39 protein-coding genes and 1 riboswitch (1 of these 40 cut by a window edge) are annotated in these 57,671 nt (G+C 63.5%); of the genes, 13 read left to right on the top strand and 26 right to left on the bottom strand.

The features are described from left to right. The first annotated feature begins 34 nt into the window (after nucleotides 1-34). Nucleotides 35-1,765: a metallophosphoesterase gene (locus tag HPY44_09030; protein NSW56145.1), complete on the top strand. Its 1,731-nt coding sequence runs from the start codon at nucleotides 35-37 to the stop codon at nucleotides 1,763-1,765. A gap of 48 nt (nucleotides 1,766-1,813) precedes the next feature. Then, on the top strand, nucleotides 1,814-2,857 hold the full coding sequence (locus HPY44_09025; protein NSW56144.1) for an alcohol dehydrogenase catalytic domain-containing protein: 1,044 nt from the start codon (nucleotides 1,814-1,816) through the stop codon (nucleotides 2,855-2,857). A gap of 17 nt (nucleotides 2,858-2,874) precedes the next feature. On the opposite strand, the gene HPY44_09020 is transcribed toward HPY44_09025, so the two are convergent. Continuing rightward, nucleotides 2,875-3,546, bottom strand: coding sequence for a phosphoribosylglycinamide formyltransferase (locus HPY44_09020; GenBank protein NSW56143.1), 672 nt, complete (start codon nucleotides 3,544-3,546; stop codon nucleotides 2,875-2,877). Between the two features lie 146 nt (nucleotides 3,547-3,692). Between HPY44_09020 and HPY44_09015 the strand changes: the two genes are divergently transcribed. Continuing rightward, nucleotides 3,693-5,003: an FAD-dependent oxidoreductase gene (locus tag HPY44_09015; GenBank protein NSW56142.1), complete on the top strand. Its 1,311-nt coding sequence runs from the start codon at nucleotides 3,693-3,695 to the stop codon at nucleotides 5,001-5,003. Nucleotide 5,004: 1 nt separating this feature from the next. On the opposite strand, the gene HPY44_09010 is transcribed toward HPY44_09015, so the two are convergent. The 7 genes from HPY44_09010 to HPY44_08980 all read right to left on the bottom strand — a co-directional run bounded on the left by HPY44_09010 (nucleotide 5,005) and on the right by HPY44_08980 (nucleotide 15,015). Beyond that, nucleotides 5,005-6,057 carry an iron chelate uptake ABC transporter family permease subunit gene (locus tag HPY44_09010; protein ID NSW56141.1) on the bottom strand — a complete coding sequence of 351 codons (1,053 nt, stop codon included), beginning with the start codon at nucleotides 6,055-6,057 and terminating at the stop codon, nucleotides 5,005-5,007. Next, nucleotides 6,054-6,863: an ABC transporter ATP-binding protein gene (locus tag HPY44_09005; GenBank protein NSW56140.1), complete on the bottom strand. Its 810-nt coding sequence runs from the start codon at nucleotides 6,861-6,863 to the stop codon at nucleotides 6,054-6,056. The genes HPY44_09010 and HPY44_09005 overlap by 4 nt, the downstream gene beginning before the upstream one ends. Then, complete coding sequence (locus HPY44_09000) at nucleotides 6,850-7,881, bottom strand: ABC transporter substrate-binding protein (protein ID NSW56139.1); 1,032 nt, start codon at nucleotides 7,879-7,881, stop codon at nucleotides 6,850-6,852. The genes HPY44_09005 and HPY44_09000 overlap by 14 nt, the downstream gene beginning before the upstream one ends. Before the next feature lie 23 nt (nucleotides 7,882-7,904). Next, entirely contained in the window at nucleotides 7,905-8,777 is an 873-nt protein-coding gene (locus HPY44_08995; protein NSW56138.1) for a homocysteine S-methyltransferase family protein, read from the bottom strand. Nucleotides 8,778-8,888: 111 nt separating this feature from the next. Then, nucleotides 8,889-8,976, bottom strand: a riboswitch (cobalamin riboswitch). 101 nt (nucleotides 8,977-9,077) lie between these two features. Continuing rightward, a complete protein-coding gene (gene tkt, locus HPY44_08990) occupies nucleotides 9,078-11,066 on the bottom strand; it encodes a transketolase (GenBank protein ID NSW56137.1) in 1,989 nt (662 codons plus the stop codon). A gap of 89 nt (nucleotides 11,067-11,155) precedes the next feature. Further along, the gene (locus tag HPY44_08985; protein NSW56136.1) at nucleotides 11,156-12,661 is read right to left on the bottom strand and encodes a sulfatase-like hydrolase/transferase; all 1,506 of its coding nucleotides are present in this window, start codon (nucleotides 12,659-12,661) and stop codon (nucleotides 11,156-11,158) included. A gap of 44 nt (nucleotides 12,662-12,705) precedes the next feature. Beyond that, nucleotides 12,706-15,015: a CehA/McbA family metallohydrolase gene (locus tag HPY44_08980; GenBank protein NSW56135.1), complete on the bottom strand. Its 2,310-nt coding sequence runs from the start codon at nucleotides 15,013-15,015 to the stop codon at nucleotides 12,706-12,708. 134 nt (nucleotides 15,016-15,149) lie between these two features. On the opposite strand from HPY44_08980, the gene HPY44_08975 reads away from it, so the two are divergent. Continuing rightward, nucleotides 15,150-15,365 carry a hypothetical protein gene (locus tag HPY44_08975; protein NSW56134.1) on the top strand — a complete coding sequence of 72 codons (216 nt, stop codon included), beginning with the start codon at nucleotides 15,150-15,152 and terminating at the stop codon, nucleotides 15,363-15,365. A 25-nt stretch (nucleotides 15,366-15,390) separates the two neighbouring features. On the opposite strand, the gene HPY44_08970 is transcribed toward HPY44_08975, so the two are convergent. The 7 genes from HPY44_08970 to HPY44_08940 are packed head-to-tail and all read right to left on the bottom strand — an operon-like array spanning nucleotide 15,391 to nucleotide 24,808. Further along, complete coding sequence (locus tag HPY44_08970; GenBank protein ID NSW56133.1) at nucleotides 15,391-17,838, bottom strand: NAD(P)H-dependent oxidoreductase subunit E; 2,448 nt, start codon at nucleotides 17,836-17,838, stop codon at nucleotides 15,391-15,393. Next, entirely contained in the window at nucleotides 17,835-19,982 is a 2,148-nt protein-coding gene (locus tag HPY44_08965; GenBank protein NSW56132.1) for a PQQ-like beta-propeller repeat protein, read from the bottom strand. Before HPY44_08965 ends, HPY44_08970 begins: the two co-directional genes overlap by 4 nt. After that, the gene (locus HPY44_08960) at nucleotides 19,979-21,283 is read right to left on the bottom strand and encodes a 4Fe-4S binding protein (protein NSW56131.1); all 1,305 of its coding nucleotides are present in this window, start codon (nucleotides 21,281-21,283) and stop codon (nucleotides 19,979-19,981) included. The genes HPY44_08965 and HPY44_08960 overlap by 4 nt, the downstream gene beginning before the upstream one ends. Next, entirely contained in the window at nucleotides 21,280-21,852 is a 573-nt protein-coding gene (locus tag HPY44_08955) for a ferredoxin (protein NSW56130.1), read from the bottom strand. The genes HPY44_08960 and HPY44_08955 overlap by 4 nt, the downstream gene beginning before the upstream one ends. After that, nucleotides 21,845-22,060, bottom strand: a complete 216-nt coding sequence (locus HPY44_08950; protein ID NSW56129.1) for a hypothetical protein — start codon at nucleotides 22,058-22,060, stop codon at nucleotides 21,845-21,847. The genes HPY44_08955 and HPY44_08950 overlap by 8 nt, the downstream gene beginning before the upstream one ends. Before the next feature lie 23 nt (nucleotides 22,061-22,083). Further along, nucleotides 22,084-23,100 carry a hypothetical protein gene (locus tag HPY44_08945; GenBank protein ID NSW56128.1) on the bottom strand — a complete coding sequence of 339 codons (1,017 nt, stop codon included), beginning with the start codon at nucleotides 23,098-23,100 and terminating at the stop codon, nucleotides 22,084-22,086. A gap of 1 nt (nucleotide 23,101) precedes the next feature. After that, nucleotides 23,102-24,808, bottom strand: coding sequence for a PQQ-binding-like beta-propeller repeat protein (locus HPY44_08940; protein ID NSW56127.1), 1,707 nt, complete (start codon nucleotides 24,806-24,808; stop codon nucleotides 23,102-23,104). 144 nt (nucleotides 24,809-24,952) lie between these two features. Here HPY44_08940 and HPY44_08935 point away from each other — a divergent pair, with 144 nt between their 5' ends. From HPY44_08935 to HPY44_08905, 7 genes are all read left to right on the top strand, one after another. Next, a complete protein-coding gene (locus HPY44_08935; GenBank protein NSW56126.1) occupies nucleotides 24,953-25,852 on the top strand; it encodes a ferredoxin family protein in 900 nt (299 codons plus the stop codon). Continuing rightward, nucleotides 25,853-27,370, top strand: coding sequence for a B12-binding domain-containing radical SAM protein (locus HPY44_08930; GenBank protein NSW56125.1), 1,518 nt, complete (start codon nucleotides 25,853-25,855; stop codon nucleotides 27,368-27,370). Continuing rightward, nucleotides 27,363-29,081 carry a squalene--hopene cyclase gene (locus HPY44_08925; GenBank protein NSW56124.1) on the top strand — a complete coding sequence of 573 codons (1,719 nt, stop codon included), beginning with the start codon at nucleotides 27,363-27,365 and terminating at the stop codon, nucleotides 29,079-29,081. The genes HPY44_08930 and HPY44_08925 overlap by 8 nt, the downstream gene beginning before the upstream one ends. A 26-nt stretch (nucleotides 29,082-29,107) precedes the next feature. Beyond that, complete coding sequence (locus tag HPY44_08920) at nucleotides 29,108-30,502, top strand: PQQ-binding-like beta-propeller repeat protein (GenBank protein ID NSW56123.1); 1,395 nt, start codon at nucleotides 29,108-29,110, stop codon at nucleotides 30,500-30,502. A 52-nt stretch (nucleotides 30,503-30,554) separates the two neighbouring features. Next, nucleotides 30,555-32,288 (top strand): polyprenyl synthetase family protein, encoded by a 1,734-nt coding sequence (locus tag HPY44_08915; protein ID NSW56122.1) that lies wholly within the window; start codon nucleotides 30,555-30,557, stop codon nucleotides 32,286-32,288. 89 nt (nucleotides 32,289-32,377) lie between these two features. Continuing rightward, complete coding sequence (locus HPY44_08910; GenBank protein ID NSW56121.1) at nucleotides 32,378-33,208, top strand: hypothetical protein; 831 nt, start codon at nucleotides 32,378-32,380, stop codon at nucleotides 33,206-33,208. 2 nt (nucleotides 33,209-33,210) lie between these two features. Then, nucleotides 33,211-34,542 carry a glycosyltransferase family 4 protein gene (locus tag HPY44_08905; protein ID NSW56120.1) on the top strand — a complete coding sequence of 444 codons (1,332 nt, stop codon included), beginning with the start codon at nucleotides 33,211-33,213 and terminating at the stop codon, nucleotides 34,540-34,542. On the opposite strand, the gene HPY44_08900 is transcribed toward HPY44_08905, so the two are convergent. Beyond that, nucleotides 34,527-36,182, bottom strand: coding sequence for an AMP-binding protein (locus HPY44_08900; protein NSW56119.1), 1,656 nt, complete (start codon nucleotides 36,180-36,182; stop codon nucleotides 34,527-34,529). The two genes, HPY44_08905 and HPY44_08900, sit on opposite strands and share 16 nt — an antisense overlap. Nucleotides 36,183-36,428: 246 nt before the next feature. Here HPY44_08900 and HPY44_08895 point away from each other — a divergent pair, with 246 nt between their 5' ends. After that, on the top strand, nucleotides 36,429-39,875 hold the full coding sequence (locus tag HPY44_08895) for an FAD-dependent oxidoreductase (protein NSW56118.1): 3,447 nt from the start codon (nucleotides 36,429-36,431) through the stop codon (nucleotides 39,873-39,875). Nucleotides 39,876-39,890: 15 nt separating this feature from the next. On the opposite strand, the gene HPY44_08890 is transcribed toward HPY44_08895, so the two are convergent. Continuing rightward, nucleotides 39,891-43,253, bottom strand: a complete 3,363-nt coding sequence (locus HPY44_08890) for a heparinase II/III family protein (GenBank protein ID NSW56117.1) — start codon at nucleotides 43,251-43,253, stop codon at nucleotides 39,891-39,893. 34 nt (nucleotides 43,254-43,287) lie between these two features. After that, the gene (locus HPY44_08885; GenBank protein NSW56116.1) at nucleotides 43,288-44,052 is read right to left on the bottom strand and encodes a glucose 1-dehydrogenase; all 765 of its coding nucleotides are present in this window, start codon (nucleotides 44,050-44,052) and stop codon (nucleotides 43,288-43,290) included. Between the two features lie 142 nt (nucleotides 44,053-44,194). Here HPY44_08885 and HPY44_08880 point away from each other — a divergent pair, with 142 nt between their 5' ends. Continuing rightward, nucleotides 44,195-45,397 carry an SGNH/GDSL hydrolase family protein gene (locus tag HPY44_08880; GenBank protein ID NSW56115.1) on the top strand — a complete coding sequence of 401 codons (1,203 nt, stop codon included), beginning with the start codon at nucleotides 44,195-44,197 and terminating at the stop codon, nucleotides 45,395-45,397. On the opposite strand, the gene HPY44_08875 is transcribed toward HPY44_08880, so the two are convergent. The 8 genes from HPY44_08875 to HPY44_08840 all read right to left on the bottom strand — a co-directional run. Continuing rightward, on the bottom strand, nucleotides 45,391-45,606 hold the full coding sequence (locus tag HPY44_08875) for a hypothetical protein (GenBank protein ID NSW56114.1): 216 nt from the start codon (nucleotides 45,604-45,606) through the stop codon (nucleotides 45,391-45,393). The two genes, HPY44_08880 and HPY44_08875, sit on opposite strands and share 7 nt — an antisense overlap. Before the next feature lie 119 nt (nucleotides 45,607-45,725). Beyond that, nucleotides 45,726-47,717 carry a prolyl oligopeptidase family serine peptidase gene (locus HPY44_08870; protein NSW56113.1) on the bottom strand — a complete coding sequence of 664 codons (1,992 nt, stop codon included), beginning with the start codon at nucleotides 47,715-47,717 and terminating at the stop codon, nucleotides 45,726-45,728. A 79-nt stretch (nucleotides 47,718-47,796) separates the two neighbouring features. Further along, the gene (locus HPY44_08865) at nucleotides 47,797-48,735 is read right to left on the bottom strand and encodes a M28 family peptidase (GenBank protein ID NSW56112.1); all 939 of its coding nucleotides are present in this window, start codon (nucleotides 48,733-48,735) and stop codon (nucleotides 47,797-47,799) included. Nucleotides 48,736-48,768: 33 nt separating this feature from the next. Next, a complete protein-coding gene (locus HPY44_08860; GenBank protein ID NSW56111.1) occupies nucleotides 48,769-49,824 on the bottom strand; it encodes a carbohydrate-binding family 9-like protein in 1,056 nt (351 codons plus the stop codon). Nucleotides 49,825-49,856: 32 nt separating this feature from the next. Then, a complete protein-coding gene (locus HPY44_08855; GenBank protein ID NSW56110.1) occupies nucleotides 49,857-53,267 on the bottom strand; it encodes a beta-galactosidase in 3,411 nt (1,136 codons plus the stop codon). A 59-nt stretch (nucleotides 53,268-53,326) separates the two neighbouring features. Beyond that, on the bottom strand, nucleotides 53,327-54,550 hold the full coding sequence (locus tag HPY44_08850) for a hypothetical protein (protein NSW56109.1): 1,224 nt from the start codon (nucleotides 54,548-54,550) through the stop codon (nucleotides 53,327-53,329). Nucleotides 54,551-54,564: 14 nt separating this feature from the next. Continuing rightward, entirely contained in the window at nucleotides 54,565-57,444 is a 2,880-nt protein-coding gene (locus HPY44_08845; protein ID NSW56108.1) for a hypothetical protein, read from the bottom strand. Nucleotides 57,445-57,543: 99 nt separating this feature from the next. Further along, a protein-coding gene (locus tag HPY44_08840) for an amidohydrolase family protein (GenBank protein ID NSW56107.1) crosses the window boundary here: on the bottom strand, nucleotides 57,544-57,671 show its 3' portion. It continues 748 nt past the right edge of the window; 128 of the gene's 876 nt are visible here — the last part of the coding sequence; its start codon lies off the right edge, out of view — the gene reads right to left on this strand; its stop codon occupies nucleotides 57,544-57,546.

Genomic DNA, 57,671 nt, shown 5'->3' with positions numbered 1-57,671 from the left:
CTGAGCAGAATGAAGTCATAATGAGGGACATCTCATGCGCATTCGATGCATGCTCAACGTTTTCGCTGCTCTGTGCGTAACCTCATGCCTGGCCGGGACGATCTCCGGCCGCGTGTTCATTGACATCAATGATGACGGGCTTTGGCAGGCCACCGATCGCGCCTGCGCCGGGGTCCTGGTGAGCGACGGCGTGGCGATCGTCACCACCGGAACGGATGGTCGCTACGAGCTTGAGTGTCCGGATGCTGCCCAGGTGGTTTTCGTGGACAATCCCGCGCAGACCTGGCCCACACGGGGTTTCTGGCGCTATCTGGAGACGGGAACAGGTACTGCCGATTTCCCCTTGGCTGCGCAGGAGCAGGACCTCCCGTTCTACTTCGTGCACGGTACCGACATGCACACCCGGCCGGATGTTGGCGAGCAGATGGCCCAATACGTGGACACGCTCAACAATCTTCCGGTGCCGGTCTCTTTCGTGGTGCACACGGGGGATCTCGTCGTGGATGCCGCGGCTGGAGAGAGCTCCGGCGGACGCCTGCTCTTCAGGGTGTACCAGGAACAGATGGCTGACCTGCAGCCTCCCCTTTTCAATCTTGCAGGGAATCACGAGCATGTGTCCTGGTACCGGTCCACTTTCGACCCGGACGCGCCCGGTGTGGGCAAGAAACTCTACCGCGAAATGTTCGGCCCAATGCACTATGCATTCAACTACGCGGGCGTGCGTTTCATCGCCCTCGACGGAACCGACTATTTCGACGGGAAACTGCAGTACAGCATGCCGGCAGGATGCATCGAATGGCTGAAGGCCTACCTGGAGCGCGTCCCAATGGAAGACCGACTGGTGCTTCTCTGCCACGAGCCGCTGTTCTCACTGCCGCAGAAGGCGCAGCTCGAGCAGATTCTGGCAGGGCGAAAGATCGTGGTGTCCCTGTCCGGCCACTGGCACACTACTACGCGCTCAAGCTTCGCAGGTGCGCCTGAGATCATCGGCGGTGCGGTGTCGTGGGCGTGGCACGGTGCGATCCCCGCTCTGGATGCTATGGGCTATCACGTGGTCCGGATCAATGAGGACGGATTCGACAGCGGTTTCGGCAACGCACAGGAGAAGTACTCGGTCACCTTCGCCCAGCCCACCGTGTACCAGTCACTAGCCGGCCAGGTTTCGGTGAAGGCGCAGATCCTTGATCTCGCGAACCAGATCAGACGCGCCCGGATTGAGCTTGGCGGCGCAGCGCAAGATGTGACCGAGTTCGCGCAGGAGGGCCTCTACCGCGTCGCTACAGCTACCCTCGACCTCTCTGCGGCGCCGGAGGGCTTCCATGACCTGCTCATCACCATGCAGGGCGAGGGCGAACCGTGGGTGGAGAGCCAGCCCCGACTCGTGACATCCGGCAACGTGGAGGAATTCACACCCACCGCATCCGCAACTCTCACGGCGATTCTCCGCAAGGTGGATGCCGAGAACGTCATCAAGGTCAATGGGGAGCAGATCGGGACCACACCCACCGATCCGGCAGCAGGGGCGGCATTCAAGATGGAGGTCCCGGCGCGACTGCTGCGACGCCTGAACCGCATCGAGTTTGAGAGTGCGCTGCTGGCCGATGGGAAGACCTTCGACGACTTCACCGCCGAGCGTGTGACGTTGCAGTACGGTGAAGCGAAGTACCGCGACCCAAGGACCTTCGCCGGTGCCCAGGCCACGCTGAATGGCAGGCAACCCACCACCTCGCCGCTTTGGATCGATCTGACATACCCGGTACGCTAACCGGCACCGGCGGCAGGGACGCGGTGATTTCATCCCGAGGTGAAATGCATGAGGGCGCTGCGCATTGAGACCGCGGGGGATCTGCGGCTCGTCGAAATGCCGATTCCCGAACCGGGCCCGGGCGAGGTCCTTGTGCGAGTAGGCTTCGCGGGGATTTGCTTCACGGATATCGAGGTTCTCAGGGGCAATCACGAGGCTTATTTGTCTGGGTGGGGCAGATACCCGATTGCACCCGGGCACGAATGGGCTGGGCGCGTGGCCGCCGTGGGCGAGGGAGTGGTAGGCTTCACGCCTGGTGACGTGGTGACAGGCGAGACGGGTATCGGCTGCATGCGCTGCCGGCTTTGCCTGTCGGGCGCGTACAACTGCTGCCCGGACGTTGTGGAGACGGGGATCATCAACCGCGACGGCGGCATGCGCGAGTACCATCTGCACCCGGCGCGATTCACCCACAGAATCGACGGGCTGACTCCGCGAATCGGGGCGCTGGTTGAGCCAGCCTCGGTGGGTGTCTATGCTTGTCGGAGGGCCGGCGTCGGGCCGGGCGACCGTGTACTGGTCTGTGGTGGAGGGAGCATCGGGCAGCTGTGCGCCCAAGCCGCCAGAGCAATGGGCGCACAGCAGGTCGTGGTCACCTCGCGCAGCCCTGAGAAACTCGATCTCGCCGTGCGCCTTGGGGCTGATGCAGCCATCGACGCCGCCCAGGCAGACGCCCGGCAGCGCGCTCAGGAACTCACGCTCGGCCACCTGTTCACTGTTGCAATCGAAGCCGCCGGGACCAGCGCTGCGCTGGATGATTGCCTTGCTCTGGCCGCGCCCCGTGGTCGCATCGCCGTTGTGGGTTACGCTGACGACGAGGCGTATGCCCACTCTCTGGCGAAGGTCATCGGCGTCGAGCTGTCCATCATCGGCGTGCGCGGCAGTCCCGGAGTGTGGCCGGAGACCATCGCTATGGTCCGCGACGGCCGGCTGCAACTCGCGCCGCTTATCAGCCACGAGTATACGCTCGGACAGTATGCCGAAGCCTTTGCGACCGCCTCGAAAGGCGGTCGGAATGTACTCAAAGTGCTGCTCAACCTGGAAGCGCCGTAAGCAGGCGCTCTGGGCGTTCAGTCCATCTCCAGCGGCGGCCAGATCAGCGCGGCGTCCGTTGACCGCGGAACGCCGTCAATCTCCACGCGCCGCCCGACCACTCTCAGCCGGCCCTGGCAGAACCACTGGATTGCCTGCGCATAGATCCGATGCTCCTGTGCGAGAATCCTTGCCGCCAGCGAGTCGGCGTCGTCGCCTTCCAGCACGGGAACTGCGGCCTGAATGATGATCGGTCCCCGGTCGAACTCCTCGTCTGCGAAATGCACCGTCGCGCCCGCAATCCGCACACCGTATTCAGCCGCATCTCGCTGGCCATGAGTGCCCGGGAACGAGGGGAGGAGGGCCGGGTGGATGTTCATCACAGCCCCCGGAAATGCGGCGAGCAGGTCGGGAGATATCTTCCGCATGTATCCGGCCATCACCACCAGATCCACGTTGCGGCTACTGAGCGCCTCAACAATATTCCGGTTGGCCTCCTCCCACTCAGGAGTGCCGGTGCGCGGCACGTGTACGTGTACTGCATCGATCCCGTGTCGGCGGGCCCGGTCAAGGCACCCCGCATCAGCCACATCGCTGATCACCACCACCACTCGGCCGTCAATCGCGCCTGACTCGCAACGATCGATGATCGCCTGCAGATTGGTGCCTGAGCCCGATGCGAGCACGCCGATTCTGATGCCGCTTGCCATGTTGCCCTCCGGAATCCAGTCGGCCCCGACAAGGATTCTGCCGCGGGGCCGGCGAACGACGGGGTGCATTGTCGCATACCTTGGCCGGGCAGGCAAGACGCCCTCTTTCAGTATTGGGGGGCGCTCGCAAGGAGAGGATGGCCGTCTTGGCGCACCAGAGACTTGAGACCGACGTCTGCGTTATCGGAGGCGGAAGCGGGGGCATTGGGGCCGCGATTACCGCTGCTCGCCTGGGTGCGCGAGTGGTTCTCATCGAGCGCGATGCGTGGCTGGGAGGCACAACCACCAACGGCGGGGTGAGCGTCTGGCAGCCCAGCGTTTGTTGCGACCTGCTGTGCCGCGAGATTTTCGACCGCACGCGTGCTCAGGGCGTATCCACACTTGCGCGCGCCGGTCTCAGGCCCGGCGCCGCCATGCCGGTGAAACGCGACGATCCAGCGGCAGTGTACTGCTACACCTTCACGCGAATGGTCCCCTGGACCCCCCAGTTCTGCAATGGTTACGTGATCGGGTTCGATCCCGCGGGGTTCGACGCAACCATACGCGAGATGCTCGATGAGACAGGGAACTGCCGCGTGCTGGACCGGGCCACCGTCACCGGTGTCGAGGTCGGCCTTCCAGGTAAGTTGACGCAGGTCATCGCAAGGCGTGGCATCGATACGCTGTCCATCAGCGCGCATCAGTTCGTGGACTGCACGGGGGATGTGGAAGTCGCCCGGATGGCCGGTGTGGCAACGCGCTGCGGGGAAGACCCGAAGAGCCTGTATGACGAACCCGGCGCTCCGGAAGAAGAATCGCCTCGTCTCAACGGGGTCACACTTATGTACGCCATCGGAAAAGAGCCCGGGCTTGCACGGCCCGAGGATTGTGAGGGGTACCGCGGCGGATCGATCCACGGATCGGCCGATATCGCGGAGCTTCCGGGCGGCCGGTTCTCGGTGAACAACTGCTTCATGATCTCCGGGGACGAGGCTTACGCCATGGGCCTGGACCGCGCATACGAAGTGCTGTCCCGACGGATCTGGCTCTACTGGGACCTCACGAGGGCGAACTACGGGCTCGAAGGCTATAACATCGTCTGGGTGGCGCCGCGCCTGGGGCTGCGGGAGGGCCCACGCATTGTGGGGAGGTACGTGCTTACCGAGCACGATATCCGGGCGGGCATGAAGGGGCAGCGACACGAAGACATTGTGGCTGTCACCAGTCATGCGATGGACACCCACGGCGCGAAAAGTTACTGCCTGGAGGCCCCCAACGGGCCCTTCGGAATCCCTTTCCGGTGCCTTCAGACCAACGAACTGGACAACCTGCTGGTGGCCTGCCGGGGAGCGTCTTTCTCGCACCTCGCGGCCAGCGCGGCGCGTCTTCAAAGGACGATGATCGAGATTGGCGTGGCAGCCGGGAGGGCAGCCGTGGGAGAGAACCCGGTGCCGCCGCCAGACCACTGGAATTTCTGATTCACAAGCCCCGAGTGCCCTGGCGATGGAGAAGATACAGGAAGAAGGGGCATCCGAGCAGGCTCGTGATGATGCCGATTGGCAACTCGGTGGGTGCCAGCGCCATGCGCGCCGGAATGTCCGCCAACACCAACAACAGCGCACCTGCAAGCGCGGATATGGGCAAGAGGACGCGGTGATCGGGCCCTACGATGAGACGGCAGACGTGGGGGACGATGAGCCCGACGAAGCCAATGATGCCACTCACCGCGACCGCCGACGCTGCAAGCAGCGCCGACAGGCCCAGCAGCCAGCGTTTGGTGCGCTGCACGTCGAGCCCCAGGTTCAGTGCGGCCTCATCGCCCAGAACCAGCACATTGAGCGGCCTTGCCATCACCACCGCCACCACCAGTCCCATTACCAGTTGCGGAACCAGCGCGTAGACGTGTAGCCAGCTTCTCCCAGACAGGCTGCCCAGGAGCCAGAAGATGACCCCCGGCTGCAGTTCGTCGCGGCTCAGCATGAGAAAGGAAGTCACCGCCGAGACCAGCGAACCGATGGCGATCCCCGTGAGCAGGAGCGTGGCTGTATGCACGCGCCCGCCGCGCTGGGCGAGCACATAGACGGTGACGGTGGTAGCCAGCGCGCCCACGAAAGCGAGAATCGGAACCGCTGTGAACCCGGCGATGCGCAGCTGGATGTTGAGCATCATCGCCGCAACCGCGCCCAGCGCCGCGCCGCCGGACACACCAACGATATATGGGTCCGCCATGGCGTTCTGGAAGAGCGCCTGCATCACCGCTCCGGCAAGCGCGAGACTCGCACCGACCAGGCACCCCAGCAAGACCCGGGGCAGGCGGATATCGAGCACGATGGTGTGGGCCGGGTCACGCGGGTAGCTCTCCCCGAAGACCACGTTGCGCGCGCCATCGCCCAGCGCGTCGAGAACAACCGGCAGCGGCTGCCCGGAAGGCCCGACCACAACGGCGACGATGCCCCCCGCAACAGTCCCAAGCGCAATCACCAGAGCGACGAAGCAATAGAACACCCGTCGTCGTCGACGCAGGCTCGTCATTTGACGCCGACCTCCTGCGCCGTGAGGACAACATGCGGGCGGCCTGTGAGGGGGTTTGCGCGCACGGGAACGTGAGTGCCATACAATTCAGTCAGGCGGTCTTCGGTGATGACGTCTTCGGGCGCGCCGTCGCCCACGATGAACCCTTCCGAGACGAGTAAGATGCGACGGCAGAACTCAGCCGCCAGGTTCAGATCGTGGGAGACCCAGATGACCGTCATGCCTCGCTCGGAGTTCAGAGAGAGGAGAAGGCGACCGATCTCCAGCTGGTGGTTGATGTCCAGGTGATTGGTGGGTTCATCGAGAAGCAGTGCCCGCGGCTCTTGAGCGAGGGCGCGCGCGATGACCACTCGCTGAAGTTCACCCCCACTCAGTTCGGTTACCGGTCGATCCGCGAGCTCCATACAGTCGGTGCGCTCCAGCGCCCAGGCCACCGCCTCACGGTCATGGGCGCCAAGTCCCTGGATAAGACCGAGGTGTGCGTGACGTCCCATCGCCACCATGTCCCGCACGCTGAAGGCAAAGCTGAAGGGAGAGTGTTGCTGAACCACGCCGACCAGACGGGCGCGGTCGCGTACCCGCATCCGGTGCACAGGGCGCCCCGTCAGCAGAACTTGCCCGGAAGCAGGATGCAGCGTGCCGCTGAGTGCGCGCAGGAGAGTACTCTTCCCGGAACCGTTAGGGCCGATGACACCCACGAACTCGCCGGAGTACAGGCTCAGGCTCACACCGCAGAGTACCTCCACGCCGTCGTAGGCCATGTGCAGGTCGCGGCACTCAAAGAACGGCGGTTCAGGGCCGGTCATTCTTGGCCGCCTCGGACTCATCGGCTGGGAACAGCTCGGGGTGAAGGATGGCGGCCAATTGCCGCAAGCCTTCGGCCAGACGTGGACCGGTGCGCGACACCAGGTCGCTGTGGATGAAGCCGATCCGACCAGATCTAACCGCGCTCACCGTAGCCCACTGGGGGTTGGCCTTGAGCTCGGCGATGTAGCCTTCCTGATCTTCCGGAGCGACGGACTGGTGCGCGCCAATCACCAGCACGTCGGGGTCCGCCGACACTGCCATCTCAACGGAGTACTGCTTCCACGGATTCTCCGTTTCGGCCGCCACGTTGCGGGCGGCGCAGACCGTCATCATGTCGTCCAGATACGTACCGGGGCCTGCAACGTGGAGCGGGTCGAGCCAGATAACGAACAGGGCGCGGGGACGCTTGTCTTCCGCGATGCCACTGACTTTGGCTCGGATCTTTTCGGCGGCGGTCTCCATTTCACCGGCAACCCTCTCGCCGGCCTCCGGGACATTGCAGATACGTGCGAGAATGCGGACGTTCTCGACGACCTTGTCGTAGCGCCCGGCATCCACCGCGTAGACAGTGATCCCGTTGCGTGCGAAGGCTTCCAGGACGGGCTTGGGATTGCCCACCGTGGCCAGCACCAGGTCAGGTTGGAGTGCGACGACTTTCTCCTCGCTTGGGTCGATGATCCCGCCGACCTTCTCCTTGTCCTTTGCCTCCGGCGGGTAGTCGCAGAAGCTGGTGACGCCCACAATCCGGTCGCTCAGGCCAAGCGCGAACAGCGTTTCGGTGATTGGCGGGCTGAGGGAAACGATACGTTGTGGGGCAGCCTTGATCGTGACCTCGGCGCCCAAGTCATCCTTGAGTGTGAGCGGGTACGAAGCATCGGGTTCGGACGCGACCTCGGCAGGAGGTGCAGGTGCTGCGGTTTCGGCAACTGGATCCGCGGATCTGCCGCATCCGGACTGCCAGAGAGAAATGAGTGTCACAACGAGAGCCACGAAAATACGAGCGATCCTGGCTGTCACGGTCAGCAATTCCCCTTAGGAGTTCAGCCCAGTCGGGCAGAGAGTGCGGCGATGTGATCGGGCGATGTTCCGCAGCAGCCGCCCACAACTCGCGCGCCGGCGGCGACGAGATCAAGCCCGAGATCTGCGAAGGCGTCCGGGTTCATGGGGAAGACGCTCCTGCCTTCCACAAGCTGCGGAATGCCCGCGTTGAACTTGGCCCAGACCGGCAGACTGGTGGCTGCCACCGTCGCTTCGACCACAGCACGCCAGCCTTCATTGCTCAGGCGGCCGCAGTTAGCGCCGATGAGTGTCGCCCCCTCTTCGGTGAGGGTTTCAGCGGCGACGTCCGGGCGGACACCCATCATCGTTGCGGGGCCGCGCGCGCCGTCGTCATAGGTCAGACAGGCGGCAACCGGCAGATCGGAAACAGAGCGGACAGCATTGAGTGCCGCGCGAATCTCCGTGAGGTCTGCAAAGGTCTCCAGCACAAAACCATCTGGACCGCCCTCCAGCATGGCCTCGGCTTGCTGCCTGAAGGAATCCTCGAGGTCCTGTTCGGTGAGAGTACTGGTGAGACCAACCAGTTCGCCCGTGGGCCCGATTGAGCCGAAGACAAGAACGTCCGGACCGGCTCCCTGGCGGCTCAGTTCGATTCCTCGGCGGTTGATCTCGCGCCATTCGGTGATGCCTGCCTTTGCAAGCTTGATCGGCGATGCCCCGAATGTGTTGGTGAGCACGAGATCGGCTCCCGCGGCTGCGTAGCAGGCGGCCACATTGGCCACGGCGTCCGGGTGTGTCAGGCTCCAGGCGTCGGGCACGCCACCGCTCAGGCCGCTTGCCGAGAGCTGCGTACCCCATGCGCCGTCAGCAAGGATGGTGCGTCCGGGTTGTCCAAGCAGGTCAGCCAGTCTCATTGCAGTCACTCCCCGGTTGGCTTCAGGCGGCACGAAAAAGACCGCTCGATGAGAGCGGTCTTCATGCGCGGTGAACCCTGGCGCCCGCCCTCGAGGAGCCATGGTCTTTCACGGTATCCTGACTTCCCGGTGGGCTGGAGACAGCTTCCATGCCGGGTTACAGTTGCGGGGCAGCGCCGGACTTGCACCGGCTTCCCGTGGGCGGCGGATCGCCGCCGGTACGCTGGTTGTGTGTGAGGGATGATATGCCCATTCCCGGCGGCTGTCAACCGCCGGGAACGAGCGTTTCTTACTTCGTCGCTAAAGCCAGGCGTCAATAGCCGCGATGACCTTTTCGGGCGTGAACCCGAAGTGGTCCGCGAGGGCTTGATACGGAGCGGACTCGCCGAAACGATTCATGCCGATGATGAGACCACAGCGGCCCACGTACTTCTCCCAACCCATGGGACTGCCGGCCTCGATGGCCACCCGCCGGGTGTCGTCGGGAAGTACGGATAATCGGTACTCCTGCGGCTGCTCCTCAAAGACCTCCCAGCTGGGCATGCTGACTGCACGAGCGGCCAGACCGCGAGACTGCAGCTCTTTCGCGGCAGCCACCGCGAGATGGGCCTCGGAACCGGTGCCGATGATGATGAGACTCGGATCGCCTTCACAGTCCAGCGCCACGTATGCGCCGCGTTTGAGGAGCATCGGGTCCAGACCGGCGGAGATGGTCGGCAGTTTCTGGCGCGTGAGGCACAGCAGCGTCGGCCCAGTCGTGCGCTCGAGAGCGTTCATCCAGGCCGCGGCAGTTTCGGGGCCATCGGCGGGGCGAATAACCGTGACGTTTGGCATCGCGCGGAAAGATGCCAGGTGCTCGATGGGTTCATGGGTCGGGCCATCTTCACCCACGAAAATGCTGTCATGGGTGAACACCAGGACGTTCGGGAGCTTGGAGATCGCTGCGACGCGAATAGACGGGCGCATGTAGTCGCTGAAGACCAGGAATGTGCTGCCGTAGGGCAGGATACATCCGTACAGGGCCATCCCATTGCAGATAGCGCCCATGGCATGTTCGCGAACGCCGAACCGCAGGTTCTTCTGGTCGAACTGGAATCGGGCGATGTCCCCGCTGCTCTTGATCAGGGTCTTGGTGGAAGGTGCCAGATCAGCCGACCCACCCAGCAGAGCCGGCACGTGTTCGCTCACCACCTGAATCACCGCACCGCCGTGATTGCGTGTTGCGTCCTCCTTGTCGCCGACAGCCTCCAGCAACTTCGGGTACAGGTCGTCGGGCACGGTGCGGTTCCACATGGCATCCCAGATGGCAGCCAGATCGGCATTCTCGGCGCGGAACTGGGCGAACATCGCCTGCCATTGTTCGTACTGAGGAAGAAGGGCTTCGGCACGCTTTGCGAAGAGCTCGCGCACCTCGTCCGGTACCAGGAAACGGGGCTCAGATGGCCAGCCCAGGTTCCGCTTGGTGGCTTCGAGTTCATCGTTGCCCAGAGGCTCGCCATGCACGCCCGGAGTGTCCTGCTTGTTGGGGCTGCCAAAACCGATGTGGGAGCGACAGAGAATCAGCGTTGGGCGGAGCGTGTCCGCCTGGCCCATTTCGATCGCCTGGGCAATCTGCTCGTGGTTGTGCGCGTCGACTTCGATGGTCTGCCAACCGTAGGCATCGAATCGCTTGGCAACGTCTTCCGAGAACGCCAGGCCTGTGTCGCCCTCGATGGTGATGTGGTTATTGTCATACAAGTAAATGATGTTGCCCAGACCCAGGTGGCCGGCGATGGAGGCGGCTTCCGAGCTTATTCCTTCCATGAGGTCGCCATCGCTCACGATCGCGTATACGTAGTGATCGATGAGCTTGCGGTCGCCGGAGTTGAAACGTGCCGCCGCAACCTGCGAAGCGATGGCCATTCCCACGCCGTTCGCAAAGCCCTGGCCCAGGGGACCCGTGGTGCATTCCACCCCGGGGGTCAGCCCGACTTCAGGGTGCCCGGGAGTGATGCTTCCGAGCTGCCGGAAGTTCCTCAGATCATCGATGGAGACGTCATAGCCCGAAAGGTGGAGCATGGAATACAGCAGCATCGACCCGTGTCCAGCCGACAGTACGAAGCGGTCGCGATTGGCCCATTTCGGGTCGCGCGGATTGTACCTGAGGAACCGGGTCCACAACACGTAGGCCACGTCGGCCATGCCCATGGGCATACCGGGGTGACCAGAGTTCGCCTGTTGCACCGCATCAGCAGACAGCATGCGGATAGTGTTCACAGCGAGTTCATCGATCTTGGACAAGGCGGCCATGGGTCACACTCCCAGAGTCGTTTGGCGTACGGAACCTGGCAATTCTATGTTTTCTGAACGATTCGCTCAAGGCATCGTTGAGGTTGCTATCATATTCCGCTAACTGGCAACCCTCCCGAAGGTTCTACCTGCGGTCTGTAACCGGGCGGGAACAGGTCGGCGATTCGCCCGCCATCCTGGTAAAGCTGCCACGCATCCGGCGTTGTGGGCACATCCAGACGCGGGTGCCTGCGCCAGGTGTCTCCATCCAGCGGCAACTCGTACCCATCCGCGCGGAAGCGGGCGATCAAAGCCTCACGATGTTGCGCCAGGACCTTCATATACGCCGGATTGCCGGCTACGTCGCGAGTCTCGGGCTCACCGGCGACCCTCGGAAACAGCCACTCGCGGTCATCCGCTGCGGAGTACACGTATTTGAACCCGCCGGTGATGTACCCGTAGAGGCCGCGGTCGCCCTGCTGGAACTGGCAGATCACGCCCTCGCGGTCGCAAGCGCCGGCCGCCAACTGCGCGAGGTCGTGTCCGGCGTGCTGCGCCTGAGTGTCGATACCCGCCGCCGACAGGCAAGTGGGGAGGATGTCCACGAGACTTGCCGGGGTTTCGCAGACCTGCCCGGCCGTGAAGCGCTCCGGGTAACGCACCAGGCAGGGAACCCTCGCCGCGGCGTCAAGGATGCTGCGCTTGCCCCAGCTGCCAAAGTCGCCCAGCAGCTCACCGTGGTCGCTGGTGTGGATGATCAGCGTGTTGTCGAGCTCACCCTGCTCTTCGAGGTAACTTAGCAGTCTGCCGATCTGGTAATCTACGAAGGACACGCAGGCGAAGTAGGCTGCGCGAATGAGACGTACCAGGTTCCCATCAAAGCCCTGGTCACGGTACTTGTAGCGGTTCTGGACGCGGTTCCAGAAGGTCGTCATCTCTTCCCAGCCCCACGGGAGGTGGGGGAAAGGCATCTCCACCGGGCGGTAAAGCCGGCTCCAGGGCACGGGGTTTTCGAAGGGTGGGTGGGGCTTGATGTAGCTGCTCCACAGGAAGAAAGGTCGGCTACGGTCCCGACGCTGCAAGAACTCCAGGGAGCGGTCGCCAGCCCACTGGGTATTGTGCAGCCGCGCGGGAAGTTGCGAGGGCTGGGGGACGTAGTAGAACTCGCTGCGCATCCCGCTCGGGTCAACGATGTGCTCATACCCGTGGGCTTTCAGAAAGTCGCAGAAATCGTCACCGTCGCGCATGCCCCCCTCTTCGCTGTAGTCGCGGCTGTCGAACCCCCAAAGGTACCTGCTGTCAGGCCCGAAATGCATCTTCCCGACGCCGTGGGTCTGGTATCCGGCGCCCTGAAGCATCTCCATGAGCGAGGTGCGTTCCTGGGGCATTGGCAGGTTGCTGACGCACCCTGTCGTGTGCGCGTATTCGCCCAGAAGCAGGCTGCAGCGCGATGCCTGGCAGACCGGGGACGCGCAGTACGCCGATATGAAGCTGGTTCCCTCGCGCACGAGACGATCCTGGGCTGGGGTCTGGATACGCGGATTCCCCAGGGCGTGGATGGTGTCCGCGCGCTGCTGGTCGGTCATGATCAGAAGGATATTAGGTTGGCGTGCCATGGGCTTCTCGCATCCCTTTGCTTGATGCGGATGACGCGCTGCGTCTACTGCACCCGCGCTGCTTCCGGCGGGTCCACCCAGACCGGGCTCGACCAGCCGAGATGGCTGTCTTGCTGGATCACCCGCAGGTACCACCATTCTGTACCGGTGAGGGCGTCCGTGCGGACGAAACTGCCACTCATGTCATCCGCCGACTCGCTCTCCCAGGACTGCACCACTTGGTTGTTGCGAACCAGATCAACGCGCTTGATCGGTCCGGTGCCTACCACGCGCCAGTCGATGGTCCTGGAAGCATCGGCGGCGCCGAGGACGATCTCCGATCCCATCGGCTGGCTGTTCACGCGGAAGAAGATGAGCATGTGCGGGCCGGTTGTGGCATAGCAGGTGCGGGCGTGCATGGCATCCCACAGACCGGCTCGCGTAAACTCCGTGCTCATAATGGCTGCCCGCGCGTCTCCATTGCCGGGCCTGCCTGAATGGGTATCCGTGGAGCCAATGAACCCCAATCGGTGCCCCTTCGCCAGTGCAGTCTGCACGCTCGCTCCCACATCGGGGCGGTTCGCGCGAAGTTCCGGGTCCGGCCCGGGCACTTCGAACGCCCCGCGCACCTGGCAGATCTCCACGATGCGCTGGTATTTGTGGTTGATGACTGACCAATCCACCGGTCCCCAGACCAGTTCCCCGTTGTCAAGCCGTACACCGGAATCGGTGTTTGGGTGATGCGGAACGGTGAGTACCCGGTCGCCTGTCTCATCATAGCGCGCCCACCAGCTCTCCATATTGTCCGGCAGGTCGCTGGGCTGCTCGGGGCCGGATTCCCCGCGGTAGTAAGCATTCCTGTGTCCGCGCCGGCCGTCACTCCACTCAAAGCCCAGGAAGGTCACGAACTGCCCATCCACATTGTGCCGGTTGGTCACCTCAATGTTCCGCTGCCAGTGCTTCCCCCGGGGTGAGTGGTCGCTCAGGCACGCGAAATCCATGCCGAAGAACCGCCGGGCGTACTCGTACGCCAGGTCCGGGTCGCCCACAGCGTCCGCGGAAATCTCGCAATGTGAGTGGATATCGCCGAAATAGATCCCCGGTTCTTGCGGCTTTCGCGGCAGGATTGGATTACTGATCGCCTTCATCGCGCCGCAGGATGCCGTGATGCGGCTGACACGGTCGGCCGGAACGGTCACCCGGAACTCGTGGCTGCCGCGGTCGGCCGCGGTGAATGTGTAGGGCTCCGGCATCACCGCGCCAGTGGAACACTCCAGGCTGACGGTGCCCCGGAAACCCTCGCACGGGTTGCCGTGGGCGTCAGTGACTGCCACCGTCACCCGGCCGGGCGTGCCCTCGATGGGACGCGCCTCCGCAGTGCAGAAGATCTGCTTCCCTTCCCCGCCGGTTGCGGTCAGGCGAAAAGTGCCCTCGAGGGGGAAGTCTCCCGAATTCGCGTCCGGGCTGAGCAGACCGCCCAATTGGGCGATGACATTCGTGAAAGCCGTATAGGTCAGATCAGCTCGGATTGTGACGGTATCTCCAGCCCCGAGGGCCGGGCCGTCCTTCAGGGTGATGATCCCTGCCACCGGCTGGGGGGTCGGTGGCCAACTGCGCTTGGGCGGCGGAATAGTGATCTCGAATGCCTGGGCGGGATCCCCGGTGTCTGCCCGGAATCCGGCGAGCTTGAACTCTCGCGCAGGGCGCCAGGCCTCGAACCGCAGCTTGATTGACCCGCCGGGCCGCAGGCCCTTCTCTCCGATGCGCACGGTGAACTCAGCCGGCGTGATCTCTCCCGCAACCCCCGGCGTGTCAGGGGACATGCTCAGCGTGCCAAACATGGCCCCCGCGCCGGCGAAGGCGGTTACGGTGACATCATCGAACCAAAGCGAACCGGCGGACTTGGCGAGACCCAGCACAAGCTGCAGCTCCACCGTCCCCGGTTCGGGGTCCAGCGAAGCGCCAAACTCACGCCAGTCGTAGGTGCCGCTGATGTCGGCGATCAGTTGATTGCGCAGCACCCGGCCGTTCTCGTCACGGTGCAAGACTCCGATGCGCCCTTTGACGCTATCAGCCTTCACCCAGGATGAGACCCAGAGCCGCCCGCCCGGAAGTTTGCCCACGTTCTGACGCCAGGCCTGGACGAAGCTACTCTGCGCATCGGGGTCTGTTCCAGTGACACGGGCCGAGCGGCGTCCCGAATGCGCGACCGTGTCATCCCATGCGAACTCGGCGCCCGCTAGCGTGGGCATGATCCATGCCGCCGGCGCCTTCCCATCCTCATCAGCAATCTCGAAGCTCGGGTTAGCAACCAGGTTGTCCTGTGCGTGAGCGCAGCCAAGCGTAACCAGAATAGCCAGAAGCAGAGCGGGCATGGTCCACCTCTCCGGGGACGCAATCTATGCGCACCTATTCTCAACGTCGCCAGGATGCCCTTCATCCATGCGAGCAAAAGGCGCGCAATGGCGTCTGAGCGAACCCAGGTGCGACACGCATTCAGGGGGCCGCCATGCAACTGCTCACGATTCTTGCCGTCATCTCTGCCGTGCGTATCCAGGCCGCGCAGGTCGAGGTCAACCTGTACGTGTCGCGCGTCATCGTCCTGGGCGTTCGGCTAACGATCGGCGCAAATCTGTCTGGCGTCCGTATTCGAGGGCTCCCCAGCGGTGATTGCAGACCGCGGTCGGCGGTCGACGATCCGGCTCTCAGTCCGGGGTGCCTCTAATTCGGCAGGCCAGTGACACCGGGTGCTACGTCACGACAATGGCGTCTACCGGGCAGAGCTGTCGGCAGGTGTCGCAGCGGATGCACTTCTCCACGTCGATTTCGTGGCGCTGGTATGGCGCGATCTTGATGGCGTTCGCCGGGCATTCCTGCGCACACCGCGTGCAACCGATGCACCTGTCATTCACGCTGTAGGTGATGAGCGCCGCACACTTGCCGGCCGGACAGCGACCCTCGATGTGGGCCTCATACTCATCTCGGAAATACCGGATCGTGGTGAGCACTGGATTGGGCGCGGTCTGCCCCAGGCCGCAGAGACTGGCACGCTTCACGCTCTCGGCGAGTTCGGACAGGCGCTCTATATCGCCGGCCTTGCCCTTGCCCGTGCACAGGCGGTCGAGTATATCCAGCATCCGGCGGGTTCCGATGCGACAGAAGGTACATTTGCCACAGGATTCACGCTGGGTGAACTCCAGGAAGTATCGGGCCACATCCACCATGCAGTCACGGTCGTCCATGACCACCAGGCCGCCCGAACCCATGATGGCCCCGGCCTTGTGCAGGGCTTCGTAGTCCACGGTGATGTCGGCCAGCGCCTCGGGGATACAGCCCCCGGATGGCCCGCCGATTTGCACCGCCTTGAACTTCCGGCCCTCGGCCACCCCGCCGCCAATCTCCTCCACGATCTGACGGATCGTGATGCCCATCGGCACCTCAATAAGCCCGCCCCGGTTGGTTTTCCCGGTGAGCGAGAAGACCTTGGTGCCCTTGCTCTGATCGGTTCCCAGGGCCGCGAACGCTTCGGCGCCATTGCGGATGATCCACGGCGCGAGGGCGAGGGTCTCCACATTGTTCACGAGGGTTGGCTGGCCCCAGAGGCCTTTGTCGGCGGGGAAAGGCGGCCGCAGACGGGGCGATCCGCGACGTCCCTCGAGGGACGCGATCAGCCCGGTCTCTTCGCCGCAGACGAAGGCCCCTGCGCCTTCCATGATGGCGAGGCGCAAGCTGAAGTCTGTGCCGAGGACATTGTCGCCAAGTAAGCCGCGTTCCTCGCACTTCTGAATGGCCTGCCAGATTCGCCGCACCGCGAGGGGGTACTCGGCGCGGATGTATAGGACGCCTTCGCGCGCTCCCACCGCGTAGGCTGCAATGGCAAGCCCCTCGAGAACCCGGTATGGGTACGATTCAAGGAGCATGCGGTCCATGAACGCGCCCGGGTCGCCCTCGTCGCCGTTGCAGATGACATACTTCGGTTCGCGTTCGAAACTGTGCACCAGCGACCACTTGCGCCCGGTGGGGAACCCTGCCCCGCCGCGCCCACGCAGTCCGGAGCGGCTGATCTCGTGGATCACGTCCTCCTGCGTCATCCCGGTAACACACCGACGCAGGGCCTCGAATCCGTCGTGCGCCAGGTAGTCATCGAGATCCAGCGGGTCGGCGACGCCGTACAGCTCAGTGGCGATGTGCTTCTGCGGGCCCAGAAATGCACAGACCGGACCGTCACGGGTGTCGATTGAATAGCGGGTCACCGGCTCCCAGGCCTCGTCGGTCAGTATCTGGTCCAGCGTCTCGGTCACCAGTGACCGGATTTTCGGCACCAGCCCTTTGGGCTGGAAATGCCGCCGGACCACAGCCCGTGCGTCCGCCGCGCGCATCTTCGCGTAAATTGCCGGTGGCTGACCCGGGACATGCACTTCAACCAGCGGAGTCTGGTGGCACATGCCCACGCATCCAACGGGTTTCACTACAACGGGAGCCCGGAGTTCGCGGACAGCTTCCTCCAGCGCTGTGCGTACATCCATGCTCCCACCGGCGATGCAACACGAGCCCACCCCGATGCGTATCTCCGCCATGCCTTCGGTAGGAGAGTGACCGGGCAGCAGAGCAAGGCGCTTCTCGGCGCGATCCACGTCACGCAGGAAGTCGCCGAGCATGTCCGGCACGCTATCCGGCGTTACATGCCCGTAAGTGATACCGTCGATCTGGACCACCGGCGCAAGCGTACAGCAGCCCAGACAGTCCACGCGGCTGAGGGTGAACAGTCTGTCCTGGGTGGTGTCTGTTGCGCCTTCAAGCTTCAGATGCCGGCGCAGCGCCTCCGTCACCAACCCCGCGCCTTTCACGTGACAAGCGGTTCCGTGGCAGACGCTGATCACGTGCTTACCCACGGGCTGGTGACGGAACTTGGAGTAGAAGGTGGACACGCCCTCGATGGTCGCGGGGGAGATGTCCGTGATCTCACTGACGCGGCGCAGGGCCTCGCGGGGAAGGTATCGGTAGCGTTTCTGGATGGCCTGCAGAATCGGAATCAGGGCGTCAGCCTGCCGGCCAAGACGCTCTACGATTGCGTCCACATCAGCCAGATCAATGCCGGCGGCCGGGCACGATTCGCAGGCGCAGACGGCCTCAGTCCCCGACGCTTCATTTTGCGCGTTGTCTTCAATTGTGGGTGGGGCCTGTGTTTCGGGTGTCATTGCTTCTGGGACTTGCCAATGCAGAAGAGTCGCTTCTCTGTGCGCATGAATATGCGGCCGTCAACCAGCGCCGGGGTGGCCACAGTCTTTTCGCCCAATTTGCTGCGCACGATGAACTTGTACTTGGTGGCAGCCTCGATGACGTGAGTGGTGCCGTCGGTGTCTGTCAGGTATACCTTGTTCCCAGCGATAATCGGTGACGCGGTGAAAGAGACCTTCAGGTCCTCTTCCCACAGCAGCTTGCCGTTTTTCGCATCGAGGCAGGTGACAGTGCCATAGCTCGCCGCGAGGATCACGATCTCCCCGTTGCAGGCCGGGCTGGTGGTGTCTGTCGCGCCCACGTCGGACTTCCAGACCTTTGTGGGTTTGTCGTTCGTGCCGGGTGCCGGGGGCTTGATGGCGAACACGCCCGCGCCGTCCTGGCAGACGTACACCATCCCGCCGGCGTAGGCCGGGCTCGGAGCTACGTCGCCACTCAGGCACTCCACGCGCCAGAGCTCCTTTCCGGTTGCAGGGTCGTAGCTGATGACGAATGGGTTCGCACAAGTGATGACTTCCACGCGACCCGCGTTGATGATCAGTGCCGGGCTGGCCCAGGAGTTGGGGACGGGTCGCGGAGTGCTCCAGGCCTCTTTACCGGTCTCGGCATCGAGAGCGATCAGCTCCGACATCCCGTCTTCCTCGGATGAGCCTTGGTCAAACTGGATGATGACCTTCCCGCCGTAACAGACAAGCGACGAGGCATGCCCGTAAATGTTTTCGGGCCGCCCGAGGGCCTTGGACCACTCAAGCACGCCGTCAAAGTTGAACGCGGCGACATCCCCGTTCGCGAAGATCGCGTAAGCGCGCTCACCGTCGGTGGTCATGGTCGGCGCGGAGTAGCCGGTGTCCTCCATGACCTCGGGCGGGGCTTCGTTCTTGCTCATCTCGATGACAACCGGCTGCTTCCACAGGAGCTTGCCGTCTGTGGCACTGAAGCAGTAGACCTCGCGGGCCTTCTCTGTGGCGCCGGCCAGGAACACCCTGTCTCCCCAGACAACCGGGGAGTTCTTCCCGGGTAACGGCACCGGCGTCTTCCATAGGATACCTTTGCCTGAAGAGGCGTCCCACTCGGTGATGAACTCGCCGGAAGCGCGGCGCCCAGTGCCCGGCCCACGGAAAAGGGGCCAGTTGCGCTGGAAGTCTGCGGTGAAAGCCGCCTGTGCGGGCTGACTGCCGCTTGCGCCTCCGGGCAATCCGGGCGTGAGTCCAGCTCCACCGTTGGTCGATGGGCCATTCTCCCCGGACGCGGCGGGAACGTCAGGACTGGGCTTGCCGGGCGGTCCCGGCGGTCCGGGGGGACCGGGGGGACCGGCTGGTCCCGGTGGCCCGGCCGGGCCCGGGGGTCCGGGGGGCCCTGCAGCACCGGGAGCGCCTGGCGGACCGGGGTAGCCCGCGGCTCCGGGCGGTCCGGGTGTTCCGGGCGGCCCTGCCGGTCCGGGAGGACCGGGAACGCCCGTGGGAGCTGATGCACCAGTCTGCGGAACGGCTGGATTCCCCGCTCCCGCGATGAGTGTGGGGTTGGTCTCCGGGTTTCCGCGAAGGGCCGCCTCCTGTTCGTTCGCTTTCGCCTTCTCGGCGGCGCGCACGTACTCCGATACCGGGTCATGCCGGCCCAGTGTGGCCAGAACAATGAACGCGCAGGCCAGCACGATCCCCAACACGACCACCGATCGCCGCCCCATCGCCGCTTCAGTCCAGGCTTTGGCAGGCCCGGCGGCGTCAGGCTGCGGCAGCCTTTCGGTGAATCGGGTGGCTGCATGGAGGGAACCCAGCAGAACCACAACGCCCGCCAACAGCAGGTACATGCCCAGAAATGCCCGAGCACGAGTGCGAAGATATGTGACCCGCACCTGCCGGTCGAGCTCCCGGATCTCGTTGCGAATCTTCATGTTCTCCGGCTCTCGAGCGAGCTGGCTCTTGAGACTGTGGATCTTCGCGGGCTCCCGCGGATCGCTGCCCCGCGCCTGAATCATGTTCGCCGCGAGCAGGCCGAGAACCACCAGACAGAAGACGAAGGCCACGGCCGCCGTGGCCAGCGCTGCCTGGCGATACATATGCATGCGCGCGTCCTGCGGGGACGGGGTCTGCACCTCGTCCGTCATGACTGGTCCTCCTGTGGTGCGTCCGTCAGAGAAAGGCCTCGCTGACGATCCAGCGGACAGTAGTGGTAACACCGCCCGCAGACGACGCAGGCGGACTGGTTGATCTGATAGATGCTCCGGTGGCGGCGCACCGAACCCGACACCAGCCGAAGTCCCAGCACAAGCCCCAGCCATCCGCCAAGAAACCAGCTTCCTGTGGCGTATCGGCGATGGACTTGGAGCGCCGCGACGTAAGCGTCGCTGGTGGGCACGCCTCGCTTTGCGAAGGCCTCCGTCTCATCGGTGGGATCGGTGAGCTTGCCCTGTTCCTCCTGCCAGACCTGGGCCGCGAGCCTGACCCGGTAGTCTGCCCTGGCAAGTAGAGGGCTTGCCAGTCGAACCAGCCCGCCACCTACAATTACCAGCACCGGGAGGAGTGCGATCAGCAGGCCCAATCGCTTGCGTTCCGCAGCCCGCGGGAGGTATTGCGGCGCCGGAGTGGGCGGCTGAATTGCCCCGTAAGGACAGGCATCGGCGCACAGGTGACAGTTGATGCAGTCGCCTGTGGTGATGCGCACTTTCTCTCGCGAGAACGGCGAAAGTAAGCCCAGCAGAAACCCGTAGGGGCAAGCATACCTGCAATACGGTCGGCCGACAACCACTGACAACAGGATCACAGCGATACCAATGAACACCATGAGCGTGCCGCCGCCGAACCGGAAAACCTGCACAAACGGGTCGTAGCGGCAGATGATGAAAGTGCTGCCTGCAGCAGCGAAAAGCACGCCGAGGCCCAGATAGAGCGCTGGAAGAAGCGCCAAAGCGCTGTTCAGCCACACGGGGACCTTCAGCGGCCGTAGCAGCACCAGTTCCTGCACTGCACCCAGGGGGCATACTGACGAGCAGAAGGCTCGGCCCCAGAAGAGTGCGAAGACAAGGGGCAGGATGAAGAACAGGCCCACTACCAGGGGCAGGGCGTACTGCTCGGGGCCCAGCGCCATTGCCACATTCTGCACGGCCCCCACTGCACATACGCAGCCCTTCTTGTAAAAACCGAAGTAGAGCAAAGAGAAACCGGTGAGCACGACCAGGTGCCGTCGCGACCGAGTCCGTAACCCGAAATACGCGGCCAAGGCAAGTGCCACGGCAAGCACGACCACATCCGCAACCCCCAGCCACTCGGGCCTTGGCGCGGGGGTAGGAGTGTCTGGAAACACGTACGGTCGCGAGAACTCGGGTGGTGGAAAGTTGAACTGCTCCTCGGCCAGGAGATGCCGGGGAGCGGCTAACAGGGCGGTAACGAGCAGGGGCAAACTGTTCATGCGTTCCCTTGCTTCTTGAGCCTCAGCAGGTACGGATCAGAGGCAGGAACTCGACGGAACGCGTCGGCAGGGCAGGCACTGGCAATGGCGCACTGGTTGCAGTTGAGGCACCGGTCGTGGCGCACTTGCATGATCAGCGAGCCATTCCCGAACTGCTGGCAGCCCTCGACACATAGCGCGCATCCGATGCACTTGTCTTCCTCGATGATGTACTGGTAATACGGGTCCTCCACCGGCGCGCGGCGTATTGCGTCGGTGGGGCAGCGCCGGTTCTCGGCGGTCTCCTGGTCATCCAGGCGCTGATCCACGTAATACCCGAAACACAGTTCACAGTATCCGCAGATCTCGTGCTCGTGGACGCATTTCACTGCCGACGGGTTGAGCACACATTCGGTGGCGCATTTTCCGCAGGCGATGCACTTCTTTGGGTCGATCTGCCAGACCAGATTCTCCGCCTGGCCACGGGTGACCAAGGCGCCCAGTCCACCGGCCGCGCAGAGCAATCCCGCGCCCCTTACGCCGCGGGCGATGAGTTCGCGTCGAGTGAGCTTACCGGGTTCGTCAGCCAAGACTGTTCACCTTCTCCCTGCGTGCCTCTGCGGCCCGTGGCAAGTCGCACTGCGCAAAGGACGAGCAGCCCTGGCAGGCACCTGGCAGGTCACACTCTCTGCCGCGAGATGCGAGATACACAGCGCCCGCTCCCAGCCCGCCGGCGAGGAGCAGTCGGCCCAGATCGCCCAGGAACCCGCGCCTGTCGGTGCGTTCCGGCCTATTCATCCGACACTCTCCAGTCGGGACCCTTATTCCGGCCCATTTATCTCGTCGAACACGCGAACGACCCGCGCCGGCGGGTCGAGAACGTACACGCGCCCCTGCCCGTCCGCAGCCAAATCGAGGCCTTCCGCATACCGCGAGAGCGCCTCCGGTGGCGCGACAACAGACTCGAGCGTTCCGTCCGGCCTGTACGCCTTCACCCGCGGAATGCCTTTTTCCGCCGTTACGATGCGCCCGTCGGGCAGAAGACAGATGTGAACCGGGTTGCAGCAGCCGCAGAACCCCTCTGTCTCCGACGACCCTCTGCCCCAGGAGTTCACGCGCTTGCCCCGTGTGTCATACGTCACAATTCTGTGGCGTCCGGGATTGTTGATGACCACGCCGCCATCCGGCGTCTGAGCCACATCCAGGAAGGGACTGGGAACGATCAAGCCGGTATCACCGCTGTCCGGGTCGGGCTGCCCCAGGCGCGCCTTCTCGTGACCATCCCAGTCGAAGGCCACCACGATCCGGTTTGCCGCATCCGCCGCCCAAACGGTGTCTTTGCCCGTCGAGATGCTGGTGACCAGCCCTGTCCCATTGGAAGCGGCCCAGGACTGCAGGGGCTTGCCGGACCCGATCACCACCACGCGTCCGCCGATGCCTACCAGCACCTTGCGGCCGCCGGCATCCTCATACACCGCTACGCATCGCGCGGGCCCGCCGGGAGTGGCCAGGACAGACGGTGCCTTGCCCGGCTCGATGACGAGAATGCCGGTATTCGCGGCGACATAGAGCGAACCATCAGAGCCCAGCGCGATCCCACGCAGGCCCTCAGCATCGCAGGGGATTTCCTCCACCTGGCGCCAGCGTACCAGTTGGTCGTCCACAGTGCGCCGGCGATCGAAATGCTCGCGGGTAGCACTCGCCCTGCCTTCCCCCTGGGCCGAGAGCTTCCGGCCAGTCTGCAGTTGCTGGTGCAGCAGCAATCCGCCTGCTGCGAGGCAGGCGATAAAAAGCCCCGTCACAACCCAGGATGATCGCTGTCCCGGTGGATGTCTCATGTCAGCGGGCACCCACGTCGAGACAGACCATGGTGGTCACGTCCCGCGCCAGCAAGCGGGTCCCGGCGAGAGCCAGCGGCGCCCAGGCCTCCCCGTGGGTCAGGATCTTTGCTTTCGCCAGTTCCTTGTAACCCGACGGATTGGGCTGAACCAGGGACAGGTCGCCTTTGTCGCTTAGAAGATACATGAGGTCCCCGGCCATCATGTACGGCCCGAGGCCGAAGCGGTGGGTGCTGCCGCTCCTCCAAAGCTGCTTGCCCTCCAGCGACAGGCAGGCGAGTTCGCCACCGGGAATGACCCCGTAGATGTATCCATTGTACAGGATCGGGCTCTGTTGGTCCGAGCCGAAGGTTCTGGCGTTCACCTGCCACAGTTTCTCCACGGTGAATGGCCCCGAGCCCTTGAGGCGGATCATCATCGCCCCTGCGTTGTACCCGCCGCACAAGAATATGCGGCCATCGCCGATAGGCAATGGCACCGGGATGTTCGCAGTACTCACGGTCCAGTCGCTGCTCTCAAACAGGACAGAACCGTCGGACGCGGATACACCCACGACCCCGCCGCTGGCGCAGTACAGGTACATCTTCTTGCCTGCATAAGTCATAGGTATAATAGACGAATGGGTCATGTCCCAGCCCTTCGGGTTGGGCGTGGACCACAGCACCTTGCCGGAGCCGATATCGGCCGCAATCATGAGCGCTTTGCCACCCGGCGCGATGATTGCCTTATTGCCGTCGATCAGGGGGCATTGTCCTGCATACCATTGGGGCACTTTCGTCCCATACTTCGCCACCAGATCCATCTTCCAGTAGGGCTTGCCGGTGTCCGCGTCGGTGCACATCACGTGACACTTGGGGCCCAGTGTGAGCACATACTTCCCGCTCACGGCCGGAACTGTACGGGACATCCCGTGATTGCGCTTCACTTCCACAGGATAGGACTGGGTCCACAGCAGCTTCCCGTCGGCCAGCGAAAAGCATCGAAGTGCATCGGCCCTGGCCCGGGTGTCGTAGTCCAGCACATACACTTTCCCGTTCGCTACCGCGGGGCCTGCATGGCCCTCGCCGAGTTCCACACTCCAGAGCTTTTGCGGCCCCCCGGGGCCCCATGAGCGAGCAAGGCCGGAGACGTTCCGGGCAATGTTACTGAAGTCCGCGCCTCGGTACCGTGCCCACGAGCCGGGAAGCGAGGGCACGGAGACCGGGGTCACAGGCGATGTTCTGCCCGGCGCAGGTGCCGATGGTTGCGCAGGGAAAGACGGTGCGGCACCCGACGCCCCGCCCCCGAAGACGGGTGGCGACATGGGTGCGCCCGGGACAGCAGGGGTACTGGAGGCAGGAGCGCTCGCATCTTGATCATCCTGAGCCTGTTCGACCGCCTTCTCTGCGCCGACCCCGCAGCCGGGTGGGTTGAGCCCGTCGGACACAGTGCTGCTGCCCGTGCCGTTCGCCTCGGAACTGCTCCGCTCAGTCTGCGTGGGGTCGGTCTCCTCCAGCGGCGGGTTCACTCGGAACCACAGCACCACGCAAAGGATCCCGGCCAGTGCGAAGAGGAAGGGGGTAGAGCGGACGGCCAGCACTTTCCAGCGGGGCAGTGGGCGCTCTGTTGGAGGCTGTACGACCAGAGGCTCGGTGGAAGGGGGCTGGAGGGCCTCGTCTTCCACAGAGCTTGGGGGTCTTCGCACAATCTGTTCAGGCGGCTGGGTCATTCAGTCAACTCATGCGCCATGCCATCGTGCGGCATGGTCTGCGCAAAGTGTGGTATACTGTCGCCTTACTATACCCTAAACGCCGGAGCGTTGGGGGAAGTTGCTCTGGGGTGGCATTGACGTTCAATATTCACAAGTTATATAATGTTCACCAGTAAGTCAAGCTCACCCGAAGTCGGTAACGATGGACAGCCAATGGCCGAAGCGTCGAACGTGACAACGATCATCGCCATCTCACCTGCCGATGTCGAGACCCAGCAGACTCTCGACAAGCTGGCAGCGGGGTTTGCAGCCCGCTCGGGCACGATTCTGATGCTGCCGGACCTGTACCACATCGCCCACGGCTCGCCGATTTGGGAAGACTTGCGTACCGTAGCCGGCCCCATCAACCTCATCACGCGCCTACATCGCCGGGCCGCGGAGTGGGTTCTGCGGGCGCACTTGCCGGACGTCGCGGAAGTAAGCGCGTACCGGCTGGATGATTTTGGGTCAGCGGAGGATCTGCTCGCAGCGGCGGGCATCACAGGTGATCAGGCCCCGGAGACCCCGCCAGTAGTTGTAACGCGCTGGCATGACCCGCCGTCACGCTGGTATCCGGTGAAGGATGCTTCACGCTGCACTCACTGTGGCCACTGCGTCCAGTTCTGTCTTTTCGGTGTCTGGAGCAGAAAAGAGACGGGGGAGGTCGCCGTGGCAAATCCCGACGCCTGCAAGGACGGGTGTCCGGCGTGCGCAAGGATCTGTCCACAGGGGGCCATTATCTTCCCGGAGTACTTGGATGATCCGGCAATCTGCGGCGCACCCGGCCAGTTTGTGGAACTCGACGCATCCGCCCGGAGAATGTACTACCTGCGCACCGGGATCGCCTGCCCGGTCTGCGGCCAGTCGGGCAGGCCGAGAGCGGGCAACCGCGGCGAGCCATGTTCCGAGTGTGGGCGCAGAGCAGCCATTCCGCTGTCGCCGATTCTCGAGGCCGGCCCTGTGATGTCTGAGATCGATTCGCTGATAGATGATCTGGAGAAACTCCAGGACGGGAGCGTCTGAGTGGCCTGGCACCGGGGAGCCCTCATCGTCCTGACCGCCGACCGCACCCTCATGGCCGACTACGGGGTTCTCCTGGACGGCATGATGGCCAGCAGTCAGACCACCACCACTCCCTGGCCGGTGGTCAGCCACCTGCTTGCACCGCGTTGCCCACATCCCGGCGGCTCTGCGAAGGTTGCCCCTCTCGGACTGCGCAGGATTCAGGCGGCTCTGGTCGCGGACGGCTTTCACCCTGAGGACATCGCGGTCGTGGATGATGCCCACATCGGCACCGCGATTGGCCCCGACACCCGGGTCGTGGGGATTGCGTCCGGCGAACCCACCGGTATCGGCATGAGCAGCACCACCATGGCCGGTATCGCCGGTGGCTGCATCTACCCGCAGATTCTGTTCCAAAACCTCCTGCACAAGATTCGATATCTTGTTGCGAGCCGTTGCCCGACTGCCAGAATCGTGATGGGTGGCCCGGGTGCCTGGCAATATGTGTCCAGCCCGGACACTGCGGCGCAACACGGCGTGGATCATGTGGTCGTCGGATATGCCGAGACTGCCACGCCGTCCCTGTTCAGGGCACTGGTTTCGGGGCAGGATGTACCGCGCTTGATAAGCGCCGAGGGCCCTGCCGCCCAGGACATTCCCCGGATTGCCGCCCCGTCAACCATGGGCGTCATCGAGATTAGCCGCGGCTGCGGCCTTGGCTGCGGATTCTGTACCATCGGCCGCATCCCCATGCAACACCTGCCCCCAGAGACGATTCTTGCCGACGCCCGAACCAATGTGGAGGGCGGGGTCACCAGCATTGGGGTGCTGAGCGAGGATATCTTCCGCTACGGAGGCACCGGGGTCCACCCAGAGCCGGACGCGCTCCTGCGTTTGCTGTCTGACCTGCGTGCAATCCCGGGTATGCGGCTCATCCAGGCTGACCACGCCAACATTGCGAGCATCCGGCATTTCAGCGATGATCAGCTTCGCGCGGTCCATGGACTCATGTGCGGAGATACCGGCGCCCGACATCCGTGGGTGAATGTGGGGGTGGAGAGTGCCAGCGGAGCGCTGCTGCGAAAGGCCGGCGGGGGCGGCAAAATGGTGGACATTTCCGACGAGGACTGGCCGATGCAGTGCGCCGAACAACTCGCACGACTGTGCAGCGCAGGGTTCTCGCCCATGGTGAGCCTCCTGTTGGGTATTCCCGGCGAGACACAGGAGGATATCGCGGCCACTCGCGAGTGGGTGAAGTCCATATCAGCGCTCGATGTCACCGTTTTTCCGGTGCTCTACGCTCCGGTGGACGGCGCTGATCCCATCACCAGGGATGACCTGACTCCACTTCACTGGCGGCTGGTGCGAGAATCATACGAGCTCAACTTCAGGCGGGTACCGGTCTTGTATGCGGATAACCAGTTGGGTGCAGGTGTCACGTGGTGGCGCCGTGCGGCACTTCAGCTGATGGGGCGTGGACAGGTCGCGCTCTGGCGCCACCTGTTGACGCGGCTGGAGCGGAGGTCGGCCCGTGGTTGATCGGGGAAGGCTGGAACGAGGGCTGCGCATTGCCTGCGACCGCTTGCTCGCTGAGCGGGTCGCGGGTGGCTGGTGGGAAGGCCGCTTGTCGTCGTCGGCGTTGGCAACCGCAACCGCTGTCAGTGCACTCGCTGTGGCCGGAGAGTCCGAGGATGCGGCCCTGATCCGCCGCGGAGTCGACTGGCTTGACATCCAGCAACTACCTGACGGGAGTTGGGGCGACACCCCCGACAGCCCGGGGAACCTCTCGACTACGCTGCTGGTGCTATCCGCGTTGCGCCTTGCCAGAGATCAGGCTGTCCCACCCTCAGTGCCCGCTCGCGCCATGCAGTTTGTCGAGCGCTGCGCGCCTGGGAAGACCATCGCCCAGGCAGTGAGGGATATCTACGGCGCGGACAGGACCTTTGCAGTGCCGATCCTCATGAACTGCGCGCTGGCGGGTCTTGTGGCGTGGGAGGATGTTCCGGGCTTGCCCTTCGAACTCGCGGCTTTGCCAAGAGCTTTCTACAAGGGCGTCAGACTACAAGTCGTAAGCTACGCCCTGCCGGCTCTGATTGCGGTGGGACTTGTCATCAGTCGGCACCACCAGGCCGGGGCAGCGTGGTCATCATTGCGACGGGCGCTGACCCCCGCTCTGCGGAGCAAGCTTGCGACACTGCAGCCCCAGAGCGGTGGGTTCCTGGAGGCTACACCGCTGACAGCGTTTGTCGCGATGAGCCTCGCGGATGCTTTCGGCGCGGGAGACCCCGTCCTTCAGCGTTGCCTTTGGTTCCTGCGCGCCTCGGCCAGAGTCGATGGAAGCTGGCCGATTGACACCAACCTGAGCACGTGGGTCACGACACTCGCGCTCAATGCCCTTGAAGTTGCGGCGCCGGAAGCCGACGTGTCCAGTGCACGCGACTGGGTGGCCGGGCAGCAATGGCGTGCTGTGCATCCGTATACCGGGGCGGCACCCGGCGGTTGGGCCTGGACCGATCTGTCCGGAGGAGTGCCGGACGCCGACGATACCTCGGGCGCACTGCTGGCGCTGGCGGACCGTCTGGAACCGGATGCGCGAGAGAGTGCGGTCCGCTGGCTCCTTGAGCTTCAGAATGCTGACGGCGGCTGGCCCACTTTCTGTCGCGGGTGGGGCAGGCTTCCCTTCGACCAGAGCTGCCCGGACATCACTGCGCACACCATGAGAGCGCTGAAATCCCGGGGAATTCCGAGGAGTGGTCGAGCCGAGCGGGCAATGGAGCGCGGACTGGCCTATCTCGCTGCGTCGCGCAATTCGGACGGCTCCTGGGACCCACTATGGTTCGGCAACCAGGCCGCACCCGGCATGCGCAACCCGGTGGTGGGAACGGCGCGGGTCCTCCCGGCCTTGCCCGAAGGCCCGCTTGCAGCGGAAGCCAGGACATTCCTGCGCAACTCGCAGAATCCCGACGGGGGATGGGGAGGGGCGCCGGGAGTGGCATCTTCGATCGAGGAGACCGCGCTCGCCGTCAACGCCCTTGCCCTCCAGCCCGAAGAATCAGAACTTGCACTGGCCGCGGGCGTCTCTTACCTGTTGAGCCGCATCGAAGACGATTCATGGACGCGGCCTTCGCCAGTGGGTCTCTACTTTTCACGTCTATGGTACTCCGAGAAGCTCTACCCTGTCGTCTGGACAGTTGAAGCTCTGGGGCGGATCCGGTCAAAACTGGACATTGCTCGAGAGCAACAGGGTTAACTAAGAAGGAAGAAAGGACACGGAACATGTTCCGATGGATCCCGACCGCGCTGATGCTCGCCGTTTGTGTACTTGTTTCAGGGACCGCAACAGCCCAGTTTGTCGGGTGGCGCACCGATGGTACCGGGAAGTACCCGTCCGCTGCGCCGCTGACAGTCTGGGGCCCGACGACCAACGTCCTGTGGAAGACCCCGATGCCCTCAGCCTCCAACGCTACGCCCGTTCTGGTAGGTGACAAGCTGTTCGTCACCGCCGAGCCGATGAAGCTGATCTGCGTCGATGCCAACAACGGCGAGGTGATCTGGGAGGCCGACACCAGATTCGAGGACATGGCCACACCTGAAGAAGCTGCCCAGATGGCTGCGAAGAACCAGGAAGCCCGTGATCTGCGCCGAGAGCGCGGTGGCCTGTGGGGCAAGGTCCGCAAGCTCAAGACCGCGGTGCAGGACGACCCCGACAACGCTGACCTGAAGAAACAGCTTGAGGAGGCCCAGGCCCGGCAGAAGGAGATTGACGGCCTTCTGGCGGAATATGACAAGCTTTGGTACAGCATGCCCGATGTCCACCCTGTAAACGGATATTCAAGTGCAACCCCCGCCACTGACGGGGAGCATGTCTGGGTGTCTTTCGCCACCGGTATTGTGGCCTGCTATGACCTGGACGGTAACCTGATCTGGCGGCGCATGGTGGAAAAGCCGAACATCACGTGGGGGTCGTGCTCATCACCCGTTGTGGTGGACGACATTGTGCTGATCCACATCCACCACCTCTTCGGGCTGGACAAACTTACGGGTGAGACACGCTACAGCCCGGCAAGTGAGTGGAACTGGGGCACGCCGGCTCTTATGCCGCTGGGTGACACGATCGTAGCCATCGACGGTTCCGGCACGGTGATCCGCGTCAGCGATGGCAAGGTGATGGCCCAGAAGCTGTTCCGGCTGGAGTACAACAGCCCGGTGGTCGAGGGCGACGTGGTCTACTTCATCCAAAACGGTGGAAAGGCGTTCCGCCTGTCGCTCACTGAAGACGGCGAGGCTCTGACTGCCGAGCAGCTCTGGCAGACACAGCCGAAGAAGGAGCGCTACTACGCGTCGCCCGTGATCCATGACGGACTGGTCTATGCGATCAACCAGGTCAGCGTCTTCAGCGCCATCGATGCCGCGACGGGGGAGGTCGTCTATGAGCGAAATCTGGAGTTCGGTAAGGGGACGATCTACCCCAGTGTGACCATGGCCGGCGACTATCTGTACGTGAGTTCCGATAATGGGAAGACCGCGGTCATCAAGCCAGGACGGACTTTCGAACAAGTCGCCATGAACGAGCTTGAGCCATTCCGCTGTTGCCCGGTGTTCATCGGCGACAAGTGTTATATCCGCGGGCTGAACAACCTGTATTGCCTTGCCCCGGTTGGCGAGGGGTAGCCGTCGGACAAGGCCCACTTGAGAGCGCACTACTCGCTTGAGGACGCCGCGGATGAGCTTGAACACAGGAACACAGGCATCGCATCAGGCGGGAACCGCGGACAGCATCAGGCTAGTCCCCGCAGACCCCCGGCTGCGCTTTGAGGTCAGGACGAGGGCGGCGCGAGAAGCGGCCCTCCTGGTCCGCGACCGCCCGCCTGGGCGCAAGGAACTGGAGCAGGCCGCTGATGCTGCCCTCGCGGACCTGGGGCTGCCTTCGGGTTTCCAGGGCTTCGCAATGGTTTGCGTGGACAATGCGTTCTGGCACGACGCTTACCGCGCTGTGCCCTTCCGCCGGCGATTGCTGCTCCTGCCCAAGTGCCTCAATGATCCGGCCAAGTGCGCTGCCGAGATCGATTCCGTTGGCCTGCACTGCACCGGTTGTGGTTGCTGCGAGATCGGCGGCCTGAAGTCTGAAGCCGAATCCCTCGGCTATCAGGTTGTGGTTGCCGAGGGCACGTCTTCGGTGATCTTAAAAGTGCTCGAGGGCGAGGCGGACGCGATCCTCGGGGTTGCCTGTCTGGACTCGCTGGAGAAGTCCTTCGAGGGCATCGCCGAACTGGGCATCCCACACCAGGCGGTCCCACTCCTTCGCGATGGGTGTCGCGACACCGAAGCCGAACCTGATCTGGTACGTGCGCTGATGAATGCCACTGCGCCGGCCGGCGAGGGTGTGAAACACTGTTACCTGCCTCTCCTGCGACACACTGCCGAACTTTTCGCCCATGATGCTCTTGCCGCGCTGTTCGCAGGTCTGCCGGATCTGGGCGCGTCCAGCGCGCGTCCCGGCCATCCGCTTGCGCGCACCCGGGAGATTGCCTTTGACTGGCTGATTCTTGGCGGGAAGCGCATGCGACCTTTCGTCACATTGGCTGCCTACGCTGTTGCCCGTCACGGTGACCGAGCGCTCGATGTGAACACTGACCTCCAAAGTCTGATCCCAGCCGCCGTGGGCAAGATCGCAGTGGCGATTGAGGCCCTTCACAAAGCTTCGCTGGCGCATGATGACATTGAGGACCGGGACGATTACCGATATGGAGAGCCGGCCCTTCACCGGCGACACGGCACTGCATTGGCCATCAATGTGGGGGACTATCTGGTGGGGCTGGGGTACCGGCTGGTCTCAGCGCAGGCCCCCGAACTGGGCGATGCATGTGTATCTGACATCCTCCAGCGCCTTTCCTTGGCCCACCTGCAATTGTGCAATGGCCAGGGAGCCGACCTCCTCTGGCAAGAGCGCGGTGGCGAGAACCTGCGGCCCGAGGACACTCTGCGTATCGGCGCCCTGAAAACTGCTCCCGCCTTCGAGCTAGCACTCTATGCGGGGCTGCGCCCTGCAGGGGTTCACGTGCCGGACGACCTCCTGCGCCGCTTCGCGACCCTTGTCGGCGAGGGATACCAGGTCCTCAATGACCTGCGAGACTGGGAGGACGAGGCGGAGAGCCGGAAGGGGCCTGCGGTGGATGCGCTGGCGCAACGCCCCACGGTGCTGCGGGCATTCGCGCTCGAGGCCGGTGGCGCCAATGCCCTGCGCGAGGCGGCCGCGTCGGGAGGAGACATCGCTCAGCGCTTGCACATGGCGTACCGCGAACTCGGGGCCTTCGACAAAGCAGAGCTTCTCTATCAGCGCCTGCGGGAACGGGCGCTGGATCTGTGCGACTCCTTCGAACACCCAAGCCTGCCAGCCTTGATGCGCTTCCTTGTTCGGAACCTCCTGCCCCTGCGCACGGCTCGAGATCGGGGCTGAGGGCCCTGGGTGCCACTCATCTCGACCTCATAGACGACGCACTGAGGATCGGGCTCTCCCGTTTCAGCCCCGCACTATGTCAGGACGCGTTGCAATATATATGCGCGCGCCAGTCACCAGACGGCGGATTCTCCGGCAGGCGCGGGGGGTCGGACCTGTACTACACGGAGTTCGCCACCCGCGTGATGCTGCTCCTGGACTGCCCGCGCGAACCTCTCGAAGGAGTGCTGGCGTGGTTGGCTGAAAGGCGGCCCAGACCGGCGACAGTGGTGGAGTGTTTCTCGATCCTGAACCTCCGGCGGATGCTCTCCATGCGTGGACTCAGCTTCGCGCCTGACCCCCACCCGCTGCTGGACTGCATCGCAAGGTCCGAGCTGCCATCAGGGGGCTGGGCGAGAGGCCCCGCGGGCCCTTTGAGCGCCTACAACACGTTCGTCGCCGCGTTGTGCCTGCAGATGCTGGACAAGCCCGCCGACCTGCATGTCGTGTCCGCGGCAATGCGAGGCCTGGAAACGCCGGCAGGGGGCTTCAGCGAGGCCGCGGGGGAACCTGTGGCGCAGACCAGCGCCACAGCCGCCGTCCTCACGTTACTTGAGGCGTCAGGACTCTCCGGCCCTGATGTCCGGGACCCCGCAGCAAACTTCCTCCTCTCCATGCAGGCGTCTGACGGCGGGCTCAAAGCGTGGGCTGGAGCGGTCTCCGGGGATCTTCTGTCGACATTCACTGCCCTGCTGGCTCTTTGGCTTGCCGGGCGCGCTTCCTGCCTTGATCTGCCTGGGCTGGGGGAGTTCGTCAGAGACTGTGCCCATCCGGCCGGCGGTTTCGGCGCATATCCCGGCGACCAGCAGACAGACGTGGAGTACACTTACTACGGTATAGGGACCCTCGCTCTGCTGGCGGGGATTGCTGCTGGAGGATGAGAATGATGGTGCAAAACGCCTCGGCAGATCGCCCTCTGAAGATTGTGTACATCGCCGCCGGCGCCGGCCCGATGTACTGCGGCGCGTGCGCCCGTGATATCGCGCTGGTCCGCGCACTCATGGAACGTGGACATGATGTGACCGTAGTGCCCCTGTACACGCCCCTGCGCGTTGACGGCTCGAAGCCGGTGGAGACTGAGCCAGTCTTCCTCGGGGGTATCAACGCCTACCTGCAGCAAAAGTCCGGCTTTTTCCGCCGTCTGCCGCCTGCCCTCGACCGATTTCTGGACAACCCCGCGCTTCTGCGCTGGGTCTCGCGGTTCGCAATCAGCACCGCGCCCTCGAAGTTGGGTGCCATGACTGTTTCGGTCCTCGCGGGGCAAGATGGGAACCAGGCGAAGGAACTCGACCGTCTGCTGGGGTTTCTTGAAGCCATGGGCGTGCCGGACGCCTTCGTGATCACCAATACCCTCCTTAGCGGCATCGCGCCAACACTCAAAGCCCGTTTCAAAGTGCCGGTCCTTTGTGGGATTCAGGGCGAGGACGTCTTCGTAAACTCCCTGGGATCGCCGCATCGCGAACAAGCCCTCGACCACATGCGGCGCAATGCGCAATCCATCAACCTGTTCCTGTCGCCCGGAGACAGCTACGCCGACCTGATGGCTGACCTGCTCCAGGTCAGTCGCGATCGGGTCCGCGTGGTGCGTGCGGGGATCGTGACCGCCGAATACAGGCGACCGGGCCCCCGCGTGCGGGAGCCCTTCACAGTTGGCTATCTGTCTATTATAGGCCGCCCCAAAGGCCTTGACATACTGGTGGATGCCTGGCGCAAACTGGTGGGAGGTGGGCGTGATGTGGTCCTGAAGATTGCCGGGCGGGTCATGGACCCCAGCTACTGGAAGCACGTGGAACGCTCTCTCAAGGCCGCGAGGGGCGGCAGGTTCGAGGTCCTGGGCGAAGTAGATTTCCCCGGCAAGATCAGCTTTCTGCACGCATGCAGCGCTTTCAGCGTGCCCAGCAGACAGCGAGAGACCCGGGGCATGGCGGTCCTGGAGGCCCTGGCTGCAGGCGTGCCGGTGGTGGCGCCGGACGCGGGCGTATACCCGGAAATGCTCAGCCTGGCGCCGGGAGGGCTTCTCGTGCCGAGCGAGAACCCGGATGCCCTGGCGGCGGCGCTGGCGCGGCTCATGGACCACCCGGACGAGGCGGATGCGTTAGGCGAGGCCGGTGCGCGCGGGGTCGCCGAGAACCATGAGGCGTCGGTGGTCGTGGATGCGATGCTGGCGGCCTTGGACGAAATCCTGACCAGGAATGCGAATCAGCAGGCGTCCTGATCGCGGATAGTGTTGCGCTTCACCTTGCCGCTGATGGTCTTCGGCAGCTCCTGCACGAACTCCACGATGCGAGGGTACTTGTACGGCGCGGTCGCAGTCTTTACATGATCCTGGAGTTCGCGCACAAGGTCGTCGGACGGTTCGTAGCCTTTGGACAGAACGCAGGTAGCCTTGATAGCCTGGCCACGCATCTCGTCGGGCACCCCGGTCACCGCGCATTCCGTCACTGCCGGATGTTCAAGCAGGACGCTTTCCACTTCGAAGGGTCCCACCCGGTAGCCGGAAGTCTTGATAATGTCATCCGCCCGACCCAGGAACCAGTAGTAGCCGTCTTCGTCGCGCCATGCCAGATCGCCCGTGTGGTAGACCCCATGGGACCAGACCGACTGAGTGAGTTCTTCATCCTTGTAGTAACCCCGAAACAATCCCACAGGCGGTTCGGCACCGGTGTAGATCACGATCTCCCCTGGTTCACCCGGGTCACAAGGCGCGCCGTCGTCATTGAGCAGGTCCACCTTCCAGCCAGGAGAAGGGCGGCCGGTGGAGCCCGGCCGGGGTTCAAACCACGGGTAGTTGGCGATGCTCACCACTGTCTCGGTCTGCCCAAATCCCTCCATCAGACGCAGGCCGGTGCCGCGAAGCCATGCCTGGTAGACCTCGGGATTCAGCGGCTCGCCCGCGACAACACAGTATTCGATGGCGCTCAGATCGTACTGTGACAGGTCCTCCTTGATTAGGTAGCGGAACACTGTGGGGGGGGCGCAGAAAGTGGTCACGCGCTCCCGCGACACCACGTCCAACAGACGGTGGGGTTCAAAGCGGTCCATATCATAGGCCATCACTGCCGACTCGCAGAGCCACTGGCCGTAGATCTTGCCCCAGGCGGTCTTCGCCCAGCCCGTGTCGGCAACTGTCAGGTGCAGACCGCCTTTGCGTGCATTCTGCCAGTACCGGGCGGTCAGGATGTGTCCAAGCGGGTACGTGTGGTCATGCATCACCATCTTCGGCATGCCGGTGGTGCCGGACGTGAAGTATGTGAGCAGTGGGTCCGAGCCTCCCGCGCTGTCGTCCCCTTCGCCCCGGGGGAAGACCGGCTCGCACTGAGCCGCGAGGGCATCCAGGGACACCCAGCCTTCCGCCTGTCCGTAAGCCAGCGCCTTGACCTGAAGCGTGGGCGACTGGGGTTCGGCGAGACGTACCTGCTCCAGGATGCGCTGGTCGGGCACTGTGATGATCGCTTTGATGTCGGCGGCCTGGCAGCGATACGAGATGTCCTTGCACGTCAGAAGGTGAGTGGCGGGAACCGCCACCGCCCCGATCCGGTGCAGGGCCAGCAGGCAGAACCAGAACTCGTACCGGCGCTTGAGCACGAGCATCACGAAGTCGCCCTTGCGGATTCCCAGCCGTTTCAGCGCGTGAGCCATCTTCGCGCTTTCTTCTGACATTCGAGCGAAAGTGAACTCCGCACGCTCGCCGTGATCATTGCACCACACCAGGGCGCGTTCGTCCGGGCACTTCGCGGCAAGTTCGTCCACCACGTCGAACGCGAAATTGAAACCTTCAGGCGCATGGATGTGGAAGTTGTCGCAGAAGTCGTCCCAGGACGAGAAGTCCACTTGGTTCAGAAACCTCTCCAGCATGGTGTGATGCTCCGTTCGGGTGAACTCGCGCGGGACAGGGACACGAGAGCGGGGTAGATGCGGTCCGGGTCCGGGCGTGACGGCTACAATTCACTATCGGAACGCAATCTCCTTCTTCGGGTCGATGAATGTGCAGGCAACGTCGTTGTGCTCGGGACGGGCCCGGTAGGTTTCCGGAGGTCCGTGGCCACCTGCCCGCGAAGAGTATTGTAAACGTCGAGAAATCCTTGCCAGGAAGTGAATCTCATGCGTACTTGCCCTTTCCGTTTTCCTGTTCTTGTGATTCTCCTGCTGTGGGCGCTGCATGCGCTGGCCCAGGACGGCCCCATTGCCCATTGGGACTTCGAGCATATTCAGGGGACCACGGCGCCTGACGTATCCGGCAATGGTAATGATGCGCAGGTCAACCTGGCCACGGTCACCAAAGGTGTCGACGGCCGAGGCCTGGATTTCGATGGCGAGGCGTCAACAGTGATCTGTCTCGGAGCGGCGTCGGGGAAGCAGAACCCAGCGCTGACGCTCGAGGCCTGGGTCCGCCCTGCGACCTCACATTTCCAGGGCTTTCCGGCCGTGATCCGTCTTGACGGCGCTTATGCCCTGCGCTTCACCGACCGTTCGCTGGGGTTCCTGCTATGGTTCGCCGGGAATCCTGTCTCGCTGCAATCGGCGAAGACGGAGTGGGTGCCGGGCACCTGGTACCACGTCGTTGGTACTTACGACGGCAACGCAATGCGCCTGTATATCGACGGACAGCTGGATCCGGCTTCCCCTCTAGTCCGTCCCGGTACGGTGCATGCGGGCGTTGCGGGCGCGTACATCGGCTCGAACCGCGGCCAATATGCGTTCAAGGGCGGTATTGACGACGTCCGCGTCTATGACCGGGCGCTCTCTGCCGAAGAGGTCGCCCAACACTATGCTGCCGGACGCGACGCCCTGGCTGCCCAGGCCGGTATCACTGTGGAGCCGGTGCTCATCGGCAAGCCGAAGCCGCCATTCCGCAAGCCCGCTAGGGAGATCACTATGGTTCAGGACGGTTTCCTGTGGATCGATGCCGAGGACTTCACCAACTACGGCGGCTGGTCGTTGGACACCCAGTTCGTGCACCTCATGGGCTCGGCATACTTGATAGCTGCGGGCGTTGGGAAGCCTGTGGCAGATGCAACCGTAGAGGTGGACATTCCCACCGCCGGCTCCTGGAGACTGTGGGTGCGTAGCCGCAACTGGCTCAAGGACCACTCCCCCGGGCAATTCCGGGTACGCATAGGGGACAGGAGCACTGAGGGTGTGTTCGGTGCCGCGCACAGCGACGAGTGGCTGTGGGAGAATGGGGGAGACTTTGACCTCCCGGCAGGGAAAGTGCCCCTCGCGCTGCAGGATCTCACCGGATATTACGGCCGCTGCGACGCGCTGATCCTCACCACCGACAAAACATACACACCGGCCACAGACTTGGAGGGTGTTCGAAAGGAGCGGGCCCGTCTGACCGGCATATCCCTGGAGCCCGTGCCGGCCGGTGACTTCGACGTGATCGTCGTGGGCGCAGGTTCTGCGGGGAGCCCGGCGGCTCTCGCGGCGGCGCGAATGGGTGCGAGGACCGCGCTCATACAGAATCGCCCGATACTCGGCGGCAACTCCAGCGACGAAATGGGCGTGCCGATCAACGGCGCGGCAAGCGCCCACCCCAACGCGCGCGAAGCGGGGATCATCGAGGAGGCGGGGCGCATCAAAGCGCGTTTCGGCTACCCGAAGATGAGCGAACCCTTCCGTGTGCTGGCCGAAAGCGAGCCGAATTTGTCGGTCTTTGTGAACCAGCACGTGTTTGCAGTGGAGATGGCCGACGCCCAGCACATTGCCGCGGTTCTCGCAGTGGACACGCTGAAAAACACTGTCAGCCGGTACACCGGGCGGATGTTCGTGGACTGCACGGGGGACGGCTGGGTGGGTTTCTACGCCGGGGCTGAGTTCCGTCAGGGCCGGGAAGCTCGAGCCGAGTTCGGTGAGAGTCTCGCGCCGGAGAAGGCGGACAAAATCACTATGAGCGGCTGCCTCATGGACGGCCATTCCCTGTCCTTCCGTTCGGTGGACACAGGAAGACCTACGGAGTTCGTGCCCCCCGCGTGGGTGCCGAAGCTGCCGCCCGATGACCAGTTCGGGCGGAACATCCGCGGCGTCACAAGCGGGGAATGGTGGCTGGAACACCCCGGCGACATCGACGACACCTGGGACGCCGAACAGGCACGCGACGCCCTGATCCTCGTGTCTTTCGCCTACTGGAACCACATCAAGAATCACTGGGCCGGAAAGGAACGGGCCCGCAACTTCGAACTTGTCAGCATCCCGATACTCGACGCAAAGCGGGAGTCGAGGCGGATCGTGGGCGACTACATCCTCAATCAGAACGATTGCCAAAGCGCCCGGCAGTTCGAGGATGCCATCTCATACGGCGGCTGGCCCCTGGATGTGCATCACCCGGAGGGCATCTACTCGGGTCCCGAAGGTCCTTTCCACACCAACGCCTATGTGCCCATCTACACCATCCCTTACCGCAGCCTGTACTCGAAAAACATCGACAACTTGCTTATGGCAGGGCGCTGCATGAGCGTGACTCACATTGCCCTGGGTTCCGTTCGCGTGCAAGGAACGCTGGCCACCACGGGACAGGCGGCGGGGACCGCGGCGGCATACGCCGTGAAACACGGTATCACGCCCCGGCGGATCTACACCGACCACATGGCCGAGTTCCAGCAATTGCTGCTGAAGAACGACCAGTACATCCCCAATGTGCCGAATCGAGACCCCGCCGACCTTGCCCGGGCCGCAACGGTCACCGCCTCGAGCACCGCGGAGTTCGAATACTTCGGCAGAAGCGATGTGCACACGGGCCTCCTGCACCCGATGGAGACATCGCGCGCCATGTTGTTCCCTGTTGGCCCCGAGAAGCGGCTGAACGCAGTGCATGCGCTCCTGCGGAATACTGCGGATAAACCCGTTGCGGTCACTATGCACCTGCGGGAATCGGCGGCTGCGGGAGAGTTCGGATCGAAGGATGACATCGCGGTGGCACAGGCCGAGCTCAAGCCCGGCGACAACTGGGTGGAGTTCCGTTTCGACCGCGACCTGGAGCAGCCCTTCGCCTGGGTCTGGCTGGAAGTCGCGCCGGGGGTGCATTGGTACCTGATGGACTCAGCTCCGCTCGGATGCTGCAGGGCATACGGTGGGGGGCAGACCGGCGACTGGACGGTGGTGAAGGGCCAATACTACGCGCTCTACACCGATCCGCTCATCGCTGTGCGCACTGCGTTTCGGCCGGAGAATGTAATCAATGGTATTGCGCGCATCGTGGGTGCCGAGGCCAACATGTGGGCGTCGGCTGCCGAGGAGCCCCTCCCGCAATGGGTGCAACTCAGCTGGGATCAGCCTGTGACCGTGAACACCGTGCATCTCACCTTCGACACGGACATGAACATGGCCTATCACACGGCCCCGTTGCCGCCTCAGTGTGTACGGGACTACGAGCTTGCCTGCGAGGTTGAGGGCGAATGGCGCACGCTTGCCCGTGAGAAAGGCAACTTCCAGCGCAAGCGGGTACACCGCTTCGACCCAGTGACCACCTCGCGCCTTCGCCTGACCGTGACGGCGACGAACGGTTCGGAGTCGGCCCGAGTGTTCGAGATCCGCGCCTATAGCGAGTGACCCGCGCTCGGGGGATCATGGAACCCGCTGCCAGGATGCCTGCGAGAGAACTCTCCAGCTCGTGCCGCCTCTGGCCTCGAAGCCCGTGTTCCCCTGCTTGGTGTATGCGCGGGTGTCGTTCACTGCCCGGATGGGATAGGCTCGCTCGAAGGCACCGTCTGTCACCAGCAGCACACAGCCCACGCACAGGTCCGGCGATGCGCTGTCAAGCTCGAACCAGGAGTCGCCTCGCCCGCTTCCCACGGAGAGGATCTTCCCGGATTGCTCCCGCACATTGCACGTGATAGCGGCCTGCCCAACGCACATGTTGCTGCCTCCGACCAATGCCGCTGCGCTTGCTGAATCGCCAGTGCCAAGAACCGCCGTGAGGGTCCCGTCCGTCTCGAGGGTCCCCAATCGGGTCGCGAGACTCAGCCGTTGCGGGTTGGGCATTGAGACCACGATATCCTCGCCCAGTTCCGTGAGTACCCGCACGGCCACCGCATCTTCGGGCGCGTCCGCGGTCAGGGGCAGAACCTCGACGCCGCGTACGATCGCCTCGCCGATGGGCGCACCTTCGAACACACTCACGAAGGCGTTCAGTTGTGCACCGGTGGCCTCGCGAACTACGTATGGGAGGGTTGCGCCGCGGTCGGTGTTCCGGTGATCGCGCTGGCCCCAGCCGTCCGCGAGGATCACCTGTTCGCCCGGTGCCGCGGGCATGTGCGCGCTGAAGCCGTAGTCGCCCGGAAGCACCCAGGACGCGCTCCACGGCGCTTCAGGCCTGCCGTAGCGCCGGTTATCCAACTGCAGCGCGGCACTCCGGAGTGTGAATTCTCCCGCGTACTTCGTCCAGTCGTCCGTCGCCGCAATACGGTCCGATCCGGCGTATGTTCGGTCGCCGGGGTCGTTCGGGTCATCTGGCCACATCACCGGCCCGACGCTCACCTGCGGCGCATTGCCGCGGATGTGGAAGCGCACGCGGTAAGTGCCGCCGCGCGCACCCAGCAGCGCATTGGGGCCGACATAGCCGTTTGAATCGCCAATGAGGAGGGCCACGTTGACTTTCCCGTTCTCGTGGGGCTTCGTAGCCTCGAAGCGCAGGTACCTGCCATTCTCGCCGTCCGCGAGCTCACATGCATACGCGCCCTCGCCCGAATACAGCCCGAATCCTGGCGGGCATCTGCCCACCTGCCCCTGCGCGAGATCCCCGTTCGGAGCCAGATTGGGCCCCTCCCTGCCATCCGAAAGCACCTGCCTGATCTCAACGTTCCTGATGCAGATCTCCGCAAGCTGCCCCAGATGCAATCGAACCGCGAATCGAACCGGCGCTTCCTGCTCCGCAGCAGGCGCAGGCTTGAGGCCTTCCACCGACCACGAGTTGTTCGGACCATGGAACACGTACTGGTTCCGCTTGCCCCCGTGCACCCGGAAGATGTCCAGCAGGTAAGAACGGCCTTGGCCGTGGTCGATCTGGATCACATCTCGCCGGTACACGTGGGCGGTGGGGTACGCATTGGATGAAGCTGCCATCGCCTTCATGAACGGGAGTTGAGCGAAGAGGTGAAAGCTCCCCCGGCGGTCCCTGGTCTGCTGGTCGGCGGAGTCTATCAGCACCGTGTTGTGTGACAGAGTGCGCCGAGTCTGGTAGGAGTCCGGATGATCCCACAGATAGCCGAGGTCGGACAGCAGTTCGCGCCCGTCCTTCCAGTAATACAGGTCGAGGCTGTCGAGGTGATGATGCCCGCCGTAGTCACTGGCATTGAGCAGAGCCAGGCTGTCGCGTCCATACTCGCCGGTCCGCAGGTATCCCTGGGCCAGGAAGGGGAAGACGATGTCCGGGAGCGCGAATGGGGGCAGCGTCTCAGTCGTGGCCTCCGGGTCACGGTAGAAGATGGCTCGTGCTTCGGCCTTTGGTGCCTCCTGACCGTCCGAGTACTCCCGCAGGAGCGCCTTGTGTTGGGGGGTGGGATACCCAAGGGCGATGAGTTCCGCGAAATCCGCTCCGATGGTTGTGGTCCGGTACGAATCCGCGCTGGGAGGGTGTGTCAGATCGCCCTGGAGCGTCCAGATAAGGCTCTGCCAGCAGTCGCCGTAACGCGTATCGCGGCAGGCGTCGAAGCCCTCAAGCCGCGTGCCGTCGGGCCCCGTAAAACCTTGAGGGTCGGTGTAGTTGCGGAACATCAGGGCGAAATCACGGATGCCGCTCATGGTCATCATGGCATATGCCGGCGATTCCGATGTGCCGCCGTCGGGCAGGAACCACTCTTCGATGGTGCGCACGAAGCCGTCCAGCCCGAACCGCACCATCCCCGGGTGTCCCACAACCATGCCCACGGTCGCGACGCCGGCGCGGTTGCCCACTGACTTGTTATTGATCGCGACGTCACAGGCGCCCAGATAGGCGGATTCCAGCAGCACGTCACGTTCAATGCGCACCCGGTCTTGGTCTGAATAGACAGGCCCGTTTTCATCTCGCGCTTCGCAAGTCAGATCATAGGCTTGAGCCATGCGGATTACATAGCCGCCGTCCATGCCGCTGCTGCCCAGCCTGCTGGCGGACCAATAGCCGGTGTGAATCTTGCGGTCCGGCTGATTCGGCGGGTATACAAGCTCATCCACCGGCAGGTTATTGATGCGCTCAGCCGCCACGTGCGGGTCGCAGTCCGCGTACTCCCCGTAGCCGTACCCTGCGAAGACGAGATACTTTGGTAGCACCTCGGCAATGCGCAGCAGGATCGCTCTGGTCGCCCTCGCGTACGCCGTGTCGCCCGTGAGGGCGTATGCCAGCCCGAGATTGCTAAGTTGGGCGATGACGTGCCCGACCTTGTACCCGCGGATGATCCCCGAGATACTGGGCCGGGCGTGGGTGTAGCTGAAACAGCGGAAAGTGTCGCCACCCACGAAGCTAAACTTCTGGGCCGGATCCCAGGTGCTCTGCACGATGACCGTCTCTGGGAACTCGTCATTGGGGAAGACAGTCTTGCAGACCTTGCACGCAAGCTGATCCGGGCGGTTGGGGTTCCAGCTCCATTGGCCGTTGGGATGCCACGGTAGCCCCTTCGCGCGACAGGCGGGACACGGACCGGTGCAGCCGGGGGTGGTGTGCTCCAGCATGCGCTCCAGGTATTCGGGGGTCACTTGTGCGCAGATTGAGTCTGCCGAACTCCGCAGGCGGCTCACATACTCCCGCGCCCAGCCGTGCTTCTCAATGTTCTTTCTGGCGCGTTCGAGATCGGCGGGTTTGATGGCGGCGCAGGGATGTTGCACGGTTGCGCGGAACCGCTCCCAGGCGGACCAGTCTTTGGGGTCGAGATCATCCGCTGCCAGGGAACTCACCGTCCCTATCAAGATCGCGCATGCAAGCAGAACGAGCGTCGCGTGGTGGTTGACCGTCATCTTGTCACTCTCTCGAGTCTTGTTATCGCCCGGATTACTGTGCCGCGTAGCCCCCATCCACCAGGATCGTCTCCCCGTGCATCAGGTCGGATGCAGAAGAGGCCAGGAAGAGAATTGCGCCCGAGACATCCACAGGCTTCCCGAAGCGCCCGGCGGGTATCTTCGCGAGCATCGGGTCGCGCTTCTCCGGCGTCCCCCAGACCTGCTCGCCCATGGGTGTCAAGATGACTGTGGGCGCGATCGCGTTCACGTTCACATTGTGCCGCGCCCACTCAATAGCTAACACCTTGGTCAGCTGGACCATGCCGCCTTTGGAAGCGCAGTAGGCTGCGTGGTCGGCAAGACCGACAATTCCGGCGTTGGAGCAGATCATGATGATCTTCCCTCCGCCGCGAGCGATCATGCCGGGTGCGATCTCGCGGCTCACAAACATCGGGGCCGTCAGGTTCACCGCCATCGTCGTCTCCCAGTGCTCCAGGCTGGTCTGCAGCGCACTCTCCGGGAATGAGATGCCGGCGTTGTTGACCAGGATATCAACGCCGCCCAGGAGCCTGTCAGCCGCCCGGGCCATCTCGATGGCTGCGCGGGTATCCGCCAGGTCCGCTGTCAGAATGTGCGCATGTGCGCCAAGGTCCGCGATCTCAGCCGCAACGTGCTCCAAAGCAGACCTGTCGCGCCCCGTAACCACCAACTCGCACCCAGCGTGTGCCAGCGAGAGCGCAGCGTGATGCCCGATTCCCCGACTGGCCCCGGTGACCAGCGCCTTCCTGCCCCTGAGAACGAAGTTCGGAAACTCCATGCCATTCCTCCTTCGAATCCGAATCCAATTTCGCCCTCGCGGCGCCAAAGGCCTTCTCCAATCAGCGGAAGGTATGCCTGGACCTCCCGGCGAAAGCGGGGCTGGGGGTGCGATACCTGACATTCAAGGAGATGCCGAAAGTATGCACGTTGCTCCCCTGGCAGTCCTCATGCTGTTCGCAGTCGTCTTCCTGATCACAGCAGCGGCGTCAGATACCCCTGGCGCGGATGAAGCGGCGATCCAGGCCCGTTCACTGGTGAGCATGGGCGACACCGCACGCCTTCAGCATGCTCTTGCGAAGGCACGCCGCGGCGAGAAGGTGGTCGTTGCTGTCATCGGCGGATCGATCACTCAAGGAGCGTCTGCGGGCGCGGTGGAGGACCGCTACGGGAACATCATTGCCGCGTGGTGGAGGCAGCGTTTCCCGAACGCTGAGGTGCAGTTCGTCAACGCAGGTATCGGCGCTACCGGGTCGAACATCGCCGCCCACCGGGCGCAGGATCATCTTATCAAGCACAAGCCGGACTTCGTTGTCATCGAGTTCGGCGTAAATGACCCCAATACGGAACTCGCGGCGGAGACCCTCGAGGGTCTGGTTCGTCAAATCCTGCGGGAGCCCAACCAGCCCGCGGCCATGCTCCTGTTTACCATGCACCGCCAGGGCGGCAATGCACAGGAATGGCATTCGAAGATCGGTAGGCATTACGAACTGCCCATGGTGAGTTTCCGGGACGCGCTGTGGCCGGAGATTGAGGCCGGGAGGATGAAGTGGGAGGACGTGGAGGCCGACGAGGTTCACCCTAACAAGCGGGGCCACCACTATTGCGCCCAGTTCGTCAATGCGGTGGTTGCGAAAGTCGCTGACGCTCTGCCGCCGGATGGGGAACTGCCGGCAATCAAGCCAATCCCCGCACCGCTCATCAGCGACACCTACGAACACACCGCGATTTTGAACTCAGGAAACCTGGCGCCGCTGAGAGCCGAGGGGTGGACGGAACTGCCCAGCTGTCCCTTTGGGCCCGGCTGGGCAGCAGATCAGCCCGGGAGCGTCCTGGAACTGAGCGTCCCGGGCACTGCGGTATCGCTAGTCTTCCACCGGATCAAGCGCGATATGGGGATCGTTGAGGCACAGATCGATGATCGACCAGCGGTGCGCATGAACGCGTGGTTCAACGCTGACTGGGGCGGCTACTCGGCATGCGAGATGGTGGGGCAGGACCTGGGCCCCGGCCCGCACACGCTACGAATCACGCTCCTGGAGGAGCGCGCCGAAGCGAGCGGAGGGAACCGCTTTGAACTTCAGGCTGTACTCGCGGCTGGACTGTCCCGACCCGGGCCTCAATAGGCATAGTAGTGCGACAGGAGATAGCCGCACCCCATCACGCTGAGCGACAGCATCGCCATACGAAGGGTCCAGCTGTTCTGTCGCCCCGGTGAGAACATCACGGCCCCGATGACGGAGAGGGTCAGCAGGACCGCGCCCACCAGAATGATTGAGTGTACGACCGGATCGACCCAGTACCAGTAGAGCAATTCGTCGAGGAAGTATCGCATAGCGCAGCCTCCGTGTCCCCGACCCGCGTCTGCCCGTTTAAGTATAACCAGGTACCGGGTTTTGTAAACCGATTTCTTGATTTTTTCTTGCTCTTTTAGTCAAGGAAATCTCTGGAAGACTACAATATTACCCCCTCGGGCCCTCCAAATGCTGCGAGAAGCTTCCGACCGGCACTCTTAGTCAGGCGCTCCATGCGCGCGTTCCAGGGCTCAAGAATCCGTAGATTCCGTTTCTGAAGTTCCCTGTAGCAGTCCGGCAAATCCAGGATTCTGAGCACATACGGCAGACAGGCTGAGAGCGGCCAGCGCATGTCTTCCTGCGTCGCCCATTCGGAGAAAGCGATGGGCGCGTTTTTCAGGGTCACCGATGTAATGCGCTCATCCAGCACCGCGGCGAAGGTCGCCGGGAGTGATCCCCAGCCGCGCCCGACGATGTGCACGTCCTCGTAACCGTATGACTGCATCCAATCCAGGACGGACAGGATGTCATGGGTGCGCCGGCCCAGGGTCGGTTCGCCCAGCATCAGGCCGTATGAGGCGTAGAAGTAGTCCGAGCCGTAGATATTGAGGTACGAGTCTCGGTCGCAGGTGTTGGGGATGGACTCGCCGATTCCGCGCGGGTCCACTGCGAAGAAAGCCCGGGCGGTATCGGCTCCCAGCTTGCGGGCGAGCGCGTCGGTGCGCAGGTCCTCATCGCTGGACATGTGCGGAACGTACAAGACAGCCCTCTCGCCGGGTGGAACGGGGGAAGCCAAAGCATCGTCCTCCAGCTTGTACACGATGGCCTGGATGTCAGCTTCCGTCTCAACCACGTAAGTAGTGGCGAAGGGCCGCGGGTATTCCTCGATCCGTCCCGACTGGCGCAGGATGCGGTACTCAGGTACGCCTTTGCGTCTCGGCATGTTCAGCAGCTTGCCCAGTTCCTTACGCAGTGCATCCCCGGATAGCGGCGCACGACCCTGCAGGAGAGTCTCAGCGCTCTCCTTCGTGAAGCTGAACACGTTCTTCGGCCTGGGCTTGAGATCTGCCACCTGGCCGGTCTTCGTGACCCAGAGGGTCTCATCGGGCTCGATGGTCACCGGCGGCTCTTCGCTGGTCTCTTCGGACTTCCCGCAGGCCTTGTTGAAGAATCCGTACATCGCCTCACGAAGGGGCTGGGCGTAGCCATGGTGGCCCTCGCCGGTGAAGATAGCAACGTTGTCTTCCGCACCGAGCAGCCGATAGAGATGGCGCAGGCGCTGGTAGGCCTCCTGTGCGCCGCGCTGGTCGAAAAAGTCAAGTTGCTGCGTCAGAAGGATCAGCGGCTTCGGCGCGTGCAGACCGAAGAAGTCGTCAATGTCCAGACCCAGCTGGAGAGCGAAGGGCGGCTGCTGCTCGGCGTCGGCGGGGAGTTCGTTCTCGGCATTCCGGCGCCAGGTGGTGACGTAACAGCCCGGGCCCGCCATGGTATAGCGCTGGTCCAGGGCGCAGATGAGGGTTGTCAGCGTTCCCCCGCCGGAGTTTCCAGTGATGCCCAGGTGCGTGGGATCCACCTCTGGCCGGCTTAGCAGATAGTCGCAGGCGCGTATGCCGTCCCAGGCGCGCCAGGTGCCGAAGAACTCTCCCACCAGCAACTGTTGCCGGCCGGCGTGGTTGTGTTCGGCGCAGCACCCACCCACCCACGAGTTGCCGTCTTTCCCAGGGTATTGCAGTCGCTCCCCCTGGCTCATGGGGTCATACTGGAATACCACGTAACCCTTACTCGCCAGGCCCTGGCAGAAGGACTGGTAGGCGTCGCAGGCCTTGCCGTTGGCCGAATGCCCGCAGGGAGCGAGTACTCCAGGGCAGGGCAGTTGGTGGCGCTTGGGTATGTACAGCAGGCCGGTCACGGGAAAGCCCGGGCGGCTTTCGAACAGCACTTTCTCGACCCGGTACGCGTCGCGCTCGAAAGCCCCCGTGACCTCGGCGTTCAGTGGCGTGCGCTTGGGCAGTGGGCCGAACACCTTGCGCATCTTGCGTCGGAGGGCCGCCTGGTAGTCCAATGCGTCCTGTCGGGTTTTCATGGCAAACTTCAGAGCATTGGCCTGCTCCTCGATCTCTCGCACCCGGCGCATGAGGTTGATCTGCAGCATCTGCGGAAAGCGGTTGCGGTAGTCCACGGTCGGCTCCTTGTGGCTCATTCTGGATGCGGCGGGCTGTGGCCGTGTGCCCTCAGCCCTCCAAAGCACCTTCGTCCACTCGCAAGATCGCGGCGGTCAACAGCTTTACCGCCAGCGCGGCATTCGGCACATCCACGGTATCCCACCGGTCGCCCGGAAGGTGGTAATTCGGGTCTTTGTACGGGTAGCAGCCGATGTTTATCACCGCCGCCGGGTAACCGGCTTTCACGAAGGACCCGTCATCGTCGCCGGGGTGCTCGCGTTTGAACTTCGACGCAATCAGCCCGAGGTTGTAGTCCTCGTTGGTCTTGAGGACCAGATCCGCGATACGCTCCCCTTCCGGCTCGGTGAACCCGGTGCAGTGGGTCAGCATACCCGCCTCAGTGTCCTCGGGGGACTTGCGGCCGATGCCGTCAACGTTGAAGACCGCGATGATGTTGTCGCCGCGCTCTTTCGCTGTCTGCGCGGCGGTGACACTGGTCCACGGGGTATGCTCCTCATTGCACCAGATGAACCACAGGGAGCGCTTTGTGGGGTAGTCCGCCAGTACCCTGGCCATCTCCAGGATTCCCACCGTGCCAACGGCGTTGTCGTTTGCGCCGGGAGAGTCCACCCAACTCTGGGAGTCCTTGTGGGCGATAGCGACGATGATCTCCTCGGGTTTCTCGGAGCCGATCTTCTTTGCGTACACGTTGTAGGCAGTGTACCAGGGGTCCTCCGGGGCAGGCGGGGAGTATCGGTGGTGGATGTTCTTGGTCTCATCGCAGCGATATGCCTGGACCCGGGTCTCGTCGCGCTCCGTCTGCCAGCCCCACTCCCTGAGCTTGCTTTCGATGAAATCGTCGGCCTCGTGCAAGGTGCACTTCTCATGTCCGGGCAGTGTGTAGTTGAGCTTGCGATAGGGCAGAGGGTCCTCACACAGACTGTACAGCCACTGCCGGATGTTTTCCTCGGACACAGTGTCGATGATGCTTGTGATAGGATCAGCCAACGGTGGTCACTCCCTGGATTGGTTGGTCAGTGTCTATATCTGAGAAAGCAAAGCATTCAGCCGCGCCTGCCAGACGGCTTCGCTCAACTGGGACGCGAGATGATTGAGCTGGTAATCCATACGCGTCCATTCGGCGGCGTCCAGTTTTCTCTTGCCTGTGAGGGCTTCGCGCACCGGGATGGTCTGCGCCCGGTAGTCCGCGGCAAGACGTCGCAGTTCGGCCTGGGTCAGTTCATCATTCTCGGACGCCGCCTGCGCATCCAGCGCCGCCAGCAGCCCGTCCAGGTTCTGCAGAGCATTCACGGCAAGGGCGCGGTAGGTGGTGTGCGCAAATCCCTGGCGCGTGTAGATCACGATCTGCCCTGTTCGGCCGCCCGTACGGAACTCATCGCCCAGCTTGCCGAGGATCGCCGCCGATGGTGACAGGACCAGGTGGGCGAAACGCTCCGGGTCGTGGAAGTTGGCTTTCGTCTGCGCCCAATTCGACCAGTGTCTTTGTGGGCCAATCAGCCGGTCGCGGCAGACATTGAACCCGATGACCATGCCGGCTTCGGGCCTGACGCCCAGATCGACCCACGGGATGGCTATCTCGATCGTCCAGTGATCGGCCTGCAAGTCCGTCGCAGCCTCGACTTTCGCGTTCCAGGAGGGTTCTGTCAGGTGGGAATCGTAGACGCTCCCGGCCACGTTCACCGCGAACTGGAAGTAATCACCGTGGCTGTGCTTCGGGTCCACGAAGAACTCTACCGCTTCCGTGGAGAACACCGCGTGGGCGTCCCGAGTCTGTGCCACCGGGGTGAGCTTGTCCATGAGCGGCTCATCGCAGCGGACCCCGAAAATCAGGTGGGTCGTGCTGTAGATCACTCGCAGGAAGGTCTGGGGCTGGACAAGCTCCGGACGGTCGTAGTAAGTGAACCCGCCGGCCAGGGGCGCATATTCCCACGATCGCTCCGTCATCTTTCCGTCGACGATGATCCTGTCATACGTGCGCGCGCCCGGGTATACCTTGATGTCGTAGTCATCTTCAGCGTGGCAGACGATGCCCGGGATCAGGCATGCCAGCGCAGACAGCCAGATCAGTTTTCGCATGGGCCCATCACTCCTGTGTCCGGCTTGCGTTCTCACCGCACCGCCAGTTCCTCCGTCACGGGCTCATTCGTGAACAGGTCTGTCGCCTCGATTCTCCAGCGCCCGGTGGGGTCATTGAACGCCACTGGGATCGGGAACTCTGCGGCTTCCTCGCCAGCGATCACGATCTGATCCAGCCAGTCCAGATGCTCGCCACCGTTGGTGACCCGGATGCGGAAGGCATGCAGGCCCTCGGCGCCCGGGACGGATATGCGGGCCGTCGCAACGGTCCCCCGGGACACATCGGAGGGTTCGAGGGTCAGGCCGGCCTCAGGGACGGCCCTCGTCGCCAACACCAGGAACGTGGCGCGGTTGGGGATGATTGTCACCGGGAAGTGTTCCACCTGCCCCAGAGACTTGCGGTTGCGCAGGTCATACACGAAGCGCGGCTGGGGCAGGAACATGGTGGCGTTCGTCTGCAGGCCGCCGGTGCGGAACAACGCCACGATCTCCATGCTGCCGTTCGCCCAACGGACGATCTCGACATTTCGTTCACGCAGGCCGTTCTCGCCCACGAGACGATAGCGGGGGAAGATGCCGGCCTTGGCGAACAGGTCGCGAGTTTCCTGGGCGATCTCCTCGGGAGTATCGGCCACGTCCAGCCGCGGGTAGCTGCTCATGTCGAAGTTGGTCATGTACGCCGAGCCTTCGCCGACCTTGTTCGCGATGAAAAGCGGCGCTCCGTCTGCCGTCACCTGAGCCACACCCGTTGTCAACCGCACGCCGGTGTCGGCCTTGACTGCGCCGATGCCCTCTACCTCCACCTTTTGGGCTGCAGGCTTCGCGGTGCGTTCAATGCCGAATACGTCGTCCAAAACCCCTGCATCCCGCGGCTTGCAGTGACCGTCGTAGATGCCCGGTCGCACGTCGGCCATGACCGTGCCACCGCCGGCGGCAAAGTTGCGGATCACCTCGGCTTCGGCGTCACCAATCGCTTCAGCACGGGGCAAAATCAGCACCTTATACCTGTGCGCGTCGAACTCGCCCAAGCGCAGCATGCGGTCGCTTACGTACCGGAACTGCATGCCCAGTTCCCGCACCATGGTATGCACTGCGCTGTGGGATCCCGCATATCCGCCGTAACTCGCGCCCTCATCCAGGTTATGAGCGTACACTGACGGATGCGAGTACAGAACTGCAATGCCGTCATCCAACATCTCGGACTGGAGCAGAAGGTCGCCCAGTCCGTCGCGCACGATCTGGGTATCTTCGAGGATCTCGGCCACCGCCGGGAATGGCCGGAGATCAGGCGCAAGCCACCCGTGAAACCGGCCGATACAGTCCCAACGCCACCACCACACTGAGTCGCAGCCGCGGGTCACCATGCGCCAGTACTTCTGCAGCAGGGAGTCCGCGTCTTTCGTGTAGCCCATCCAGTTAGAGCGCGGGAAGCTGCGCGGCGCCAGGGAGCGCACCACTTCATCGGCCATTCCAGGGTAGGGCGACCAGAACTCGTTGTTGCGGATGATCAGGTCCAGATCGTCGCCATGCTCCAACACCCCGGCGCCCTCGAACCCGGTCTTCGAATCGGGGTCGATGCTTCGGTAAGCCTCCTTATATGCGCCGCAGAACTTCACGAAGTTCCAGGACTTGTACGCCTGGCGATCGAACCACCGCGGGTAGTTCTTCTCGCGCAGCGACACCGCTTCATCGCTGTCCTTGGGGTCCGCCAAACCGACCTCGCTCCAAGTGGCGAAGTCCGTCCCCCATGAGGCGTTGAGCGCATCCAGCGTGCCGTACTGCTCCTGGAGAAACACGCGGTAGGCTTCGGCGCAGTGCGGGGACAGACATGCGCCCTTGGTGTCCACCTCATCGCCCAGGGAGTAGACGAACACCCCATGTTCCCGCGCGCCAGTGTATTCCCGGGCCTTCTGCTGCACATGCGCCTGCACGGCCTCGACGTCATTCCAGCAGAAGGGCTTCATGATCCCATCCGCGTCTCGCTGGGCCATGATTCGTGTGGTATAGGGGACCCAGGCGACATTGTAGGCGGACAGGTACGGCGGCGGGGTGCCGCCGGCGAGCTGCAGCGTAACCGAGTGTTTCACCAGACTCTCTTCCGCATACGGGGCCAGCGTGCCCCGCGGCACGTCCCACATGAGGAAGTTGAACCGGCCCCGGTTGCGTTTGCAGACCCGGAAGAACTGCCATGCGCGGGACACCTCATCCAGCTTTGTGATCAGCCGCGCCCGCACCGTCACGAGCATGGGAAACCAGGGCTCAATTGTGAAATCGAACTGCGCGGGATCATTGCTTGGAGCCACCGAGCGCTGGGCCAGGATCCTCCCGCGCCGGTCCAGAAGCTCAATCTGGAGTACCTCGGCGGGCAGCGGCTCGCCCTCGACAGAGACCGTCCCCGCGATGCTGTCGCCGGGCTCGCCCCAGGTCTCATGAAGCTTGAGTTCGCTGACCTTGCGGCTCGAGGTGACGGTGAAAGGAACGGACGCCCAGCTCTCGATCCCCCTGTCGCTCCGCAACCAGACGTCGAAATGGTAGTCTCCCGCGGGCAATGGGGGCACGCGCTCAGAGACCATCCCGGGGGAAGACACTTCCTCGATCATTGCGATCCGGGCAATGGGAACAGGTTCGCCCGTGTGGCTGACGTAGCGCTTTCGCACCCATGCTTTGCCCTGCAGCAGCGTACCGGTCACCTGCCCGGTGATCTGGGCGCCCTCGTCACGGGCGAAGGTGCTCTTATCGATGCTCAGCGCGATTTGCGCCTTGGGCTCCTTGCCCGCGGCCCACAAGATCGCGTTGCCCAGGCGCTGGGCCCAGTAGTCGTAGACTGTCTCCCACCCCGGCGCATACTCGATGGACGGCTGCTTCGGCAGACGGATTCCGCGTCCTTTGCCCACCGTGAACGCCTCACCAACCGGGCCTTGCGCGAGGAACGGGGGAAGCTCTGTGAGCTTGTTTTGATCTTTGAGGATTCGCGCGTCATTGGCGCCGACGAAGACGATCCCCGCGCCGTCGGTCACGGGTTTGAGCACCTTGTACTGCTGCTCGGGGGACATGTTGGACAGGTCCAGCCCCAGGAAAACGTAGGCGTCCCACTGCTTCTCCAGCAGGTTGAGCATACGGCGCTCACCGGTTGCGCCGCCGTGCCAGTGGGTCTCAACGCTGTCCACGATTTGCGCCCAGAAGACTGCCTCCGCCTCGATCTCGAAGCGTTGCATGACCTCCACGCATTCGCGCGGGTTGACGCCGCGCCCGTCTACGAAGAACAGCACGCGGGTCTTCCCGTAGGCATACGGCTGCGCCCAGTCGGTGTGCGGGGTGGGGAAGTCCATTGTCAGGGCGTGGTCGACTTCCAGTTCTGCCATGTCCTGAGCGCTGACGGGCAGGACAAGGCCCAGCGCGGCCAATACGACCGTGGTCATGACGACCGGCGCTCTACGCGACATCTGCAATCACTCCCGGTGCAGTCGTCAATCAGGCACGTCCACACGTCGGCTGGTGTGCATCACAGTCCCGCAAGCAGTTCGGCAAGTTTCACTTCCCATGCAAACTGCTGGTAACTGTCGACGGACGCCAGGTAACTCTCCTGAGCCCGGACACCCATGGCTCCCGGGTTGTCAGCTGCTGCGATCGGCTGGCTTGCAAGCCAACTGCGGATGGTGTCAATCTTTTGCCCCAACGACTTCGCCACTTCGGGAACGGCGACCGCGCGCTCGACCTCCGCTCTCATGCCCGGCAGGTCGAGGTTGCGCAAGGGGGCCGGCGTGAAATCCGCCGACGCGAGGGCATCACGAGCCGCATCGGATTTCGCGCGAAAGTCATTCAACGCCTGGGCGTTGGGGAAATTGGGGAACTCCCAGAATGCCAGCCTGATGCTACGTGTCTCGGGCGGATAGGTGATCCGCGTGGCCACACCATAGCCGCCCGGCGCGAAGTGTGCTTCCAGGGCCTGCTCGGGGAGGAACATCATGGCGCACGGCCCGGCGCCTTCGCCTTTGGCCACGTCGAAGACTTCATCGTAGTACACACTCCACCAGTTCTCAGCAGCCGGGCCGGATCGGGGCTCGTTTTCCCTCACAAGCAAGGTCGGCGTCTGGATTCGCCGGGCGCCCTCGCGCTTGTGGTGGGCGGTGAAGAAACTGGGGTAACAGCGGGTCTCAACGGACACGGACGTGATCTGCGTCAGCGGGTCAATGGCAATCTCACACTTGAGGTGATCGGCATCGGGTTCGCCCAGGAACCGCACGCGGACGTCCGCTGCCGGGTGATGCCAGACCAGATCAACGATGGCGCGAGGGCCTGCTTCGGAGACGGTCATGCTGCTCAGTGGGACGTTGCCAACGTCGTCGCCGTTGATCCTTACGAACAGAAAGCCACTGTGGTACCAGTTGCAGCTCGTGGGGTACGGCATTCCGATGTAGCCTTCCAGCGGGAAGGCTTTGTCGGGGATTGCAGGGTCGTACCCGGCCTTGTAGGCGATGGCGTACCCATGTTCGCCCAGGTTGAACCGGGCCTCGCGCTCGTGAAGGATCTGCGTCTCATGGCCTTTGTAGGTGGTCAAAGGCCGGGTCCGTTCTGGCCCCAGGGAGACATCCGCGGTCTCCCGCGCCCACAACGGGACGCAAGGCAGCAAAGACAAGATGCAAAGCGCCCACCCGATCCGTGGCGGCTTCATGATGCGCACCATCTCCGCCGTGTCATAGTCTGTGTTTCCGCACCGCACAGCCACCGGCCTGCCTCCAGCTAGGGCGCGGGGAACTGGTACACGTGTACTGCGAGACCCGCGAACTCATCGGTGACCTCGCCATCGCTGACGGTAATCTGCCGGTCCTCGAAGAGCACCGCAGGCCGGCAGTCGGCAGGCAGTGAGCGCGGGCGGAAGGTGACTCGGCACGGCTTATCGTCGCGGTTTACGGCGATGATCAGCGTCGTGTCCGCAGTCCGCTTCTCTCGGAAATGCACCTCGATACCCGCTTCGGGAGTCTCGATCCAGGTGTGATCGGTGCCGTCTGCAACCAGGATCGGCTCCAGCGACTTGATATCCGCAACAACCTGCTTCAGCGCATCCCAGGCCCACGGGACCTGTGCCACGGTCATGTAACGAGGGGACCCCTGGCCCCACCACCACCAGAGCAGGCCACTGCTCTCCTTCGCCACGGCCATGAAGGCGTTGGCGCGCAGGACCCGGGCGTCCGGCTGGAACTTGTCGGGGTCGAATTGAGCGCCCGAATCCGCGAGACCCGTCTGGGCGCGGTCATAGCAATGGAGAATCGCCGCCAGGGGCCAGTCGGGTTTCATGAGGGCGCGGTGCCTGGGAATGCGACTGGCCACGAAGCTCGTGGCGCCATAGACCTGGGTCCAATGGACATCGAATGAGTTCTTGTACTGGCCCACTGGCCCGTCTCCCGCACACGTGACGACCACTGGGTGGAAGGGGTCCAGTGCCTTGATCAGCCGATAGAAGCGCTCCAGCCATTGCGGCGAGACGTATTGGTGTAATAGGTCTGGCTCGTCGTACAGGTACCAGCAGAGCAGTCCCGGGTGGCTCATAAGCGCGCCGACGCGCTCGGCCACAAACTCCTCGTTCCCTGCCTGGAGCATCTTGCGGTCAAGCCCTATGAAGGCCTGCATCCCGTGGGCGTTTGCGGTGTCCAGGTACTCGATGGCTGATGCGAGACTGCCGGCGCCGTCCCAAGTGTAGTTGTGGACGAGGTCGAACCCGGCTTCTTCCATGATCGCCACGTGCTCGGCCAGGACGCCGTACATGCCGAAGGGAAACTTGCGCTGCCCGTCGACCTGGATGCCGTGGTGCGTGGTCCAGACGATCTTCGGCATTGGCTCACACCAGGTCCGGAAGATCGTTCCCGCTCCCACGTTTCCGGCCTCGTCCGTGGCAGTGACCGTGACCTTATTGAGACCCTTTGCCCATGTCTGGGCAGGACGCACTTGCACCGTGACCGAATAATCGCCGCCATCTTTGCGAATCACTTCGCTCCGCGTGATTCGGGCCGGCTCGCCATTGACCGCAGCCTCGATCTTCGCTTCGGTCAGGTCGTGGTCGTCGGTGATAGTCACCTCCGCCGGCAAGTCGGTTCGCTCGAGGTACCCATGCTCCCCAGAAACCAGGGGTTCCGTGCAGTCGCGGTCCAGGGGCGCGGTCTGCACGAAGCTGAAGGAGTGGCTGGTGTCGTCCACCTCGGGGACGCGCACCCGCCAGTGCCATGTGCCGGGCGCCAGCGCTTTTCTCAGCTCGACGGAGGGGCCGTCCGGAGCTGCGACCTCGATGGTCCGGCCTTCGGGAAATGCCGGGTCCTGTGAAAGCTGGACCACGCCGTTGCCGAGAAGCTGGGTTCGCCACGAAAAACGCGGGGTGTTGTCATCCTCCGTCGCGCCGGGAAGGGGCTCCATGAGCATGGTGGAGTACTTCACCGTGGAGAGCTTCACATCATCGAACCACGCCGTGCCGTTGGCCCGCAGACTCAGGAATATGATGGCATAGCCCGCTCCCGCCGGCGCGCGGACAGGATCGGTGGCCACGCGTGTCCAGTCTTTCGTTCCGTAGATGCCTTTCGCGTACGACCCGGAGGCGAACCACTTACCGTTCTTGTCGGCGAACTCCAATATCACGGTTGCCCCCGTGGTGGCCATCCCGCGCTTGGTAGCTGCGGTGACACCCTGCGCCTTGATCCACGTTTCGACCTGGTAGAGGTGTCCGGCGCTGATCGGGACTTGCCGCGTCACGTACGGGTTCTCGTCGGCCTCGGTGCCGTCGAGCTTGATCCTGATTGAAGCAGGCTGCGAGTGGAAGGTCGCTGTATCCACTGCCGCATTCGGGTTGGTGGTCCAGCCCGACATCGGCTGATCCGCGTCGAAGCCCGGATTCTCGAACTCCACGTCAGAATACTCCACCATCCGCTGCCGCAGGAACTCCGCGCGTCCTGCCACCGCATGAGCGGGAGCATCTTCGATACTGAGTTCGATGCTGCGCTCTACCGTGCGGGGCTCGGTTCCCGACGAGCCGATGACCTGCACCAGGAACAGATCTCCGTTCGCCGCGCGGCGGTCCTGAATCTCGAAACCTTCGCAGCGCAGCGTCACGGTGCGCCGGGGCTGCTCAAACTTGAACTCACGGATGCCGAGAATCCTTTCGAAGGGCGTCGGGGCATTGAGTGGCACCTCGAAACCGGCACCATTGAGCCACCCGAAGCAGCGAGTCTCGTCGGTGCAGACCGCTCCGGGCAGAATCTGCAGCGAAAACTCGCTGGGCCCTGCGGCGGTGACAGTGGTGTTGAGTGAGAAAAGCATTTTCTCGGGGGTGAGAGCCAGGGTCAATGTGGCCGCCTGATTGCCCTCGATGGCGCGGGTCCAGGTGGCCGTCGCGCCTTCGACCGTCAACTTCGCCCCACCCATGGCGAAACGCGTGCCTTTCCAGTCCGGGAGGTAACCCGCAAACCGCCCATTGCGCGCAACCATCTCGCCCTGATAGCGGATTTCGTCTGGACCAGTGGCGCCGAGTGTAGCGCTCCAGTCGCCGGCGCGGATGACCTGCTGCGCGGTGGAATCAGCCGGCATCAGCACAATCACGATCAACGCGAAAGTGAGCGCGAGATTGAGTCGGTTCATGGCGGTCCTCCTTCAAAATGCGGGGGCCAGGCTATGCCGGCAGGCGGACTCGTCAGCGCAGCACTGGTTCGGCACCGCTGGAAACATTGCCGTCCGGCGTTACAGACCCAGCAATGTTTCCGCGTTGGTGTGAGTGATCTTCTCGAATGCCTCGCGGGTGATCTTGCCGTTCTCCACTGCCGAGTTCAGATAATCGACCTGCTGCACTTCCTGCCCGGCCTGGCAGA

It is taken from the genome of Armatimonadota bacterium (assembly GCA_013314775.1).
GTDB lineage: Bacteria > Armatimonadota > Zipacnadia > Zipacnadales > JABUFB01 > JABUFB01.
Note: the sequence above shows the minus strand (reverse complement) of the source record. Positions and strands in the feature narration are given on the sequence as shown.

Bases quoted from the DNA above. Each gene is read 5' to 3' on its own strand.
- HPY44_08890 (NSW56117.1), bottom strand. From the start codon at position 43,253: ATGACGGTCAACCACCACGCGACGCTCGTTCTGCTTGCATGCGCGATC.
- HPY44_08965 (NSW56132.1), bottom strand. From the start codon at position 19,982: ATGACGGACGAGGTGCAGACCCCGTCCCCGCAGGACGCGCGCATGCAT.
- HPY44_08960 (NSW56131.1), bottom strand. From the start codon at position 21,283: ATGAACAGTTTGCCCCTGCTCGTTACCGCCCTGTTAGCCGCTCCCCGG.
- HPY44_09020 (NSW56143.1), bottom strand. From the start codon at position 3,546: ATGGCAAGCGGCATCAGAATCGGCGTGCTCGCATCGGGCTCAGGCACC.
- HPY44_08885 (NSW56116.1), bottom strand. From the start codon at position 44,052: ATGGAGTTTCCGAACTTCGTTCTCAGGGGCAGGAAGGCGCTGGTCACC.
- HPY44_08995 (NSW56138.1), bottom strand. From the start codon at position 8,777: ATGAGACTGGCTGACCTGCTTGGACAACCCGGACGCACCATCCTTGCT.
- HPY44_08900 (NSW56119.1), bottom strand. From the start codon at position 36,182: ATGCTGGAGAGGTTTCTGAACCAAGTGGACTTCTCGTCCTGGGACGAC.
- HPY44_08855 (NSW56110.1), bottom strand. From the start codon at position 53,267: ATGTCGCGTAGAGCGCCGGTCGTCATGACCACGGTCGTATTGGCCGCG.
- HPY44_09005 (NSW56140.1), bottom strand. From the start codon at position 6,863: ATGACCGGCCCTGAACCGCCGTTCTTTGAGTGCCGCGACCTGCACATG.
- HPY44_08870 (NSW56113.1), bottom strand. From the start codon at position 47,717: ATGCTGCAGATCAACCTCATGCGCCGGGTGCGAGAGATCGAGGAGCAG.
- HPY44_08875 (NSW56114.1), bottom strand. From the start codon at position 45,606: ATGCGATACTTCCTCGACGAATTGCTCTACTGGTACTGGGTCGATCCG.
- HPY44_09010 (NSW56141.1), bottom strand. From the start codon at position 6,057: ATGACGAGCCTGCGTCGACGACGACGGGTGTTCTATTGCTTCGTCGCT.
- HPY44_08880 (NSW56115.1), top strand. From the start codon at position 44,195: ATGCACGTTGCTCCCCTGGCAGTCCTCATGCTGTTCGCAGTCGTCTTC.
- tkt (NSW56137.1), bottom strand. From the start codon at position 11,066: ATGGCCGCCTTGTCCAAGATCGATGAACTCGCTGTGAACACTATCCGC.
- HPY44_08940 (NSW56127.1), bottom strand. From the start codon at position 24,808: ATGACCCAGCCGCCTGAACAGATTGTGCGAAGACCCCCAAGCTCTGTG.
- HPY44_08860 (NSW56111.1), bottom strand. From the start codon at position 49,824: ATGCGAAAACTGATCTGGCTGTCTGCGCTGGCATGCCTGATCCCGGGC.
- HPY44_08935 (NSW56126.1), top strand. From the start codon at position 24,953: ATGTTCACCAGTAAGTCAAGCTCACCCGAAGTCGGTAACGATGGACAG.
- HPY44_08895 (NSW56118.1), top strand. From the start codon at position 36,429: ATGCGTACTTGCCCTTTCCGTTTTCCTGTTCTTGTGATTCTCCTGCTG.
- HPY44_08980 (NSW56135.1), bottom strand. From the start codon at position 15,015: ATGCCCGCTCTGCTTCTGGCTATTCTGGTTACGCTTGGCTGCGCTCAC.
- HPY44_08950 (NSW56129.1), bottom strand. From the start codon at position 22,060: ATGAATAGGCCGGAACGCACCGACAGGCGCGGGTTCCTGGGCGATCTG.
- HPY44_08915 (NSW56122.1), top strand. From the start codon at position 30,555: ATGAGCTTGAACACAGGAACACAGGCATCGCATCAGGCGGGAACCGCG.
- HPY44_08920 (NSW56123.1), top strand. From the start codon at position 29,108: ATGTTCCGATGGATCCCGACCGCGCTGATGCTCGCCGTTTGTGTACTT.
- HPY44_09025 (NSW56144.1), top strand. From the start codon at position 1,814: ATGAGGGCGCTGCGCATTGAGACCGCGGGGGATCTGCGGCTCGTCGAA.
- HPY44_08945 (NSW56128.1), bottom strand. From the start codon at position 23,100: ATGAGACATCCACCGGGACAGCGATCATCCTGGGTTGTGACGGGGCTT.
- HPY44_09030 (NSW56145.1), top strand. From the start codon at position 35: ATGCGCATTCGATGCATGCTCAACGTTTTCGCTGCTCTGTGCGTAACC.
- HPY44_08975 (NSW56134.1), top strand. From the start codon at position 15,150: ATGCAACTGCTCACGATTCTTGCCGTCATCTCTGCCGTGCGTATCCAG.
- HPY44_08845 (NSW56108.1), bottom strand. From the start codon at position 57,444: ATGAACCGACTCAATCTCGCGCTCACTTTCGCGTTGATCGTGATTGTG.
- HPY44_08985 (NSW56136.1), bottom strand. From the start codon at position 12,661: ATGGCACGCCAACCTAATATCCTTCTGATCATGACCGACCAGCAGCGC.
- HPY44_08905 (NSW56120.1), top strand. From the start codon at position 33,211: ATGATGGTGCAAAACGCCTCGGCAGATCGCCCTCTGAAGATTGTGTAC.
- HPY44_08970 (NSW56133.1), bottom strand. From the start codon at position 17,838: ATGACACCCGAAACACAGGCCCCACCCACAATTGAAGACAACGCGCAA.